The organism is Aestuariivivens sp. NBU2969, from assembly GCF_019931125.1.
GTDB classification, from domain to species: Bacteria; Bacteroidota; Bacteroidia; order Flavobacteriales; family Flavobacteriaceae; genus Aestuariivivens; species Aestuariivivens marinum.
The window spans coordinates 1-57671 of sequence record NZ_JAIOUU010000009.1; the positions used below are offsets into that span (position 1 = coordinate 1).

At 35.0% G+C, this 57671-nt stretch carries 49 protein-coding genes, 2 tRNA genes and 1 pseudogene (1 of these 52 running past the window's edge); 31 read left to right on the forward strand and 21 right to left on the reverse strand.

The window, feature by feature from the left end; genetic code table 11:
* Positions 1 to 279: 279 nt before the first annotated feature.
* Positions 280 to 1422 (reverse strand): acyl-CoA dehydrogenase, encoded by a 1143-nt coding sequence (locus tag K7G79_RS08090; protein ID WP_223550880.1) that lies wholly within the window; start codon positions 1420 to 1422, stop codon positions 280 to 282.
* A gap of 93 nt (positions 1423 to 1515) precedes the next feature.
* Between K7G79_RS08090 and K7G79_RS08095 the strand changes: the two genes are divergently transcribed.
* The 10 genes from K7G79_RS08095 (at position 1516) to K7G79_RS08140 (ending at position 9936) form a co-directional block, all read left to right on the forward strand.
* Positions 1516 to 2598 (forward strand): anhydro-N-acetylmuramic acid kinase, encoded by a 1083-nt coding sequence (locus K7G79_RS08095; RefSeq protein WP_223550882.1) that lies wholly within the window; start codon positions 1516 to 1518, stop codon positions 2596 to 2598.
* 138 nt (positions 2599 to 2736) lie between these two features.
* Positions 2737 to 3963, forward strand: a complete 1227-nt coding sequence (locus tag K7G79_RS08100) for a Glu/Leu/Phe/Val dehydrogenase dimerization domain-containing protein (protein ID WP_223550883.1) — start codon at positions 2737 to 2739, stop codon at positions 3961 to 3963.
* A 10-nt stretch (positions 3964 to 3973) separates the two neighbouring features.
* On the forward strand, positions 3974 to 5401 hold the full coding sequence (nhaD, locus tag K7G79_RS08105) for a sodium:proton antiporter NhaD (protein ID WP_223550885.1): 1428 nt from the start codon (positions 3974 to 3976) through the stop codon (positions 5399 to 5401).
* Positions 5402 to 5557: 156 nt separating this feature from the next.
* The gene (locus K7G79_RS08110) at positions 5558 to 6256 is read left to right on the forward strand and encodes a MotA/TolQ/ExbB proton channel family protein (RefSeq protein ID WP_223550886.1); all 699 of its coding nucleotides are present in this window, start codon (positions 5558 to 5560) and stop codon (positions 6254 to 6256) included.
* Position 6257: 1 nt separating this feature from the next.
* A complete protein-coding gene (locus K7G79_RS08115; protein WP_223550888.1) occupies positions 6258 to 6650 on the forward strand; it encodes a biopolymer transporter ExbD in 393 nt (130 codons plus the stop codon).
* Positions 6650 to 7498 carry an energy transducer TonB gene (locus K7G79_RS08120; protein WP_223551072.1) on the forward strand — a complete coding sequence of 283 codons (849 nt, stop codon included), beginning with the start codon at positions 6650 to 6652 and terminating at the stop codon, positions 7496 to 7498. Before K7G79_RS08115 ends, K7G79_RS08120 begins: the two co-directional genes overlap by 1 nt.
* Positions 7499 to 7504: 6 nt before the next feature.
* Positions 7505 to 8722, forward strand: coding sequence for a folylpolyglutamate synthase/dihydrofolate synthase family protein (locus tag K7G79_RS08125; RefSeq protein ID WP_223550890.1), 1218 nt, complete (start codon positions 7505 to 7507; stop codon positions 8720 to 8722).
* 63 nt (positions 8723 to 8785) lie between these two features.
* Positions 8786 to 8860 (forward strand) — tRNA-Val (locus tag K7G79_RS08130).
* Between the two features lie 76 nt (positions 8861 to 8936).
* Positions 8937 to 9011, forward strand: a tRNA-Val gene (locus tag K7G79_RS08135).
* A 154-nt stretch (positions 9012 to 9165) separates the two neighbouring features.
* Positions 9166 to 9936, forward strand: coding sequence for a LuxR C-terminal-related transcriptional regulator (locus K7G79_RS08140; protein ID WP_223550892.1), 771 nt, complete (start codon positions 9166 to 9168; stop codon positions 9934 to 9936).
* A 132-nt stretch (positions 9937 to 10068) separates the two neighbouring features.
* On the opposite strand, the gene murF is transcribed toward K7G79_RS08140, so the two are convergent.
* Together murF and gldJ are read right to left on the reverse strand one after the other, a co-directional pair.
* Positions 10069 to 11346 (reverse strand): UDP-N-acetylmuramoyl-tripeptide--D-alanyl-D-alanine ligase, encoded by a 1278-nt coding sequence (murF, locus tag K7G79_RS08145; RefSeq protein ID WP_223550894.1) that lies wholly within the window; start codon positions 11344 to 11346, stop codon positions 10069 to 10071.
* Between the two features lie 147 nt (positions 11347 to 11493).
* Entirely contained in the window at positions 11494 to 13182 is a 1689-nt protein-coding gene (gene gldJ / locus K7G79_RS08150) for a gliding motility lipoprotein GldJ (protein WP_223550895.1), read from the reverse strand.
* Positions 13183 to 13444: 262 nt separating this feature from the next.
* On the opposite strand from gldJ, the gene porU reads away from it, so the two are divergent.
* From porU to K7G79_RS08175, 5 genes are all read left to right on the forward strand, one after another.
* Positions 13445 to 17329: a type IX secretion system sortase PorU gene (gene porU / locus K7G79_RS08155; RefSeq protein ID WP_223550897.1), complete on the forward strand. Its 3885-nt coding sequence runs from the start codon at positions 13445 to 13447 to the stop codon at positions 17327 to 17329.
* A gap of 98 nt (positions 17330 to 17427) precedes the next feature.
* Positions 17428 to 18633, forward strand: a complete 1206-nt coding sequence (gene porV, locus K7G79_RS08160; protein ID WP_223550899.1) for a type IX secretion system outer membrane channel protein PorV — start codon at positions 17428 to 17430, stop codon at positions 18631 to 18633.
* A gap of 93 nt (positions 18634 to 18726) precedes the next feature.
* Complete coding sequence (cdd, locus tag K7G79_RS08165) at positions 18727 to 19209, forward strand: cytidine deaminase (RefSeq protein WP_223550900.1); 483 nt, start codon at positions 18727 to 18729, stop codon at positions 19207 to 19209.
* A gap of 296 nt (positions 19210 to 19505) precedes the next feature.
* Entirely contained in the window at positions 19506 to 20504 is a 999-nt protein-coding gene (pdhA, locus tag K7G79_RS08170) for a pyruvate dehydrogenase (acetyl-transferring) E1 component subunit alpha (RefSeq protein ID WP_223550902.1), read from the forward strand.
* A gap of 3 nt (positions 20505 to 20507) precedes the next feature.
* Positions 20508 to 22160: a pyruvate dehydrogenase complex dihydrolipoamide acetyltransferase gene (locus K7G79_RS08175; RefSeq protein ID WP_223550903.1), complete on the forward strand. Its 1653-nt coding sequence runs from the start codon at positions 20508 to 20510 to the stop codon at positions 22158 to 22160.
* An 82-nt stretch (positions 22161 to 22242) separates the two neighbouring features.
* Here K7G79_RS08175 and K7G79_RS08180 read toward each other — a convergent pair whose 3' ends face one another.
* Both K7G79_RS08180 and K7G79_RS08185 read right to left on the reverse strand, forming a co-directional pair.
* On the reverse strand, positions 22243 to 22515 hold the full coding sequence (locus K7G79_RS08180; protein ID WP_223550905.1) for a DUF4242 domain-containing protein: 273 nt from the start codon (positions 22513 to 22515) through the stop codon (positions 22243 to 22245).
* A 153-nt stretch (positions 22516 to 22668) separates the two neighbouring features.
* Positions 22669 to 23511 carry an AraC family transcriptional regulator gene (locus K7G79_RS08185; protein ID WP_223550906.1) on the reverse strand — a complete coding sequence of 281 codons (843 nt, stop codon included), beginning with the start codon at positions 23509 to 23511 and terminating at the stop codon, positions 22669 to 22671.
* A 157-nt stretch (positions 23512 to 23668) separates the two neighbouring features.
* Between K7G79_RS08185 and K7G79_RS08190 the strand changes: the two genes are divergently transcribed.
* Positions 23669 to 24607, forward strand: a complete 939-nt coding sequence (locus K7G79_RS08190; RefSeq protein ID WP_223550908.1) for a M28 family peptidase — start codon at positions 23669 to 23671, stop codon at positions 24605 to 24607.
* Positions 24600 to 25283, forward strand: a complete 684-nt coding sequence (locus K7G79_RS08195) for an SDR family oxidoreductase (RefSeq protein WP_223550910.1) — start codon at positions 24600 to 24602, stop codon at positions 25281 to 25283. Before K7G79_RS08190 ends, K7G79_RS08195 begins: the two co-directional genes overlap by 8 nt.
* Here K7G79_RS08195 and K7G79_RS08200 read toward each other — a convergent pair.
* Both K7G79_RS08200 and K7G79_RS08205 read right to left on the reverse strand, forming a co-directional pair.
* A complete protein-coding gene (locus K7G79_RS08200) occupies positions 25280 to 25510 on the reverse strand; it encodes a hypothetical protein (protein ID WP_223550911.1) in 231 nt (76 codons plus the stop codon). The two genes, K7G79_RS08195 and K7G79_RS08200, sit on opposite strands and share 4 nt — an antisense overlap.
* 48 nt (positions 25511 to 25558) lie before the next feature.
* On the reverse strand, positions 25559 to 25849 hold the full coding sequence (locus K7G79_RS08205; RefSeq protein ID WP_223550913.1) for a hypothetical protein: 291 nt from the start codon (positions 25847 to 25849) through the stop codon (positions 25559 to 25561).
* Between the two features lie 94 nt (positions 25850 to 25943).
* Between K7G79_RS08205 and K7G79_RS08210 the strand changes: the two genes are divergently transcribed.
* The 4 genes from K7G79_RS08210 to K7G79_RS08225 all read left to right on the forward strand — a co-directional run bounded on the left by K7G79_RS08210 (position 25944) and on the right by K7G79_RS08225 (position 30071).
* Complete coding sequence (locus tag K7G79_RS08210; RefSeq protein ID WP_223550914.1) at positions 25944 to 26540, forward strand: SprT-like domain-containing protein; 597 nt, start codon at positions 25944 to 25946, stop codon at positions 26538 to 26540.
* A 78-nt stretch (positions 26541 to 26618) separates the two neighbouring features.
* The gene (locus K7G79_RS08215) at positions 26619 to 27734 is read left to right on the forward strand and encodes a mannose-1-phosphate guanylyltransferase (protein ID WP_223550916.1); all 1116 of its coding nucleotides are present in this window, start codon (positions 26619 to 26621) and stop codon (positions 27732 to 27734) included.
* A gap of 3 nt (positions 27735 to 27737) precedes the next feature.
* A complete protein-coding gene (locus K7G79_RS08220; protein WP_223550917.1) occupies positions 27738 to 29204 on the forward strand; it encodes a DUF389 domain-containing protein in 1467 nt (488 codons plus the stop codon).
* Positions 29205 to 29342: 138 nt separating this feature from the next.
* On the forward strand, positions 29343 to 30071 hold the full coding sequence (locus tag K7G79_RS08225) for a hypothetical protein (RefSeq protein ID WP_223550919.1): 729 nt from the start codon (positions 29343 to 29345) through the stop codon (positions 30069 to 30071).
* A gap of 17 nt (positions 30072 to 30088) precedes the next feature.
* Here K7G79_RS08225 and K7G79_RS08230 read toward each other — a convergent pair whose 3' ends face one another.
* Both K7G79_RS08230 and K7G79_RS08235 read right to left on the reverse strand, forming a co-directional pair.
* Positions 30089 to 30856 (reverse strand): ABC transporter ATP-binding protein, encoded by a 768-nt coding sequence (locus K7G79_RS08230; RefSeq protein ID WP_223550920.1) that lies wholly within the window; start codon positions 30854 to 30856, stop codon positions 30089 to 30091.
* On the reverse strand, positions 30856 to 31593 hold the full coding sequence (locus K7G79_RS08235; RefSeq protein WP_223550922.1) for an ABC transporter permease: 738 nt from the start codon (positions 31591 to 31593) through the stop codon (positions 30856 to 30858). Before K7G79_RS08235 ends, K7G79_RS08230 begins: the two co-directional genes overlap by 1 nt.
* Positions 31594 to 31697: 104 nt before the next feature.
* Between K7G79_RS08235 and pafA the strand changes: the two genes are divergently transcribed.
* On the forward strand, positions 31698 to 33338 hold the full coding sequence (pafA, locus tag K7G79_RS08240; protein ID WP_223550924.1) for an alkaline phosphatase PafA: 1641 nt from the start codon (positions 31698 to 31700) through the stop codon (positions 33336 to 33338).
* Positions 33339 to 33544: 206 nt separating this feature from the next.
* Here pafA and K7G79_RS08245 read toward each other — a convergent pair whose 3' ends face one another.
* The 4 genes from K7G79_RS08245 to gcvP form a co-directional block, all read right to left on the reverse strand.
* A complete protein-coding gene (locus K7G79_RS08245; protein WP_223550925.1) occupies positions 33545 to 34381 on the reverse strand; it encodes a glycosyltransferase family 2 protein in 837 nt (278 codons plus the stop codon).
* 24 nt (positions 34382 to 34405) lie between these two features.
* Complete coding sequence (locus K7G79_RS08250) at positions 34406 to 34927, reverse strand: methyltransferase (RefSeq protein WP_223550928.1); 522 nt, start codon at positions 34925 to 34927, stop codon at positions 34406 to 34408.
* Between the two features lies 1 nt (position 34928).
* On the reverse strand, positions 34929 to 35987 hold the full coding sequence (locus tag K7G79_RS08255; protein ID WP_223550930.1) for a 3-oxoacyl-ACP synthase III family protein: 1059 nt from the start codon (positions 35985 to 35987) through the stop codon (positions 34929 to 34931).
* An 85-nt stretch (positions 35988 to 36072) separates the two neighbouring features.
* Positions 36073 to 38922: an aminomethyl-transferring glycine dehydrogenase gene (gene gcvP, locus K7G79_RS08260; protein WP_223550932.1), complete on the reverse strand. Its 2850-nt coding sequence runs from the start codon at positions 38920 to 38922 to the stop codon at positions 36073 to 36075.
* A 131-nt stretch (positions 38923 to 39053) separates the two neighbouring features.
* On the opposite strand from gcvP, the gene K7G79_RS08265 reads away from it, so the two are divergent.
* Positions 39054 to 39887 (forward strand): hypothetical protein, encoded by an 834-nt coding sequence (locus K7G79_RS08265; protein WP_223550933.1) that lies wholly within the window; start codon positions 39054 to 39056, stop codon positions 39885 to 39887.
* On the opposite strand, the gene K7G79_RS08270 is transcribed toward K7G79_RS08265, so the two are convergent.
* From K7G79_RS08270 to K7G79_RS08290, 5 genes are all read right to left on the reverse strand, one after another.
* Positions 39884 to 40144, reverse strand: a complete 261-nt coding sequence (locus tag K7G79_RS08270) for a hypothetical protein (protein ID WP_223550935.1) — start codon at positions 40142 to 40144, stop codon at positions 39884 to 39886. The two genes, K7G79_RS08265 and K7G79_RS08270, sit on opposite strands and share 4 nt — an antisense overlap.
* 3 nt (positions 40145 to 40147) lie before the next feature.
* A complete protein-coding gene (locus tag K7G79_RS08275; RefSeq protein ID WP_223550937.1) occupies positions 40148 to 40699 on the reverse strand; it encodes a sigma-70 family RNA polymerase sigma factor in 552 nt (183 codons plus the stop codon).
* 286 nt (positions 40700 to 40985) lie between these two features.
* Complete coding sequence (locus K7G79_RS08280; RefSeq protein WP_223550939.1) at positions 40986 to 43025, reverse strand: M3 family metallopeptidase; 2040 nt, start codon at positions 43023 to 43025, stop codon at positions 40986 to 40988.
* Positions 43026 to 43165: 140 nt separating this feature from the next.
* Complete coding sequence (purE, locus tag K7G79_RS08285; protein ID WP_223550941.1) at positions 43166 to 43648, reverse strand: 5-(carboxyamino)imidazole ribonucleotide mutase; 483 nt, start codon at positions 43646 to 43648, stop codon at positions 43166 to 43168.
* A gap of 70 nt (positions 43649 to 43718) precedes the next feature.
* Positions 43719 to 44873, reverse strand: a complete 1155-nt coding sequence (locus K7G79_RS08290; RefSeq protein WP_223550943.1) for a 5-(carboxyamino)imidazole ribonucleotide synthase — start codon at positions 44871 to 44873, stop codon at positions 43719 to 43721.
* Positions 44874 to 45023: 150 nt separating this feature from the next.
* On the opposite strand from K7G79_RS08290, the gene K7G79_RS08295 reads away from it, so the two are divergent.
* Together K7G79_RS08295 and obgE are read left to right on the forward strand one after the other, a co-directional pair.
* Entirely contained in the window at positions 45024 to 46133 is a 1110-nt protein-coding gene (locus K7G79_RS08295) for an adenylate kinase (protein WP_223550946.1), read from the forward strand.
* 55 nt (positions 46134 to 46188) lie between these two features.
* Positions 46189 to 47187 (forward strand): GTPase ObgE, encoded by a 999-nt coding sequence (gene obgE / locus K7G79_RS08300; protein ID WP_223550948.1) that lies wholly within the window; start codon positions 46189 to 46191, stop codon positions 47185 to 47187.
* Here the strand turns inward: obgE and K7G79_RS08305 are convergent.
* Positions 47184 to 47867 (reverse strand): cell division ATP-binding protein FtsE, encoded by a 684-nt coding sequence (locus K7G79_RS08305; RefSeq protein WP_223550950.1) that lies wholly within the window; start codon positions 47865 to 47867, stop codon positions 47184 to 47186. The two genes, obgE and K7G79_RS08305, sit on opposite strands and share 4 nt — an antisense overlap.
* A gap of 192 nt (positions 47868 to 48059) precedes the next feature.
* On the opposite strand from K7G79_RS08305, the gene K7G79_RS08310 reads away from it, so the two are divergent.
* The 3 genes from K7G79_RS08310 to K7G79_RS08320 all read left to right on the forward strand — a co-directional run bounded on the left by K7G79_RS08310 (position 48060) and on the right by K7G79_RS08320 (position 53412).
* Entirely contained in the window at positions 48060 to 51077 is a 3018-nt protein-coding gene (locus tag K7G79_RS08310) for a tetratricopeptide repeat protein (RefSeq protein WP_223550952.1), read from the forward strand.
* Between the two features lie 38 nt (positions 51078 to 51115).
* Positions 51116 to 52840, forward strand: a complete 1725-nt coding sequence (locus K7G79_RS08315; protein WP_223550954.1) for a TonB-dependent receptor — start codon at positions 51116 to 51118, stop codon at positions 52838 to 52840.
* Positions 52841 to 53136: 296 nt separating this feature from the next.
* Positions 53137 to 53412, forward strand: a complete 276-nt coding sequence (locus K7G79_RS08320) for a hypothetical protein (protein ID WP_223550956.1) — start codon at positions 53137 to 53139, stop codon at positions 53410 to 53412.
* A 264-nt stretch (positions 53413 to 53676) separates the two neighbouring features.
* Here K7G79_RS08320 and K7G79_RS08325 read toward each other — a convergent pair.
* Positions 53677 to 54377, reverse strand: a pseudogene (locus tag K7G79_RS08325) (class I SAM-dependent methyltransferase).
* A 98-nt stretch (positions 54378 to 54475) separates the two neighbouring features.
* On the opposite strand from K7G79_RS08325, the gene K7G79_RS08330 reads away from it, so the two are divergent.
* Both K7G79_RS08330 and K7G79_RS08335 read left to right on the forward strand, forming a co-directional pair.
* A complete protein-coding gene (locus K7G79_RS08330; protein WP_223550957.1) occupies positions 54476 to 54967 on the forward strand; it encodes a YkgJ family cysteine cluster protein in 492 nt (163 codons plus the stop codon).
* A 28-nt stretch (positions 54968 to 54995) separates the two neighbouring features.
* Entirely contained in the window at positions 54996 to 55838 is an 843-nt protein-coding gene (locus K7G79_RS08335; protein ID WP_223550959.1) for a sterol desaturase family protein, read from the forward strand.
* A 3-nt stretch (positions 55839 to 55841) separates the two neighbouring features.
* Here the strand turns inward: K7G79_RS08335 and K7G79_RS08340 are convergent, their stop codons facing one another.
* Complete coding sequence (locus tag K7G79_RS08340) at positions 55842 to 57122, reverse strand: exo-beta-N-acetylmuramidase NamZ domain-containing protein (protein WP_223550960.1); 1281 nt, start codon at positions 57120 to 57122, stop codon at positions 55842 to 55844.
* Positions 57123 to 57130: 8 nt separating this feature from the next.
* On the opposite strand from K7G79_RS08340, the gene K7G79_RS08345 reads away from it, so the two are divergent.
* On the forward strand, positions 57131 to 57671 hold the 5' end (the start) of the coding sequence (locus K7G79_RS08345) for an ABC transporter permease (protein ID WP_223550962.1). Its footprint extends 695 nt past the window's final position; 541 of the gene's 1236 nt are visible here — the first part of the coding sequence; the start codon lies at positions 57131 to 57133; its stop codon lies off the right edge, out of view.

A 57671-nucleotide genomic window follows, 5' to 3' on the forward strand; every position in this document is an offset into this window, starting at 1 on the left:
CTCTTACCATTCCGAACAGAGAAGTTAAGCCCGTTAGCGCCGATGGTACTGCATCTGTGGGAGAGTAGGTCGTTGCCTTTTTTGGAAACCCTTCACTATTTTTAGTGAAGGGTTTTTTGTTTATATAAATTTGAAATGGATAGTTTTCTTGGGTTATTTTAAGTTAATTTTACAGGAAAAATCACTCATTAAAAATCCTAAAAGTCTAATTAGAGATTAGAAACTTCCAGTAATCTATTTATGGTTAGTGTATAAGAAAAGATTAGATAGAGGTTAGTCTTAATCTCTTAAAATACTTCTCGAGATTACAATCTTTTGAATTTCTGAAGTTCCTTCATAAATCTGGGTAATCTTAGCATCTCGCATTAAGCGTTCTACATGGTATTCCTTTACAAATCCGTTGCCACCATGGATTTGCACCGCTTCAACGGTGTGTTCCATGGCTACTTTTGAAGCATAAAGCTTAGCCACGGCACTTGATCTATCATAATTTTTTCCTAAATCTTTATCTTTCGCAGATTTCATCACCAATAATCTAGCTGCTTCTATTTCGGTATACATGTCAGCCAATTTGAAAGCAATAGCTTGATGATTACTAATCTCGGTTCCAAAAGCTTTTCTTTCCTTAGAATATTTTAAAGCCAATTCATAAGCGCCTTGTGCTATGCCCAAAGCTTGAGAGGCAATACCTATTCGTCCTCCAGATAATGTTTTCATGGCAAATCTAAATCCAGAGCCATTTGTACCAATTCTATTTTCTTTAGGAATCTTCACATCATTAAACTGTAAAGTGTGCGTATCGCTGCCTCGAATCCCCAATTTATCTTCCTTAGGGCCAATATGAAATCCATCTGTTCCACGTTCTACAATAAATGCGTTAATACCATGAGAACCTTTATCACGATCGGTTTGGGCTATTACAATATAAACATTAGCTCGGCCACCGTTAGTAATCCAGTTTTTAGTACCATTTAATATGTAGTGATCACCTTTGTCTAATGCAGTGGTTTTTTGGGAGGTTGCATCACTGCCTGCTTCAGGCTCACTTAAACAAAAAGCACCTAGATATTCACCAGTAGCTAGTTTTGTTAAATATTTTTGCTTTTGTTCTTCAGTGCCATAAGCTTCAAGTCCGTAACACACTAAAGAGTTGTTTACGGATACCATTACTGAAGCCGACGCATCGATCTTAGATAATTCTTCCATAATAAGAACATAGGAAATAGTATCCATTCCACTACCACCATATTTTGGATCTACCATAATGCCCATAAACCCAAGTTCCCCCATTTTTTTTACAAGTTCATCGGGAAAATGTTGTTTATTGTCACGGTCAATAACTCCAGGTAATAATTCTGTTTGGGCAAAATCCCTAGCTGCATCACGAATCATTAAATGTTCTTCCGAAAGATTAAAATTCATATGAATAATAATATTATTAATATATTAAAATATACTAGCAAATATAGTGTTATTATAAGATTTTTTCAATAAAAAACGCTAATTTTACTTAATATGATAAAAAATGAATATTATGTTATAGGGGTGATGTCTGGTACATCTTTAGATGGAATCGATTTGTTATATGCGAGGTTTAAGTATTGTGAAAACTGGGATTTCGATATTATTAGAGCTGAAACAATACATTACGATGAAGATTGGAATGGAAAATTGGAAAATTTGGTAAATCTAAGTATTGAAGAACTAAAATTAATTGATAAGGAATATACCCATTTATTGGCAAATGTTATAAACTCATTCATAGCAAGGTATAAGATTAAATGTATTGATGCCATCTGCTCACATGGTCATACGGCATATCATCAACCAGAAAATAAGTTAACCTACCAAATAGGCAATCAACCAATAATTTCAAAATTAGTGGGTCAAACCGTTGTTTGTGATTTTAGGATTCAAGATGTGGAATTAGGTGGGCAAGGGGCACCATTAGTGCCTATTGGGGATAAGCTTTTGTTTCCAGGTTACGATTTTTGCCTAAACCTAGGTGGTTTTGCAAATCTATCAGTAGATATAAATAACGAGCGAATAGCTTTCGATGTTTGCCCTGTTAACATCGTTTTAAATTATTATGTTAAAGAAATGGGATACGATTTTGATGATAAAGGAAAAATGGCATCGCAAGGGAAGCAAAACGATGAATTACTATCTAAATTGAATGATTTAGAATTTTACAGGAAATCATATCCCAAATCTTTAGGGTTAGAATGGGTAAAAATTTCTGTGATTCCATTAATAGATGAATTTGATCTGGAGCCCCCAGATATTTTAAACACACTTTGTGAACACATAGCAATACAAATTTCGAATGAGATAAATAAAATTAAGAAAGCATCAGTTTTAATAACTGGTGGCGGGACTTACAATGATTATTTAATCAATAGGATTAAAAGTTATTCGCAAAACGAAATTGAGGTTCCCTCAAAACAAATTATAGATTTTAAAGAAGCATTAATTTTTGCCCTACTTGGCATATTAAGGCTTAGAAAAGAAACCAATTGCTTGAAAAGTGTAACAGGAGCATCAAAAGATCATAGCTCGGGCAATATATTCTACCCTCATAAAATCTATATAAATTAATTAATAAAATTTTTAGTTTTCTATATTTGTTGTCTTAAATAATTCAAAACTTTTTTAGTATGACACAGCTTTAGCTACACATAGAATACCTATCGTGATTTGAAAATTAAAGCTGATAAATATTAATTAATACTAAGCATGAAAGAATTACTAAAAAAGTATGGAAATAAAGCCCCTGAAATTGTTTTTAATTGGAAAGACCCTGATACAGAAGCTGAAGGGTGGGTGGTTATAAATTCTTTACGGGGTGGAGCTGCTGGAGGAGGTACAAGAATGCGTGAGGGCTTGGATATGAACGAAGTATTGTCTCTTGCCAAAACCATGGAGATTAAATTTACTGTTTCGGGACCTCCAATTGGAGGTGCGAAATCCGGTATAAATTTCAATCCAAGGGATCCTCGAAAAAAAGGAGTGCTTGAACGATGGTATGCGGCGGTATCACCATTGTTAAAAAGTTATTATGGCACAGGTGGAGATTTAAATGTAGATGAAACTTATGAGGTTATACCTATAACAGAGGAGAGTGGGGTATGGCACCCCCAAGAAGGTGTCTTTAATGGGTATTTTAAGCCAACAGAAGCCGATAAAATTAATAGGATAGGACAATTGCGCCAAGGGGTCATAAAAGTAATTGAAAACCCACTTTATTCTCCCGATGTTTTGAAAAAATATACCGTAGCCGATATGATTACAGGTTTTGGGGTAGCCGAAGCTGTAAAGCAATATTATAATATTTATGGCGGTTCGGTAAAAGGTAAACGTGCTATTATTCAAGGATTTGGAAATGTTGGAGCGGCTGCAGCATTTTATTTATCTCAAATGGGAGCAAAAGTGGTAGGTATTATAGATATTGTTGGAGGCTTAATTAATGAAGATGGATTTACTTTTGAAGAGATAAGGAACTTGTTTCTTAAAAAAAAGGGTAATACTTTAGTTAGTGATAATTTAATTCCGTTTGAAGAAATAAATGAAAGGATTTGGTCCATTAAAACTGAAATTTTTGCACCTTGTGCAGCTTCTCGCTTAATTACGATTCATCAAATAGATGAAATGATAGATAGTGGCTTAGAAGTTATTTCCTGTGGTGCAAATGTGCCATTTGCAGACAAAGAGATTTTTTTCGGACCAATTATGGAGCATACGGATTATAGGGTTAGTTTAATACCAGATTTTATTTCTAACTGTGGAATGGCTCGTGTTTTTGCCTACTTTATGGAGCGTCGTGTGCAAATGACTGATGAGGCCATATTCAATGATACTTCAAATACAATTAAAGAAGCATTGGAAAAAGTATACCATAATAATAAATCTAAGCAGGGACTTAGTGAAACAGCTTTTGAAATAGCATTAAACCAATTAATTTAATATAAGATACATGGAAACAGCAATTATTTTAATATTCGCAATGGGGTATCTAGCGATTACCTTAGAACACAGTATAAAAATTGATAAACTGATTCCAGCCTTAATAATGATGGCCATTTGTTGGGCGTTAATTGCTTTTGGATTAGAAAGTTTTACTCAGTGGTTCGATTCTGGGAAACATGATTTACTTGATAGTTTTGGAAGCTTACCTTTAGAAGATGTAATAGATGGACAAGGGCATGTATCTCAGAAAGGTAAAATGCACATTATGGAAGAAACCCTGTTGCACCACTTAGGTAAAACGGCTGAAATTTTGGTGTTCCTTCTAGGTGCAATGACCATTGTGGAGATTATAGATTATTTTGATGGTTTTTCTACAATAAAGAATTTTATTAAGACTAAGAAAAAGACTAAAATATTATGGATATTTTCCATATTGGCATTTATTCTTTCGGCTATAATAGATAATCTTACAGCAACAATAGTATTAATTTCCATATTGCAAAAAATTGTTAAGGATAGAAGTGTAAGGTTATGGTATGCTGGTCTAATTATTATTGCAGCAAATGCAGGAGGTGCTTGGTCTCCTATTGGAGACGTTACAACCACCATGTTATGGATTGGTAATAAAGTAACTACTGGTCACTTAATAGGATATTTGTTACTGCCGTCATTTTTGTGTATGGCAGTGCCATCATTTATAGCTTCTTTTTTGCCTGCGTTTAAAGGTGATTTGGATATGGAAGATACTCAAGATAAGCCTAAGTCTAAGTTTAGTAGCACGATGCTGTATTTAGGATTAGGAGCAATTGTATTTGTGCCCATATTTAAAATGACAACACATTTGCCACCATATGTAGGGATGATGTTATCGTTGGGTGTGGTAGCTGTTTTTGCTGAAATTTACAGTAGCTCTAAATTTACTATGACAGAGTTTGGTGCAGAGGAAAGTGATGCGCATGCCCACCATAGTCCTGTACATTATTCGCTGTCTAAAATAGAATTGCCCAGTATCTTATTTTTCTTAGGCATATTAATGGCAGTGGCAGCTTTGGAGTCTTTGGGAATATTATTCAATTTTGCAGGAACTTTAGAGGATACTATGCCAATGCTTGGCACTGAAATAAATCGTGAAGGAGTTTCGGATATTGTGGTATTGTTATTAGGTGTTGGTTCCGCAGTAATAGATAATGTGCCGTTAGTAGCTGCCAGTTTAGGGATGTTCAATGAACCGATCGACAATGAGCTATGGCATTTTATAGCTTACTCAGCTGGAACAGGAGGCAGTATGCTTATCATTGGTTCTGCAGCAGGTGTAGTGGCTATGGGTATGGAAAAGATTGATTTTTTCTGGTATTTAAGGAAAATAGCTTGGTTAGCCTTGGTAGGCTTCTTAGTAGGTGCAGTGGCGTTTATGTTTACCAGAACCTTGTTTTAATTACAGGATATTAAGTTGAAAACAAAAGATTAGTTGATTATGGCTAATCTTTTGTTTTTTCAGAAGAATCTATGATCTAAATATCACTGATTTTTTTTTTTATTATACTTTAGCAAAAAAAGATACGTTATACAGTTGCAATAAAAATTTTAATTTATGCTAATTACATTATTACAAAATTCCCAAGAAGGTGAGGTTTTAACAGATATTGAGTCTGTTGAAAAAACATTATCAATTATTGAATTAATTAGTAGCGGAGGTGTTGCAGGTCAAGTTATAATTGCTGTTTTGTTCCTGTTGCTAATTTCGGCGACCTATATTTATTTTGAACGACTATTCGCCGTCAAAGCGGCTTCAAAGGTGGATGCCAATTTTATGAACCAGATAAAGGACTATGTGAGTAATGGCAAAATAGATTCCGCTCAGGTACTTTGTGCTCAGGTAAATTCTCCAGTTTCACGATTGATAGGAAAAGGGATTTCCAGAATAGGTAAGCCCTTGGCCGATATTAACACAGCTATCGAAAATGCAGGGCGTTTGGAAATTTATGGTTTGGAAAAAAACGTAAGTATTTTGGCAACCATTTCCGGAGCTGCACCTATGATAGGTTTCCTTGGTACGGTTATTGGAATGATTTTAGCAATATTTGAATTGGCTAATGCTGGTGGTACCATAGAAATGGATGTTTTGGCAGGTGGACTTTACACAGCAATGACAACTACGGTAGCTGGTTTAATAGTTGGTATTGTTGCTTATATTGCCTATAACCATTTGGTAGTTAGAACCGATAAAGTCGTGTATCAAATGGAAGCCAATTCGTTAGAATTCTTAGATCATTTAAACGAGCCAGCTTAATATGAATTTTAGAGGAAGAAATAAAGTTACACCAGAATTCAATATGTCGTCCATGACGGATATTGTATTCTTGTTACTCATCTTTTTTATGATTGCGTCAACCTTGGTTACTACCAATGCTATAGATATTCTGTTGCCTAAAGCTAGTGGAAAGACCGAGAATAAACGTTCGGTAGCGGTAAGTATAAAAAAAGATTTGACATACTATATAGATCAAAAAAGGGTAGGTGAAAGTATATTGGAAAATGAATTGCTAGCAAAACTCTCAGGTCAGGATAAACCTACTATTGTTTTAAGGGCAGAGAAATCAGTGCCTGTTGAAAATGTAGTCAAAGTAATGGATATCGCCAATAGAAACAAATTTAAAGTGATATTGGCAGTAAAACCTAAATGATGAAGTACTTCGAAACCAAGCATGAAAGGGATTCTGCAAAATTAACAGCATTAATTACTGTTATTATTTTGCTTATGTTATTTGTGGTTGGTACAAAGTACATGGATCCTCCAGAGGAATATGGTGTGGCTGTGAATTTTGGCAACACAGATTTTGGTCAGGGAAATATACAGCCTAAATTTCCTGTAAAATCGGAACCAAAAAATATACCAGAACCTCCACAGCCCGAGGTTACAAAATCACAACCGTCCTCCTCTTCGGAAACAAAAGAAGAGGTGCTTACCCAAGAAAATGAAGAAGCCTTAGCCATTAAAAAACAAAAAGAAGCAGAGGCTAGGGCTAAGGCCATCGCTGAGGCTGAAGCTAAAGCAGAAGCCGAACGCATTGCAAGGGAAAAAAGGGAACAGGAAGAAAAAAAGCGAAAGTTGGATGCTTTAATTGGAGGTGTTAGTAAATCTGAAGGAACAGAAACAGGAAGTGAAGGCAACGATAATAGAGCAGGTGACAAAGGCCAGTTGGACGGCGATCCTTATGCGCCAAGTTATTTTGGTGGTCAGGGTACAGGTAGCGGAGGCGTTGGTTATGGCTTAAATGGTCGTGGTCCTGCTACTTATAAAACATTGAAACAGGACTGTAACGAATCTGGTATGGTGATAGTAAAAATAGTTGTTAACCAAAGTGGAAACGTTATTGAGGCAATACCTGGTGTAAGAGGAACGACTAATACTGCACAATGTTTATTGGAACCGGCCAAAAAGATTGCTCTGTCCCACAAATGGCCTTCAGATTCTAAAGCACCCACAAGACAAATTGGTTTTGTAAGTGTTAATTTCAAATTAAGTCAGTAGTACATAATGACCTATCAAGAAACTGTCAATTGGATGTTTTCACAACTCCCAATGTACCAACGGCAGGGTAAAACGGCTTTTAGGAAAGATTTATCCAATACCTTAAAGTTTTCAAAGCACTTAAATTTTCCAGAAAATAAGTTTAAATCGGTTCATGTAGCAGGCACTAATGGCAAAGGTTCTACAAGTCATATGTTGGCTTCAGTTTTACAAGAAGCAGGTTATAGAGTAGGATTGTATACCTCTCCACATTTAAAGGATTTTAGGGAGCGTATTAAAATAAACGGAAAACCTGTGAGTAAAATGTTTGTTACAGGTTTTATTAAGCGTAATAAATCTTTTTTTAAAGCTAATCAATTATCTTTTTTTGAAATGACCGTTGGTATGGCTTTCGATTATTTTTTTGAGCAGCAGGTAGATATTGCCATTATTGAAGTTGGTATGGGTGGCCGCCTGGATTCTACCAATATCATTACACCAGAACTTTCGGTTATTACCAATATTGGATTGGACCACACGCTATTTTTAGGAGATACTTTAAAGGCCATAGCTTTTGAAAAAGGAGGAATTATAAAACCTAACGTGCCAGTAGTGATTGGTGAAACTCAAATGGAAACCAAACCTGTTTTTGAGGATTTAGCTAGAAATACTAATTCTAAGATTGTATTTGCCGATCAGGAACCCAATCAGGTTTTGGAAAGTGATTTAAAAGGCCCCTATCAGTTCAGAAACATAAAAACTGTGATACAAGCAGTAAAAGAGCTTAAAAGTATTGGCTATAGTATAACAGATGTCCAATTACAAAAGGGGCTTTTAAACGTGGTTAAAAACACCGGGTTAGTAGGGCGTTGGCAGGTGTTGAACGAAACCCCTAAAGTAGTTTGCGACACCGGTCATAATAGAGAAGGGTTGGTTTATACTATGCAGCAATTAAAAGAAGAGTCTTTTAATAAATTACATATTGTTTTTGGGGTTGTAAATGATAAAGATATAGATGCTATTTCAGACTTATTACCTAAAGATGCTATATATTATTTTTGTAAACCAGATATTCCAAGAGGAAAGGATGCTACAGAATTAAAATTGACTTTAAGTGAGTTTGGCATTAGGGGCGAGGCTTATAATTCAGTGATTGAGGCTTATAACAATGCTTTTAAAAATGCGTCTTCCAACGATTTTATTTTTGTTGGAGGGAGTACATTTGTAGTAGCAGAAATAATTTAATTTTTTTAATAAAAAAGTTTTGCTAATAGAAAAACTACTTTATATTTGCAGTCCAATTGCAAAGGGCGCGTAGCTCAGTTGGTTCAGAGCACTTGGTTTACACCCAAGGGGTCAGGGGTTCGAATCCCTTCGCGCCCACCTTCGCTCGCCAAAGTTTTCAAATCAAAGAAAACGAAGGCGAGTTTTTTATATCTTTACTTTTTGGAATAATATTGGGTCGTTAACTCAGTTGGTTCAGAGTGTTACCTTGACAGGGTAGAAGTCACTGGTTCGAATCCAGTACGACCCACATTTTCTTCTAAGATTTTCAGAGTTATCTTTTTATAAGAACGGTTAAACGTCCTACACTTACTTTTTAAGGTGTCTATTTTTTATTTATTAGAAAATGTGTTAATTTCATGTTGAATTGCTATTAACAAAAAGTAATGTTTTTTACTCAATCTATGCAACACACAGATATAAAAAGTAGATATAAAACAATATTTGAATCTTATGGAAATCCTTCGCTAGATGAACATATTAAAAAAATCATAGAGCTAGATTCCTTTTTACCATACAGTTCTACTTTTTTTTGTGTAACCAATACACAGGATTTAACGTTTGAATATGTTAGTAAGAATGTAAAGGCATGTTTGGGTATTGAAGCTCATGAAATGCAAAAAAAGGGTATGCGGTATTTTTGGAGTAGGATTCACCCCGATGATATTGATAAGTGGTTGAAGGTACTTAACGACTTAATGGAATTTACCCTATCTGAGGTTCCAGTTGCAAATCGACAACGAATGAACTATACTTGGAACTATAGGTTGAAGAATAGAAGTGGTGAATATGTAAACATTATACAAAATACTAGTCCTCTAGAGTTTGATGCCAATATGAAGCCCATAATTGGGTTAGCACATTATACTGTTTTGCATACCAAATTGACCTTACCTTTTACAGCATCTGCCAAATATTTAAACGTTAATAACGAATATGAGACATTATATTACAATAACTTTTCCCAAAAACTATTAATGGATGGCATTAGTAATAGGGAACGCGATATTGTTAGGTTGTTGGTGTTAAACCATAGTAGTAAGGACATCGCTAAAAAATTGAATATAAGTTCTAATACTGTTGACACACATAGGCGAAACATTCTTAAAAAACTAAATATTTCTTCTACAGGGGAACTAGTCGGACTTTTTAAATCAAATACTCATTGGAATTAAAATTTGTAAAATTACTCAATTTGAGTATTGTAAGATGTTTTTAAAAGTTAGAAATTTACATTGCTATTAATTTAGTTTTGGGAGAATTTATAAAAGTGTCTTTTCATGTAAATGAAATAGGCACTTTTTATTTTAATAAATAATATCTAAGACCCGTTCCAAAGCCATACCGCGAGAACCTTTTATTAGTATGGTAGCTTTATTCATTTCAGTCATGTTAAAATGGGTTTTAAAATCATCAAAAGAACTATACTGCCTTACTGTTTTTGAATTGGTTTTTGATTTGTAAAAGTTCTCCCCAACCAAAATGGTTTGGTTTATATTCAGCAATGCTGCTAAATCGGTAATGGTTTGGTGCTCCAGTTCGGCATAATCTCCCAATTCGAACATATCACCCAAAATCGCTATTTTACTACCTTCTTGTTTTTCCAAATTCAATAGGGCGGCACGCATACTAGTAGGGTTGGCGTTGTAAGCATCTAAAATGATTTTGCTTTTGCCTTTTTGAATGATTTGTGAACGATTGTTATTGGGGATGTAGTTTTCTATAGCCGATTTTATGCCGTTATCATCAATTTTAAAATAATGTCCTATGGCAATGGCAACTGCAATATTATTAAAGTTATAATCTCCAATAAGCTGACTGTTTATTTCTAAACCATTATAGCTTAGTTTTACAAGAGGATTGGCTCCTATAAAATTTATGGTAATATCTTGTTGTGAATTGCCAAAGCAATAAGTGTTAGCATGTTGGGTTTTTTCAACTTGAATGGGATCGTTGCTGTTAACGAAAATGGTTTTGCTATTGGTAATTAGATAATCGTATAGCTCACTTTTTCCTTTTATAACGCCTTCAACACCACCAAAACCTTCCAGATGTGCTTTTCCAAAATTAGTAATATAACCATAATCAGGTTGTGCAATGTTACACAGATACTCGATTTCTTTTTGATGGTTAGCCCCCATTTCAACTATACCTATTTCTGTATCTTGAGTCATTGACAACAAGGTTAAGGGAACGCCTATATGATTATTCAAATTCCCAATAGTAGCAGTTGTATTGTATTTTTGTGATAATACGGCATTAATCAATTCTTTAGTAGTTGTTTTGCCATTGCTTCCTGTTAAGGCAATGATGGGCAATTTTAAAAAAATTCTGTGATAGGAAGCTAGTGCCTGTAATGTCTCAAGAACATTATTTACAATAATAGTTTGGTTGTTTATTGCAAATTTCGGTTCGTCTATTATAGCATATTTGGCACCAAGTGTTAAGGCTTGTTCGGCGTATGTATTACCATTAAAATTTTCTCCTTTTAAGGCAAAAAACATATCATTTTTAACCATATTTCGTGTATCGGTATTAGCCTTGTTGCATTCTAAAAAAAGCTGATGTAGTTGTTCTATGTTCAATGTTTTTATAATAAGTAACGTTAGATTAAGAAACAACACTTCTACTGGTTTGATGTAGCATCCTGGTGTGACAGTTTCAAAAAAATAAATGTAATAAAAAAGCCCTAACCGAAGTTAGGACTTTTTAAATGTTTTTACCAAATATTTTTAGTTTTTGGTTTTATTTTTTCTTTTGGTTTTAGAGCCTACTCTAGACATGGCACATCTAAATCCTATATAGTCGGTAGCCATATCTTCAGGGTAATAGCGACGTTGAGCAGGGTCTAACCAATATTCCCTGTCTTTCCATGAGCCACCTTTATAAACCCTAACATTATCATTAATCAATGAGGTTCTATTGTTATCTTTGTCATGTTCTCTTATTAAATTCCCTAAAGAATCACGTTCTACACGATGTCTAGGTGAGTTGTACATCAACTTCGTGTCAGCTGAAGCATCGCCTTCCTCATCTTCATCAAAGCTTTCAAAAAATCTTGATGAGCGTTTATCACCATCCCTAAAGTTTATTTGATTACTCCTGTCAAAGTTGGTTCTTAGGTAGGTTTCATCTTCATCAACAGGAACTTGTAAAATCTCACCAGGTAAATTTCTGGCTACTAGTTTTCCAGTAGATAAGGTGTCATAAACAACATCTTCTGGCGTAACTACTTTAACCTGTCCTTCTTCATCAATAGCGTTTTTAGTATAAACATTACCTCTAAAATAGTTGAAGTCGTTAAATTCATCATCAACAATTGGTCGGTATACATCGGCTACCCATTCGGCAACATTACCAGCCATATCATATAAACCATAGTCGTTTGGATCGTAAGACTTAACTTCATTAGTAATATCGGCACCATCATCAGACCACCCAGCAATTCCGCCGTAATCACCTTTTCCTTGCTTGAAATTAGCTAATTGATCACCCCGTATTCTACGTTTTCCTGCACGGGTATATTGTCCGTCCCATGGATATTTTTTACGACCTCTATATACATTGTAGCTTCTAATTTCACTTAATCCAAGTGCTGCATATTCCCATTCTGCTTCTGTAGGAAGTCTATATTTTAAAGGAATGATTCCCGATTCCCTTTTAGCATAAATATTTACTGGGTTACCATCGGCATCTACTTGTGCATTTCTATTTCTTCCACTATCCGGATTGATGACTTCTTCGTTTCCACCATAGGTCATGGTTGGAGCATTAATGTAGGTATCAATATTAAATGTAGCATCTGCAGAAACATCTGTAAGGTGAGAGCCTCTTTTGGTATAGCCAGCTTTTTGTAAAGCCATTTCGCCGACACGGTCCGATCTCCAGTTAGCAAATTCAACCGCTTGAATCCAACTCACACCAACTACAGGGTATTCGGCATAGCCCGGGTGACGCAAATAGTTTTCGGTCATAATTTCATTAAAGCCCAATCGATTTCTCCATACCAATGTGTCTGGTAAGGCACCATGGTAAATGGCTCTAAAATTTTCATCTGTTGGTGGATAAACACGCTTAATCCAATCTAAATATTCTAGATACATTACATTGGTAACTTCTGTCTCATCCATGTAAAATGACTGTACGTGCTGTTGGTTGGGTGTGTTATTCCAATCGTGCATAACATCGTCTTGTACACGACCCATGGTAAAAGTACCCCCTTCAATAAAAACTAGACCTGGAGCAGTTTCTTGCTCTTCAAAACGAGTATTGTATTGAAAACCACCTTCACGGTCGTTGATTTGCCATCCTGTAGCTCTGGAAGTATTTTTAGAACTTGTTGACTTTTTACAGCTTATGGCCGCTAAAGACAACCCTAGTATTAGCAGAGTTTTGAATGTTACTACTTTTTTCATATCCATATCTTTAAGTAAGCTAATTTATATTTTGGTGCTGCAATATAAGAATTAAACCGAAGATTGCAAGCAATTTTTAGCATTTTGACCAAAAAAAAGTGTATTTCACCTTATTTTTTATGTATTTCATCGATGTTTTTCTTGTTTTTTGGTGTCGATTTGTCTTGTATTAACGTGTGTTTTACAAATTTATTATCGTATTTTTGAAGCGAAAGTAAAAATATTATATTTTTAATAATAACGCCATTTTATTAACGTTATTCTTGCAATGAAAGAGAAATTTTTAATTCTATTTTTGTTTTTTAACGCTTTAGCTTTTTCACAACAAAAACAGTTTACAATTAATTGGGAGGGTGTTCAAAAACTTTCAGCAGGTAATAACACCATCGAAATACCTTCTTTTAATAAAGGCAACTTTAGTTATGATTTTGAAACAGGTCTATTATTTGTTTCACAATGGGAAACCAGTTCACCTATTAATGAATCTTCCATTGTTTTGAGCAATGTAAGCTATAAGCCTATTTCTAAAAGTGATTTAAAAGACCTTGATTTAAATAAAATAACGAATAAACTAATTTATAGTTTGCATAATTCCTATGCTAGGAATAAGAAATATGCCTTTTTTCAGTTGTCGCCAATAATAAAGGATGGGAATGGCAATTATAAAAAAATCATTTCGTTTCAAATTGAATATAAAAGCGTTGAGGTTAACAGGGTAATTTCAAACAAAAGTTTTAAAAGGTCACGTAATATCACAAATTCGGTATTGAATTCTGGTGAGTGGTATCGTTTTTATGTTGATACTACGGGTGTTTATAGGTTGACAAAAAGTTTTTTGCAGCGCTTGGGCGTTAATGTTAATAATGTGGATCCCAGAACTATTAAGCTTTATGGTAATGGTGGCAGAATGATACCATATAGTAATGCGGTAAGCCAGCCATTTGATGTTATGGAGAATGCAATAAAGTTTATTGGACAAGATGATGGAGTATTCAATGATGAAGATTATATATTGTTTTATGCTGAAGGCCCAAAAGGCTTCGATGCTCAAAGTAATACCAATATTAATTGTTATACAGATAAGACCTATTATTATATTAATGTAAGTTCTGGTAATGGCAAACGCATTCAATCCATGGTTCAGCCAGATGCGGTTCCTAATATGACAATTGACACCTATCAAGATTATCAATTCCACGAAAAAGATGAGCATAATATTGCATCTTTGGGAAGACGTTGGTTTGGAGAGCAGTTTGATATTGAAAATGAAAAATCTTTTGAATTTAATTTTCCTGACCTAATAACTGGAGAGCCTATTCGGCTAAACGTTTATGTAGCTGCAGCCTCATCAGCTCCCAGTACCATGCAAGTAAGCGTGAATGGGAATGAGGTTACTACACTTAACATGGCGGGGGCTTCTGGAGCCAATTTGGCAAGTGCTGCACAGTATAATGGAGATGTTAATGTGGGGTCATCTAGTGTTGTTGTAAATTTAATCTATAACAATCAGGGAAACCCAAGTGCTTTGGGGTATTTAGATTACGTTTCAATTGAAGCAACTAGATCACTAAACTTCAACAATAAACAATTTCAGTTTAAAAACAGTAATGTGGTTTCTGCTTTAGGTATAGGGCAGTACAATATCTCGAATGCATCTCAAATCTCCGAGGTTTGGGAGGTTACAGATATATTTAATATTACAAGTTTTGAAAATGACGAATCTTCGCCTACTTTAAGTTTTAAATCTACTTTAGGCGTTTTAAAGACCTTTGTAGCTGTAACTCCACAAGATTATTTCGAACCAAAAGTAGATGAAACAACCACAGTTCCCAATCAAAATATTAAAGGAACGATATTCACCAATTCACAAGGAGAGTTTCAGGATGTTGATTATATTATAGTTGCTAGAAACGATATGTTGGGACAGGCCGAACGCTTGGCAAATATCAATATGGATAGATACGGTATTAATGCAAAAGCTATAGGGTTGAATGAAATTTATAATGAGTTCAGTACAGGAAACCCAGATATAGGGGCGATAAGAAATTTAGTGAAATATATTTATGATAATGCCAGTACTCCAGAAAAGAAGCTAAAATATTTATGTCTTTTTGGAGATGGTTCTTTCGATTATAAAGACCGTGTACAAAATAACACCAATGTTGTGCCATCTTGGTACTCTCTTAACAGCTTTAATCTTACCAGCTCTTACGTTTCTGATGATTTTTATGGGATGATGGATGATAACGAGGGAATGATGTCCAACGGTGATAAATTAGATATTGCTGTAGGACGCATACTGGCTGATACGCCACAACGTGCTAAGGACATGGTAGATAAAGTAGAGTTGTATTATGCTAAAGAGGCTTATGGCAGTTGGCGAAATAATTTTATTGCTGTTTCTGATGATGTCGATGAAGATTGGGAAGGCATTTTGCAACAGACCACTAATAGCTTAGGTGATATGGTCGCAGCTGAAAAGCCGTATATAAATGTTATTAAAATTCATAGTGATGCCTATAAACAGGAAGTTTCGGCTGGAGGAGAACGCTACCCCTTAGTAACCGAGGCTTTGGTTAATGGAATTGATAAAGGGGCTTTAGTAGTTAATTATTTTGGACATGGAGGTGAGGATGGTTTATCAGGAGAACGTATTTTTTTAAAGCCAAATATAGAAGATCTGCAAAACATTTGTAAGTTGAACTGTTTTGTAACAGTAACTTGTGAATTTACCAAGTTCGATAATCCCCTAAGGGAAACAGCAGGAGAGTTTACCTATTGGAACAAGGAAGCAGGAGCCATAGGGTTAATTACAACCACGAGGCAAGTATTTGTGATTTTCGGAACCAATTTCAATAATATTTTAGAACAGTATTTATTTTCGTTTAGTGATAATGATACTTATGCTGATTATGAATACCCATCGGCAGCAGAAGCATTACGATTAACCAAAAATGATCCTTCCATATCGAGTCAAAGTCAAAGGCGATTAGTGTTTTATATAGGCGATCCTGCCATGAAATTAACATTTCCGAAGCCAAACATCAGGCTAACAAAGATTAATGAGGTTCCTGTGGGTCAGTCAACAGATACCTTAAAGGCATTAAGTTATGTTAAACTGGCAGGAGAGGTAACAGATGTAAATGGGAATATACTGACCAATTATAACGGAACCCTTTCCACTACCATTTATGATAAGTTTATAGATAGGCAAACCCTAGCCAATGATGGTACTCGGGATTCTAATGGACAACTCATTAAGCTTGATTTCAATACATTGGGAGCTACCATATTTAGAGGACAAGCCTCAATACAAAGCGGACAGTTTGAATTTGATTTTGTGGTGCCAAGGGATGTTGGTATTCCTGTTGGTTATGGAAAACTGAGCTTTTATGCCAAAAATGAAACCTCGACCGAGGACCAAACGGGGGCCAGTATTAACGAGGTGAGAATAGGAGGATTAAACGAAAATGCAGAAGAAGATAACACAGGGCCAGTGATTACTTTGTACATGAATGATGAAAATTTTGTTTCAGGAGGTATTACAAACGAATCTCCTACATTGTTGGCAAAGTTGGAAGATTTAAACGGAATCAACACCGCTAGTGGTATCGGTCATGATATTGTTGCTATAATCGATGGCGATGAAACCAATCCTTATGTATTGAACGATTACTACCAAACCGAGGTAGATGACTACCAAAAGGGTGTGGTTAGCTTTCCGTTTCGGGATCTGGAACCTGGGTTGCACACCTTGACCCTAAAGGCATGGGATGTTTATAATAATAGCTCAATTGCTGAAATTCAGTTTATTGTTTTCGATAAAGACCAAGAATTAGTGATAAATAATGTGCTGAATTATCCCAATCCATTTGTAAATTACACAGAATTTTGGTTTAACCACAATAGTTCTGCACCTTTAGACGTTTCAATACAGATATTCACTGTGTCGGGAAAGTTGGTGAAGACGATTAACGGACAAACCAATGCGGGAACAAAAGTAACAAGCTCCCTGTCTCGGGATATGGTTTGGGATGGACGGGACGACTTTGGAGATAAAATAGGAAAAGGGGTTTATATATATAAACTCACGGTGAAATCGGAAGTATTGAATAAAAAAGTAGAAAAAATTGAAAAACTGGTCATTTTGTAATCCTAATTTAAGAAATGTGACCGATTATTTATGCAGGTTAAGGGTAAAGACAGAAACAGTTTAAAATAAAATTTATATTTGTTAACTAAACTAACTACATGAAGAATAGATTATTGTTTATAATGGCTTTTGCCATTTTGTTGAAATTAGAAGCGCAGAATAATACCATCCCATTTGAGGATGACTCTCGGGTAATAACAACAGGGATTCCTTTTTTACTAATTGCTTCAGATGCTAGAGCAGCAGGAATGGGAGATATGGGAGTGGCCACTTCAGTCGATGGATTTTCACAACAATGGAATTCCTCCAAATATGTATTTTCTGAATCCAAATCAGGTTTAGCTGTTAGCTACACGCCCTATTTAAGTAAATTGGTCAATGATATCTTTTTAGGAAATGTAACTTATTTTAATAGATTGGATGAACGTAGTGCTTTTGCAGCTAGTTTAAGGTATTTTTCTTTGGGGGATATTGAATTTGTTGATAATGAGTTTGATACGCCAAGAATTCAAAGGCCTAGTGAGCTTTCACTTGATGTATCCTATGCGTTAAGATTATCAGACCAGTTTGCTATGTCTGTAGCTATGCGCTATTTAAGATCAGATCTAAGGATACAGGGTGTTGATCAGGATGCTTCGGCAGCGAATACCTTTGGCGTGGATATCTCTGGTTATTATCAAAGTGAAGAAGAAGCTTATAACGATTTTAATGGTCGTTGGCGTATGGGGTTTGCTATTCAGAATGTTGGACCGAAATTCAAATATGATCAAGGTGGATTGGATAACTTTCAGCCTACCAATTTGCGTTTAGGTGCTGGATTTGATTTTATTTTCGATGAGTATAATAGAATAGCTGTTACTGCTGAGGTAGCCAAGCTTTTGGTGCCTACGCCACCCAGATACGGTTTTGTAGATTCAGATGATGATGGTGAATATGATAGAGGAAGTGAAGAAGTGGTTATCGTTGAGGGTAAAGATACTAATGTTAATTTCTTATCAGGTATTTTCCAATCATTTGGTGATGCTCCTGGAGGGTTTAGTGAAGAATTAAAGGAATTTACCTATGCTTTGGGTGCAGAGTATGTATACCAAGATTCTTTTGCCTTAAGAGCTGGGTACTTTAATGAAGCAGAAGAAAAAGGAGCTAGAAAGTTTTTTGCTTTGGGAGCAGGGTTTAAATATAATGTAGTGAATATAGATTTATCTTATCTTTTCTCTACATCAAAAGTACAAAGTCCATTGGAAGGTACGTTGCGTTTTTCATTGACGTTTAACATTGGTGCTGGAGAATACACTGAGTATTAGTAAAGCACACATTAGCTTCCCTATATAAAAAGACCATTGCGCAAACGGCAATGGTTTTTTGTTTAAATTAGTATCAGAATTCTACTTTTAGATATGAATGAAATAAAAATAGAATGCGTACTGCAAGCTTTTGAGGATTTGGAGCATTTGTCTAAGGATATCAAGGGTTTAATGAACCAAGCCATTGAAGCTCGGGAAAAGGCTTATGCGCCTTATTCAGATTTTAAGGTGGGGGCAGCACTATTGCTAGATAATGGTGAAGTTATTACAGGAAGCAATCAAGAAAATGCATCATACCCATCAGGGTTGTGCGCCGAGAGAACAGCAATCTATTATGCTGGAGCAAAGTTTCCTGAGTCTAAAGTTTTAAAAATGGCAATAACTGCAGCATCAAATAAAGTAAAAACCATAGTGCCTATACCGCCTTGCGGCGCTTGTAGGCAGGCCATTGCCGAATATGAGGTTAAACAAAAACAAGCCATTGAAATCTATTTCATGGGTGAGTCTGGAAAAGTGATAAAATCAAATTCATTGGAAAATTTATTACCCTTAGTTTTTAATAAATCGTTGCTCTAGCCTTAGGTGTCAATTATAAGATTTTAATGTTTGCCAATCACTACTCAAAATAATCAACCTTTTAGGTTTTGGAATTTATATTTTGTGTTCCATCAACTGTCTTTGGTTGTCATTTGCTTCACGTTCCATCTACTTTTCAATCCTATTTTTATAAATAAAAAACTGTCAAAAAGACAATCTTAATAGGAATTAAATAAATTTTTCAATATTTTATTAGTTTAATCATCATCCATTTTTCCAATATCCCACAAAATATTACTTTTGTAGCTCGCATAAATTAAACCCTATATAAGTAGATGCAAAAAATAACGAAAGAGGTTTACCTTAAGTGGTATGAAGATATGTTATTCTGGAGGAAGTTTGAAGACAAACTAGCTGCAGTTTATATTCAGCAAAAAGTTAGAGGATTCTTACATTTATACAACGGTCAAGAAGCGATATTAGCTGGTGCTTTGCATGCTATGGACTTGACTAAGGATAAAATGATAACGGCATACCGTAATCACGTACAGCCCATAGGGATGGGTGTGGATCCTAGACGTGTTATGGCAGAGCTTTATGGAAAAGGAACAGGTACATCACAAGGTTTAGGAGGGTCTATGCACATTTTCTCAAAAGAACATCGTTTTTATGGAGGTCATGGTATCGTTGGGGGGCAAATTCCTCTAGGAGCAGGTATAGCTTTTGGAGATAAGTACCATGGAAGTGATGCGGTGACTTTATGTTGTTTTGGTGATGGGGCGGCTAGGCAAGGGTCGTTACATGAAACCTTTAATTTGGCAATGCTTTGGAATTTACCTGTAGTATTCGTTTGTGAAAATAATGGTTATGCTATGGGGACATCGGTTGAACGAACAGCCAACCATGAAGATATATGGAAGTTAGGTTTAGGCTACGAAATGCCTTGTGGTCCTGTTGATGGGATGAATCCTGTAAAAGTGGCCGAAGCTTTCGACGAGGCCATACAGCGTGCACGTAAAGGAGGCGGACCAACATTTTTGGAGTTAAAAACTTACCGTTACAGAGGCCACTCTATGAGTGATGCGCAACACTACAGAACTAAGGCAGAAGTAGAAGAGTATAAAAAGATTGACCCAATTACTCAGGTTAAAGATCTTATACTTGAAAAGAAATATGCCACAGAAGCAGAAATAAAAGTTATTGATAAACGAGTGAAAGATAGGGTTGCTGAATGTGAGAAATTTGCTGAAGAATCACCTTGGCCAGAAAAGAATGTCATGTACGATGTGGTTTACGAGCAAGAAGATTATCCTTTTATTCAACATAAATTATAAACTATGGCAGTAGTAGTAAATATGCCGCGTTTAAGCGATACCATGGAAGAGGGAACCGTAGCGGCTTGGTTAAAAAAAGTAGGAGATAAAGTTGAAGAAGGCGACATTTTAGCTGAGATAGAAACCGATAAAGCGACTATGGAGTTTGAATCTTTTAACGAAGGTGTATTGCTTCATATTGGCGTTCAAGAAGGAGAAACAACCAAAGTCGATGAGTTGTTGGCCATAATTGGAGAAGAAGGCGAGGATATATCAGAATTATTAAATGGAGGAGGAAGCATTTCTGTTGAAACCAAAGAACAAGAACAGGATGATACTCTCACTTCGAACACTTCCGATAGCAATCGCGAAGGAGAGTCTAAAAATAAAGAAGCAAGTTCAGAATACTTACCGGAGGGTGTTGTTGTAGTAACCATGCCAAGGTTAAGTGATACCATGGAGGAAGGAACTGTTGCCAGTTGGTTGAAGAAAGTTGGTGATACTGTTGAAGAAGGTGATATTTTGGCAGAAATAGAAACCGACAAAGCTACTATGGAATTCGAATCTTTCCAATCGGGAATCTTATTAGAAGTAGGCTTACAGGAAGGCGAATCGGCCAAAGTGGATGCTTTGTTGGCTATTATTGGTCCTGCTGGCACTGATGTTACAGGCGTTTCAGCTAACTTTAAAGCACCAGCCAAAGCAACCAAAGAAAATGCGCCAAAAATTGAAGCAAAGGTTGAAGAACCAAAATCAGCATCAGTTGTCACTTCGAGCGCAGTCGAGAAGTCTTATGAACATACCCCAACCCCAGTAACAACAAATGGAAGGGTATTTGTTTCACCTTTGGCTAAAAAATTAGCGGAAGAAAAAGGTATTAACTTAACCCAAGTTAAAGGGTCTGGTGAACAGGGACGTATTGTTAAGCGTGATATAGAAAACTATATCCCTACCGCATCTATGGCTTCGGTGGGTAAATTTGTGCCAGCTGGGCAAGAGGATTTTGAGGATGTGCCTAATTCACAAATGCGTAAAGCTATTGCCAAGGCATTGACTAATTCTAAGTTTTCTGCGCCACACTATTATTTGGCTGTTGAATTTGATATGGACAATGCCATTGCATTTCGCCAACAATTCAACTCATTGCCGGATACTAAAATATCATTTAATGATATGGTAGTAAAGGCTTGTGCTTTAGCCTTAAAACAACATCCACAAGTGAATTCACAGTGGTTTGCTGATAAGATGCGTTTAAATAATCATGTGCATATTGGTGTGGCGGTTGCTGTACCAGATGGTTTGGTAGTGCCAGTTGTGCGTTTTACAAACGAACAAAGTCTACCACAAATAGGAGCAGCAGTTAAGGAGTTAGCTGGGAAAGCCAGAAATAAAAAATTAACGCCACAGGAAATGGAAGGTAGTACTTTTACGGTATCTAACTTAGGTATGTTTGGTATTGATTATTTCACATCAATTATCAATCAACCCAATTCTGCCATCCTATCAGTAGGAGCGATTGTTGAAAAACCAGTAGTTAAAAACGGTCAGGTTGTAGCTGGAAACACCATGAAATTAACATTGGCTTGCGACCACAGAACGGTTGATGGTGCAACTGGTGCTGAATTTCTCCAAACTTTAAGAGGTTATATCGAGAATCCGGTTACCATGCTGATTTAAAAATATAGTTCATTTCGAACTTAAATGAGAAATCTCATAAAATAAAAGCCCGTTTCAATTGAAGCGGGCTTTCGTTTTTTTTCTATTCTGAAGTTGTAGGATCGATTATAGCACAAACCGTACTGACTGACTGAACAGGAAACCCTCCCTGTTTGGCATGTTCTCTAACCATGTCCTCATTTGGTGCTATATAAACACAATAAATTTTGTTGTCGGTAACGTAACTGTGTACCCAGTTGATTTTTGGCCCTAAGTTTTCCAAAACACTACATGACGTTTTAGAAATGGCTTTTAATTGTTCTGCAGATAGTTTTCCTGCATCTGGAATTTCACGCTCAATAACATACTTTGGCATAATACATTGGTTTTATTTCCTACTCATAAGGCTTTTCGGTGACGCCCTGTTTTTTTACTGTGGTTTCTAGGCTCCACTTTAGTTGATTAAATGTAAACTAATATAGGTAAAATAATTTTTTAAGGGTAAAGTGTAAGCAGATTTAGGTTGAAGTTAATTACAATACACGTGTTTTTGTAGGTAGTTTGAAGGCAAAAGACCATAGTTGTCATAAAAACACTTGGTAAAATAGGTTGAATTATTAAATCCAGTTCTATGGGCTATTTCAGAAATATTACCTTTTTGATTGTATAATAATTCCAATGCCTTGTGTAACCTAAATGCCCTTATAAACTGATTTGGTGATTTTCCCGTGAGGCTTTTTAGATTTCTATTAAGTTGTGATTTGCTATAGCCAATAGACTTACTAAATGCAGTCACATCCAATGTAGGGTCGTTCCAATTTTTTTCAATAAATAGGATTAGTTTAGATAAAAACCGTTCTTCTTTAGGCTTTAATAGCCTAATATGTTCGTTATGTAAAAAATCATTTTTATTATTATTTTCATAAAGGTGTTTTACTCCAGAAGTTATAATAATATCTCCCTTTACATATTCGCATAATTTAATAGTGTGCGCTACAGCCTCCTTAAAAACATTACCCTCTAATAGGGTAGGTATTAAAGAGACACCTATTTTTAACTGTCTATAAGTAGGGTCGAAATTAGGTGTAATATAATTTAAATTGCCATAAATTTTTATAGCACAAAAGATGGTATCGTTGGTAGAATTGAATGAAACAATATAAGAGTTGTCTTTTAGTGAAAGTATGTTTCCGTTAAACTTTTCTATAATTTTTTGGGTACTGTTATGGAATTTTTGATGAAAAAGATCGAACTGATTGTCCTTTAGTCTGTGCAAGTAATCGCCCGTTTCCAGTACCATAATAATGTTTTGACTTGGCTTGGAATAAATAATTGCACTGGGCTCTGTATGACTATAGATGTTATTTGTCATGGGTTAAAGTGATTCTACAATATAGTGATTTTTAAGGAGATATGGCAGGAATTTTACATTGAAAAAGAATCGTTACCAATGAAAATAGAAGATAATAAAAATCAAATAACCTAAATATGAATTTCATATCTTTAAAATCAATAAAAAATTAATGCCAATGCATAAAATTTTTAGTCTTGTAATTTTATTATTGTCCTTAAGCTGTAAAGTAAGGGCACAGCATAATGAAACTATTATTACAAGTAATGAATTGGAAAGTATTGTAAGTTATTTGGCATCAGATGATTTAAAAGGCAGGGATACGGGAACCAATGGTATATACAAAGCAGCCGTATTTATAGAGGATTATTTTGAGAAGCAAAATATAAAACCCTATTTTAAAACGTATCGCGATCATTTTAAGGCAGATAGCCTTGATGCTTTCAATATTGTTGGGTTTATAGAAGGTCATGACCACAAGTTGAAAAATGAAATCATTATTTTGGGGGCACATTACGACCACATAGGTAAAGGTAGATTAAAAGAAAATGACTCGATAGCCAATGGGGCAAACGATAATGCTTCTGGTACTAGTGCCGTAATGAATATGGCTAAATATTTTTCGACTAAAAAAAGTAATAAGCGTAGTCTAATGTTTGCCCTATTTTCTGCTGAAGAAAGAGGGTTGCTAGGTTCCGATCATTTGGCCAAAAGATTAAAAAAAGAATCGACAGATATTTATACTGTTGTTAATTTTGAAATGTTAGGGCTGCCTATAGAAGGTTTTGATTTTATGGGCTATATAACGGGTTATGAGACTTCAAATATGGTCAAGTTTATTAATAATAATGTAGGTGATTCTAAATTTTTAGGCTTATATGAACTGTCTAAAGTATATGAGCTGTTTAAACGTTCCGATAATTATCCGTTTTATTTAGAATATAATATACCATCACAAACCATTTCAACATCCCATAACTATGAGCATTACCATCAGGTAGGTGATGAGGCTGATATTATGGACTATGTGCATATGGCCAATTTTATAAATAAGTTAATCCCTGCTATAGAAACTATGGCAAATACACCAACTAAAGTTATTAAGCTAAATGAGTAAACATGTTATTATAACAGGAACGAGTAGAGGTATAGGTTTTGAACTGGTAAAATTGTTTGCCCAAGCAGGACATCAAGTACTGGCATTATCTCGTAATGAAAAGTCCATAAAGGATTTAAAATTGGATAATGTGACCTGTTTTTCATTCGATTTAGGTGATGGTAATGCCTACAGTAAAGTTGAAAGCTTCATTAAAACCCATTGGCAGCAAGTAGATATTCTTATCAATAATGCGGGTTCATTGATAAACAAACCGTTTTCAGAATTGACTATGAGTGATTTTGAATCGGTATACAAAACCAATGTATTCGGCGTTGCCGAACTTACTAAAGTGACGTTGCCTTTTATGAAGAATAGGGGCCATGTCCTAACCATAAGTTCTATGGGAGGGGTTCAAGGTAGTGTCAAATTTCCGGGATTAGCAGCCTATAGCTCTAGCAAGGGAGCAGTAATTACATTAACCGAATTGTTGGCCGAAGAATATAAAGATTCTGGAATAAGCTTTAATGCTTTAGCTCTAGGGGCGGTACAAACCGAAATGCTTAAAGAAGCTTTTCCAGATTATAAAGCGCCAACTACAGCTATAGATATGGCGCATTATATTTTTGGTTTCTCATTAAACGGACATAAATACTACAATGGTAAATTGTTGCAGGTGTCTAATTCTACACCTTAGTTTAAAGGGAAAGAAAAACCTATTGCAGCGGCTCTACTAATTTGTTCAGCTGAGTTGTGGAGATAATAAGTTAAAGTTAAGTCGTATCTATGGTTTCGTCCAATAGCTATTCCTATTTCAACAGGAATATGCATAGATATAACATTAAAGTCTTTTTTGGTTTTAGGAATATATGTTAATAAAGAACCAAAAGTACCTCCAACACCTGTTTTTATATATGGAGCCACCCATGGTGTGGGAAGTTAAACCCTATTTTTTCATCTATCTAAAGGGCTTTAGAGGATACTTTGTATTGTTATAGATTTTTTGGTCTGGAATCTGAGTCTGTTGATGTTAGTATCAATCCAGTATAAGGACGCAAACCAATATTTATTAAAAGCAAAAACATATTCGCCTTGGGCATAAAACCTAGAACAAAAGATGTTAATATCTTCATAAGGAGTGGTTAAACATAAACCAATAGAAGCTTCAATAAATTCTCCTTTGCTAGGTTGGGTAAAGCTAAATAAATGATATGCTAAAGTTAAAAAGATGGTTAATGACGTATTCAAAAATGAAGCATACATAAGCAGATTTTTTGAATTTCAATATAACCCTTTTTTGTTTATAATGTCTGGCGGCAATAGTTTTTAATACTAAAGATTTCTTTATTTTTACCATATGAAACACCAATTGGAGAAATTCATTCCACAAGCTTCAGTATCCCAAGTTATAAAACTTTTAAAACATGACAGCTTATTGGTTAAAATTAAGAGTGAGCGCAAGACCAGACATGGCGATTATAAGGCATTGCCTAAAGGAAAGCATCAAATAACCGTGAATTCCAATTTAAACCCGTATCGGTTTTTAATCACGCTCATCCACGAAATTGCACATTTTGAGGCCTATCAGCAGTACGGACGGTTTATAAAACCACATGGCATAGAGTGGAAACGCACCTTCCAGCATTTAATGTTACCATTTTTAAATCCGAATATTTTTCCAAATGAGCTATTGCCATTATTGGCAAAGCATTTTAGAAACCCTAAAGCCAGTAGTGATAGCGATGTGTATTTAGCATTGGCTTTAAAACAGTTTGACGAACCTAACGATAAAACCTATATTTTTGAAATTCCGTTAGGCAGCAAATTTAAACTGTATAATGGAAAGGTGTTTCAAATGGGACAAAAAAGGGTAAAACGATATGAGTGCCTTGAAGTGAAAACAGGAAGGCTATTTTTATTTAATCCTAATGCAGAAGTTGAATTATTGAATTGAACTAGCTATTGAAGCTAAGAATACTTATTTGTAATTAGTTTTTCACTTCGCTTGGCTTTTTCTGAATGACAGCAAACTATGAATAAAAATTATTATGCAATTTTAATGGCTGGGGGTGTTGGGTCACGGTTTTGGCCAGTAAGTACAAAAGATTTTCCAAAACAGTTTCACGATATGTTGGGAACTGGAAGTACCTTATTACAAAAAACATTTCAAAGGTTATCTCTCCTAATTCCAAAAGAAAACATTTTTATTTTAACCAATGAACACTATAATGATTTGGTTTTAGAACAGCTGCCAGAGTTAAGGCAACATCAAGTGGTTTTAGAGCCAGCTATGAGAAATACAGCACCTTGTATTTTGTATGCGTCATTAAAAATTCAAAAAGAAAATCCAGAAGCGTTGATGGTTGTATCACCAAGCGATCATTGGATTGAAGATGAAGAAGCCTTTACCAAAAATGTACAACAGGCATTTGATTTTTGTCAAACTAACGATGCCCTTGTAACCTTAGGAATACGACCTACGTTTCCCAATACAGGTTATGGTTATATTGAGTATGATTTGGATTCTGAATCACAAAATGAGGCTATTGCTGAGCCTATTGAGGTACACGCTGCAAAAGCCGTTAACCAATTTAGAGAAAAGCCTGATTACATAACTGCCAAGCAATTTATTGCAGCGGGCAATTTTTTGTGGAATGCTGGTATTTTTATGTGGAGTGTGACTTCGGTTGTAAAAGCGTTTCAAAATTACCAACCAGAATTGTTTAAGTTGTTTGAAAAAGGTGTTTCAAGTTATAATACTAAAGACGAAGTCAATTTTATAAAGGAACATTATACTAAAGCACAAAACATTTCAGTTGACTATGCCATTATGGAAAAATCGACCAATGTGTATGTAATCGCTGCAGAATTCGACTGGAACGATTTGGGTACTTGGGGTAGCTTATATGATAAATTAGATAAAGGTAAAGCTAGAAATGCTGTAGTGAATGCCCGAACCCTGGTGAACAACGCTTCGGGTAATATGATATGGACCAAGAATGATAAAATTGTGGTGTTGGATGGGTTAGAGGATTATATTATTGTTGATAAAGACGAAGTTTTGCTTATCTTTCCTAAAGCTAAGGAACAGGATATTAAAACAACACTTCAAAATGTGAAAGACCAATTTGGGGAACAATATGGATAAGTTATGGACCAAGAATCTAAGTTTAATTTTTCGGAAGAAAACATGACCAATAATGGTGCAGTTGAGCAATCTAAAGAAGCTGTAAAGAAAGATGCTAGGGGATTACTAAAAAGTGTAAAACGTTTTTTTAGTGAACTGCTCGATTTCAGGGAGGATACTGATAGGGAAGCAACTATTGCAGCCATAAAAGGTGATATTTCTTTTAAAGGTGCCACAGCTTGGATTTTGGTATGTTCCATATTTGTAGCCTCAATTGGATTGAATGCCAATGCAACCGCAGTAGTTATTGGTGCCATGTTAATCTCTCCACTTATGGGGCCAATTTTAGGTGTAGGTTTATCTATTGCCATTAATGATATTGATACACTTAAGCGGTCGTTAATCAATTTGGCTATAATGATTTCATTAAGTTTAATAACAGCTTTTTTATTTTTTTGGCTGTTTCCGTTAAGTGAAGATACATCAGAGCTTCTCGGTAGAGTACGCCCTGATATTAGGGATGTACTTATTGCTTTTTTTGGTGGATTGGCTTTAATTATAGCGCGCACTAAAAAAGGTACAATAGCGTCGGTTATTTTTGGTGTAGCCATTGCCACAGCATTAATGCCACCATTATGTACAGCAGGTTATGGTCTGGCCAAAGGCAACCTCATTTATTTTGGTGGTGCGATGTACTTATTTACTATTAACACCATTTTTATTGCGTTGGCGACTTTTGTGGTGTTAAAACTGTTACGCTTTCCTATGCTTAAATATGTTAATTCTAAAAAAAGACAATTTATTTCCAGAATGGCTACTTTATTGGCGGTAGTTGTAATGGTGCCTGCTGTATGGACTTTTTTAAATGTGTTGTCTGAAAGTAATTTTAATAGAGATGCCAGGGACTTTGTGGCCAATGAATTAGCAACATTGCCTCATTCCGATTACCTAAAAAGTAATGCCATATATAATTATGTTGATAGTGAAAATTCGTTTATTGAGTTGAATACTTTTGGATTGGACGAGATTCCTGAATCGACTATAGCCATATTGCAAAACAGATTGAAAGACTATAACGCTTTGGGGAATACACTTTTAAAAGTTAACCAGAATAAAAATAAAAATTTGGATAATCTGCGCTATATGGAAGAGTTGCGTACACGCGATTCCTTAGACCTCTTGTCACAAACCGAAAAAATAAACTTTTTGGAAAATAAGGTTAGGCAACTATCCAAACTCGAAAAGAACTACATCGCTTTTGAAGAGTTGGCCCAGGAAGTTAAAGTCAATTACGAAACCATTGAAAGCCTGTCTTATGCTAATGTCATTAGTTCTAATTTTAGAAAAATGGACACCCTTTCAGTATTTACCGTAAAATGGGTGGATTCCTTGACCAAAGAGGAAACTAGAAAAAAAGATAAAGACAAACTTGAAAAATGGTTAAAACTTAAATTGAATTTAGATACCTTGGTGGTAGCTGAACGCAAATAGCACATCAGAAAAACAAAATTTAATTTGAGTTTTTTCTTCTTTTTAAAAAACCTTTCAATTCAAAAAAAACGTATATTTAAGATACTTGAATTAGTCTTCTAATTGAATACAAATTACAAGGGTTTATATATTGAGTATATGGGAAAGAATTTTTTCATTTATGCTTTAGCCCTTAATTCAATCATTTCTTATAGTCAAGGGATAAATGATTATAGTTTAGGATTAAATTTTATTAAACAAGATTCTTTTAATAGTGTGTCTAACGATGAGACACTTTTTAAGTGGCGTCATGGCCCAGGGTTGTATTTAGGATACGTTGTACTCGCAGATGATTTAGGTGATAACTTTAAAAATTTCATAGACTTTGGTCTATCTTGGACTTTTGAATATAAGAGAGTTATTGCTTTAGGTGTTAGGATTGACTATGGTGTTAGTAAAACAAAACAAGATATTTCATTGCATACAACAACTTGGAGCCATAAAACCAGAGCTTATTTTTATAGAGGAGAGTTGTTTTTAGGTGTAAATGTTTTTGAGAGTCGTGATTTTAAAATTATGCCAATTGCAGGAATTTCATCGATAAGTATAATGTCTAAATCACTAGATCCAAATTTCCCATATTATATAGAAGATGAAAAAGTTATATTTGATTATGAGAAAGAAAAGATAACATTCGAAAAAGGAGCAACACTATTTGGGATTACCATAGATTTCAAGATTAGAAAACAAAGATTTAAAGCCAACGAATTTGCAGCAATTAAATTGAATTACTCTTATTATATGTCTAATTTTGAAAAGAAGTATGGAATGTTTAATGGAAATATTCAAAGCATAACCATAGGAGCAGGAGGACTATTTGGATTATGATATAATTTAGTAAAATATTATTGGTTCTCCTCCAAATACATTCTACGTACTTTTTTAAAGAGATTAGAAGAATAAACAAAGTCGGTAACAGCAACATTGTCTGTTTTAAAAATAGTGTCCTTAGAGCCTTCCCATTCCTTAAAGCCATTTTTAAGGAACACAATTTTTTCACCAATTTCCATAACAGAGTTCATGTCGTGTGAGTTGATTACTGTGGTGATTTGGTATTCATCAGTAATTTCCTGAATCAGGTTATCAATTACTATGGCTGTTTTAGGGTCCAAACCCGAGTTAGGTTCGTCGCAAAATAAGTATTGTGGTTTGTTTACAATAGCCCTTGCAATGGCTACTCTTTTTTGCATACCTCCCGAAGCTTCACTTGGCATTTTATTATGGGCATCGGCTAAGTTCACCCGTTTTAACACAAAATCGGCACGATCTTCCATTTCACTTTTGCTCATTTTAGTAAACATCTGTAAAGGGAACATCACATTTTCGGCAATAGTCATAGAGTCAAACAAGGCACTGCCTTGAAATACCATGCCAATTTGCGATCTTAAATCCCGTTTTTGGTCTTCACTCAATTGAGAAAAAATCTTACCATCGTATGCTATTGATCCATCTTCATAGTCAAACAAACCTAATAAACATTTTAAAAACACTGTTTTTCCAGATCCACTCTGGCCTATAATCAAATTGGTGTGACCTTTTTCAAAAGTTGTGCTAATACCCTTTAAAATATGGGAGTTTCCAAATGATTTATGTAATTCTTTTACTTCTATCATCAGCCTAACATAATATCTGTTGAAATATAGTTTAATAAAATAATGACCACACTGGTCCAAACAAAGGATGTGGTACTGGCTTTACCAACTTCAAGTGCGCCACCTTTCATATAGTAACCGTGATAGGATGGTATGGTAGCCAACACAAATGCAAAAATAAAAGTCTTTATAAACGAATAGGTAACATGAAAGGTGTCAAAGTCGGTTTGAATTCCCAAGATATAATCCGGCACCGTTGCATAGCCTCCATAAACACAAGCAGCCATACCACCCAAAATTCCTAAGAACATACCGACAGCAATAGCAAAAGGATAGAACAATAATGCAATCACTTTAGGGAAAACCAAATAGTTTATTGAGTTAATGCCCATTACCTCTAAGGCATCTATCTGTTCGGTAACTCGCATGGTTCCTATACTAGACGTAATAAAAGAGCCTACTTTACCTGCCATAATAATCGATGTAAACGTAGGTGCAAATTCTAAAACTACCGATTGTCTGGTAGCAAACCCAACCAAATATTTTGGAATTAATGGGTTACTTATGTTTAAGGCTGTTTGAATGGTTATTACACCACCAACAAAAAATGAAATGAAAGCAATAATTCCTAATGAACTAATAACCAAATCATTAACATCTTTAAAGATTAATGATCGCATCACTGACCATTTGGTGGGTTTGCGAAACATTTCGGCAATCATTAAAAAGTAAGTCCCTATATGATGAAAGTATGCCATATAATAAATTATTAATGCTAAAGTAAAAAAAACTTAGTGGTGTTTGACCTAAATTTTAATTTATGATTTCCTATTTTTGAGAAATTGCAAAAATAAAGGTAAAGATGAAATACATTACCCTAGTACTTTTGGGATTAAGCTTAGTAATATCCTGCAAAGTAAAAGAAGAAAATAAGGAAGTACATAGCAACCCCAAATTGGTGGTTGGTATAGTGGTTGACCAAATGCGGTATGATTATTTGACACGTTTTTATAATAAGTATGGAGATGGAGGGTTTAAGCGTATGATCGATGAAGGTTTTAATTGTAAGAACAATCATTTTAATTATATACCTACCTATACAGGTCCAGGACATGCTTCAATTTATACGGGAACAACACCAAAATATCACGGTATAATTAGCAATGGTTGGTATGATAAGGATATAAAGCAAGATGTGTATTGTGCAGGAGATACATCGGTGCGATCGGTAGGTACTAATGATCGATCAGGTCAAATGTCTCCACATAGATTAAAAACAACCACATTAGCCGATGAAAATCGATTGTTCACACAAATGAGAGGAAAAACGATAGGAATTTCAATAAAGGATAGAGGAGCTATTTTACCAGCTGGCCATTCAGCTAATGCAGCATATTGGTTTCAGGGAAAGGATGAAGGGAACTGGATTTCCAGTACCTATTATATGGACGACTTGCCTCAATGGGTAAAGGATTTTAATGCCGAACATTCAGTATCCAAATATTTAAGGGAGTGGAATACATTGTATGATATAGAAACTTATACAGAAAGTGGTAATGATTTAAACGATTTTGAAGGTGGATTTAGAGGGAAAGAAACAGCCACATTTCCATATCAGTTAGATGTTTTAAAAGATTCGAATGGAGGATACGATTTGTTAAAGGCAACAGCTTATGGCAATAGTTTAACAACCGATTTTACTATTGCAGCTTTGAAAGGAGAGGGTTTGGGTAAAGACACTATAACCGATGTGTTGGCAGTAAGCTTTTCCAGTCCCGATTATGTGGGACATAATTTTGGTGTGAATTCTAAAGAAATAGAAGATACTTATATCCGATTGGATAAAGATTTAGAACGTTTCTTTGTGGTATTGGACGAACAAGTAGGAAAAAATAACTATACTGTTTTCCTAACGGCCGATCACGCAGCCGTTAATGTTCCGGCATATTTACAGTCCGTTAAAATTCCGGCAGGCTATTTAGATAATGCTAAAACCAGAATTAAATTCAATGCATTTATGGAGCAAACTTTTAAAGCTTCGGATTTAGTAGAAAATGTAAGTAATAACCAAATCTTTTTAAACAGGGATAAGGTTAAAGCTATGGGTTTAAAATTAGAGGATATACAGGAAGCAATTGTTAATGAATTGATTGCTTACGACCATGTAGATAAAGTATATTCTGCAACCACACTTAGCACTACAGAGTTTGTAACAGGTATTGAAGCCTTACTTCAAAAAGGATATAACCAAAAGCGTTCAGGTGATGTTTTAGTGGTCACGGATCCAGGATATATTTCTTATCCTAAAACAGGGTCTACACATGGTAGTGGATTTAGTTATGATACACATGTGCCGCTTTTGTTTTTTGGAAAAGGAATTATCCATGGCGAAACCATTAAAAAAACAGAGATAACGGATATTGCACCGACCATTTCCTCACTTTTGGGTATAAGTTTTCCTAACGCTACTACAGGTCAGCCTTTAGACTTTGTTCTTGAATAATTGAAAGACTTTAAACTTTACAATGAAGATGTGTCATTTAGTAGACAATCTAAACTTAAGGACTTAAATGTAAGCGATTTTAAAAGTGGATTCTACTTTGTAGAAGAACTAGTGTAGAGACTAGTGGTAGTGTTTCTAAACAATTGTTAATAAAATAGCTAACAATCCTAAAGGTTCTAACATAAATAAAGTTAGAGCATTTTTCTTTAAAGCATTCCACGCCATCTAAGATGTCTTATAAATTGTCCTTGTTCTTCGGTGACCAAAAATTCCAATCCTTCCTTTTTTGCTTTAAAGTAACCGCCCATATAATCCTTAAACAATTGAAGCTTTTTTTTCTTGAAAGCCAGTTTTAAAGCCGAAATTAACGTAATTAAAAAACCATAGCGCATTTTGTACATGGCTTCGCCTTGTAAATATTTTGAATTTTTGTTGTAGCTAGCTCCTGTTGGTTTTAGGTGTTTTACGTGTAAAGACTCATCTGTTATAATTTTCCAACCATAGAATTTGGCCAAAAGTTCATCAACTGTGTCCCAGCCCATAGATGGTTTTAATTTACCTATTTGTATAAAGCAATCTTTTCGATAGGCTTTTAGGGCACCACGAATATGATCTTTTCTAGTTAAGTTTTCCAAGACCCATTGACCATTTTTTTCAACGTAGCAAAATCCTGAAGTTAATCCTAAATTGGGACTTGAGTTAAAATGAACGGCCAAGCATTCTAAATAGTTAGGTGGAAAAATTAAATCGGCATCAAACTTACATATCACATCGTAATCTTCATCTATGGTATTATAACCTTTATAAAATGCATTAATAATTTTTGAGCCTGGTAAATGTTCGTTAGAAGACTTTGAGTTTACCAATGTTATCCAAGCATGTTTTTCAGTATAATCTTTAACTATATCTTTTGTACTGTCGGTAGAATTGTCATTAACTACAACCAGCTTTTTAGGTAATAATGTTTGGTTTAGCAATGAATCTAATGTAAGCCCAATAACACTGGCTTCGTTATGTGCGGGTATGACAATGTAGAAATTCAAAAGTATGAAAGTTAAAGTTTAAATTTAAACTCTTTCTGCATAAGCGATATAGTATCTTGGTGTAAACCATCTTAAAATTGGACGTATGCCAATTTGTTTTGTGGGATGTGTCCATTTCTTTCGTTCAATGATCTTCCAGCCTGCTTTTTCCAATAACCAATCGAATTGCCAATCTTCAAACTCGTGGTAATGTCTGTCCCACAAATCTGTTTCACATTTATAGGCTTTAGAAAACCATAATCTAAGTGGAACACTTGCTATAAGTTTATTGGCTTTTATACTTTGTAAAACTGTAAAAGGAGAGATTAGATGCTCAAAAATCTCAAAAGCAGTAACAACATCAGCATCTGAATGCTTTATAGTTGAAGTGTCTAAATCCAAATCCTCGCCTTTGGTATTTTCAACTTGGTATCCCCTTGAACTCATTATTTCAGAAAATGGGTTTTTAATACCTAAATCGAGTATGCTTTCCGATTTAGAAACGTGCTTCTCTAAAAATTCAAGGGTAAGTTTAAAACGTTTATTTGGATAGGTTTTTTCGTACATATTAGCACTTGTAAACTATGGCATTAATATGCATGCCTGCCCCTACGCTAGCAAATATAATGACATCACCTTTGTTTAAATGATGGTTGTCCAATTTGTTGTTTTTTACCAAATCGAAAAGAGTAGGGACTGTCGCCACCGAACTATTACCCAATTTTTGAATACTCATGGGCATGACATATTCTGGGATTTCTGTTCTGTAAAGTCTATAAAAGCGTTTTAAAATAGCTTCATCCATCTTTTCGTTGGCTTGATGAATTAATATTTTTTTAACGTCCTTTATATCTACACCACTATTATCCAAACAGGTTTTCATTGCTTTTGGAACATTATTTAGGGCAAACTCATAGATTTTTCTTCCGTCCATTTTAATATAGCGGGTATCTCTACATAGTTCCTGGTTGTTAGAGTTGCCAAAGAAGAGATAGTAGGCTTCATCATATGTGAAGCTTCCAGATTCATGTGCTAAAATACCGCCTTCTTCATCTGTAGCTTCAATAATAGTTGCACCTGCACCATCTGAAAAAATCATAGAATCCCTATCGTGTTTGTCGACTACTCTGGATAAGGTTTCTGAGCCAATTACCAAACAACGTTTAGCCAAACCAGATTGAATAAAGGCTTTTGCTTGGATAACACCTTCAATCCAACCGGGACAGCCAAACAGAATATCATAAGCAATGCATTTAGGGTTTTTAATGCGCAAGCTATGTTTTACTCTCGAAGCTAATGAAGGTAGCATATCACTTTGAATGGTATTGTGCTTTACATCGCCAAAATTGTGTGCTACAATAATGTAATCGATAGTTTCTGGATCTATTTTGGCATCTTCAATGGCTTTTTCAGAGGCAAAAAAAGCAAGATCGGAGGCATTTAAATGAGGTTTAGCATAACGGCGTTCAATAATCCCTGTTATCGATTTAAACTTTTCGACAATAATTTCGTTGGGATCGTTTATGGAAGAACCATCTGAATTTAAAAATTCACGATCATGGAAACTCTCATTTTTTTCAATATCATCGGGTATATAGCTTCCAGTTCCAGTTATTTTTATGTTCATAGTTTAAACTTAAAGAGCTAATATAATTTCTTTAATTAATATGACGAATTTTCATGGGATGACTTTACGATGTTCAGTTACTAAATTATGCCTCTACAAAGTCCTCAATAGGTGCACAAGTACATATTAAATTCCTGTCTCCGTAAGCATCATCTACACGTCTTACGCTAGGCCAAAACTTATTGTCTTTTACATAGTCCAATGGGAAAGCTGCTTTTTCACGGGAATAGGGAAGCAACCATTTGTCGTCGGTTACCATTTCCAAAGTATGCGGTGCATTTTTCAGAACGTTATTATTATCTTCAATGGTAACGGCATCAATCTCTTTTTTAATGGAAATTAACGCATCACAAAAACGATCAATTTCAGCCTTGCTTTCACTTTCTGTTGGCTCAATCATTAAAGTTCCTGCTACAGGGAAAGATACGGTAGGGGCATGGAATCCGTAATCCATTAAACGTTTAGCAATATCTGAAACCTCTATACCTTTGGCTTTAAATGGACGGCAGTCTACAATCATCTCATGAGCAGCTCTACCACGTTCGCCTGAGTATAAAGTGTCAAAGCTACCCTCTAAACGCTTTTTCATGTAATTGGCATTCAGTATAGCGATCTTGGTGGCTTCTGTCAAGCCTTCTGCACCTAACATTTTAATGTAGCCATAAGATATTAAACAGGCTAAGGCCGAACCATATGGTGCTGCTGAAATTGCTGTTATTGCTTTATCACCACCTACTTTCTTAACAGGATTGCCCGGTAAAAAAGGAACTAACTGTTTAGCTACGCATATTGGACCAACACCTGGACCACCACCACCATGGGGAATGGCAAATGTTTTATGTAAATTTAAATGACATACATCGGCTCCAATGTTGCCCGGGTTTGTCAGGCCAACCTGTGCATTCATATTGGCACCGTCCATATAAACTTGTCCGCCATTATCATGAATAATTTTAGTTATCTCTTTGATAGCCGATTCATATACGCCATGTGTAGATGGGTAGGTGACCATCAAGGCGGCTAAATTATCTTTATGTAATTCGGCTTTTTCACGAAGGTCATTAACATCTATATTGCCTTCGTCTGTAGATTTAGTTACTACTACTTTCATGCCAGCCATAACAGCACTCGCGGGATTGGTGCCATGGGCAGATGAGGGTATTAAACATATGTTTCTATGATAGTCACCTCTCGATTCATGATAAGCTTTAATAACCATAAGTCCTGCAAATTCCCCTTGGGCTCCAGAGTTGGGTTGTAATGAAGTGGCTGCAAAACCAGTAATTTCGGTTAATTGGTCTTCCAAAGACTTTAAGACCTCTAAGTATCCCTTAGCTTGCTTTAGTGGTGCAAATGGGTGAATGTTTCCCCATTTAAACCAACTTAACGGCAACATTTCTGAGGCTGCATTTAGTTTCATGGTACAGGATCCCAAAGAAATCATGGAATGGTTAAGTGATAAATCCTTGCGTTCTAACTGCTTGATATAACGCATTAATTCAGTTTCAGAATGGTAACTGTTAAAAATAGGCTCGGTTAAGAAAGGTGTTATTCGTTTAACCGAGGCATCTATATTATTGGCTTCGGTTATTGAGTCTATTACTATAGTTTCTTTATTTGCTGCTTCTGCAAAAATGGAGATTAGATAGTTAATGTCTCTAATTGAAGTCGTTTCATTTACTGAAACTGTAACCGTATTTTTATCAGGATAACAAAGATTGACCCTTTTTTCTGTAGCAACTTTCTTTACTTTTTTTGCTTTGGTTTTTATTTGAAGTGTGTCAAAAAACGATGTATTAACCTGATTGTAACCTAAACTTGCTAATGCTTCTACAAGTTTAGATGCTTTATTATGAATTTTGTTTGCTATAAACTGTAATCCTTTAGGGCCATGATAAACTGCATACATTCCAGCCATAACAGCCAAAAGCACTTGAGCTGTACAAATGTTTGATGTTGCTTTATCACGTTTTATGTGTTGCTCTCGTGTTTGTAGAGCCATACGCAGCGCCCTATTGCCATTGAGGTCTTTAGTAACACCTATAATACGTCCGGGAATATCACGTTTGTAAGCTTCTTTTGTTGCAAAAAATGCCGCGTGAGGCCCACCATACCCCATGGGAATTCCAAAACGTTGGGTCGTTCCAACTACAACATCAGCTCCAAACTTACCAGGGGCTTCAAGTTTTACCAAACTTAAAATATCGGCAGCTACAGCTACTTTTATGTTGGCAGCGTTAGCTTTTTTAATAAAAGCTTCAATATTAGTTATCTGGCCATCTCTCCCTGGATACTGTAGAATAGCTCCAAAAAAAGTTTCGGAAAAATCAAAATCTTTTTCATTACCTACAACCAATTCAATACCAATAGGTGTGGCTCTAGTTTGTAATACCGAAAGTGTTTGGGGTAAGATGTTTTCTGAAACAAAAAATTGATTAACACCAGCTTTTTTCTGTGCTCTGCCACGAACGGCGAATAACAATCCCATAGCTTCAGCAGCAGCCGTACTTTCATCAAGTAATGACGCATTGGCTATTTCCATACCGGTAAGGTCGGTAACCATAGTTTGAAAATTTAAAAGAGCCTCTAACCTTCCTTGTGCAATTTCGGCCTGATAAGGGGTGTATGCGGTGTACCATCCTGGGTTTTCCAAAATATTACGTTGAATAACCGCAGGCATAACTGTTGGATGATATCCTAAGCCAATATATGTTTTTCTAGCTTTATTTTTCTTTGAAAGGTCATGAATATGCAATAAATACTCATGTTCCGTCATGGGTTCTTCCAAATTCAGTTTCTTTTTTAACCGAATATCATCTGGGATGGTTTCATAAATAAGCTGATCTATGGAGTTTAAACCTAAAGCTTCCAACATTAGGTTTTGATCATTTTCATTGGGGCCAATGTGACGCAGAGCAAAAGCGTTAGTATTCATTAATTATAGTCGTTAAGATGATTTATTATATAGTTTGCAAAAATACGTAATAATTAATGTTATTTATTAATGGATTAACAAAGTTTTTAACCATTTAAAGCCGTTATCAACACTTTAGTTAATTTTGTAATATGGTGGTACTAAAACAGCTTTTTAATTTCTATATTAATAGCAGTCTGCATGTAGCATTGGCTGTTGTTTCCCTTACCTATATTACGATGCTAGATTACGACATTTCAGTTGATTCCACAATACTAATGTTTGTGCTATTTTCGTCTGTTACGGGATATAATTTTGTCAAATATTATGGCTTAGCTAAATTTCATCATAGGAGTTTGGCCAATTGGTTAAGGTATATTCAGGTTTTTTCATTGTTTTGCTTTCTGTTCATGTGTTATTATGCGTTTTGGTTACCTGTTGAAAAACTTCTTTTTATTTCGATTTTGGCTATGCTAACATTTTTGTATGCCATACCATTTTTGCCAAAACGTTTTTTCCTGGATAACAAGCATAATTTAAGGAGTATTGGCGGACTTAAAATATATTTAATAGCATTGGTTTGGACAGGGGTAACGGTTTACTTTCCATTTATCGGCACAAATTACAGCTTTGATTCTGATTTCATTTTAACGGGTATACAGCGTTATATCTTAATAATTGTTTTAATGTTGCCTTTCGAAATCAGGGATTTACGATACGATAGTTTGAAGCTTTCCACAATCCCACAAGAAATAGGTGTTAGACAAACCAAACAGGTTGGTGTGTTTTTATTGGTTGTGTTTTTTTTATTGGAATTATTTAAGAAGAAATTTGTGTTTTATGGAGTGTTGGCGTTATTTATAGTTACATTGGTCATACTTTTACTTTTAATATATGCAAAAGTTGAACAAGGGAAATATTATAGTGGATTTTGGGTAGAAGGCTTACCTATATTTTGGCTTATCCTAAAATTACTCTTTCGTTAGTTTGATTTCTCTTCTATAGCTTTATCCAAAGTTGTTTTCATTTTAATCTTAGTAGATTGGTCTAAACATTCAACCTTTGATTTCTGAATGGCTTTTGTGAGTTTGGTATTGTTTTTTGTGTAATCCCTACAGGCCCTACAATATAAGAGGTGTATGTTAAGTTTTATTTTTTCCCAAAGGGTAGCATTCTTGTATTGCGTTTTATCACAAACATGGTTGGCTTCGTCGCAAGGAATAACAATTTTAATCTTACTCATAATTTAAAACCAATTTTGTTTTAAGCAATTTGCCATGGCGGTTCGTGCTCTATGTACAATAACCCAAAGGTTAGACGGTGTTATGTTTAACTCATTACAAATTATTTCGGTTTCAAAGCCTTGAATGGTTTTGAGTTTAAAAACATCTGCTTGCTTTTGGGGTAGTTTGCTTAAACAGTCGTGTATGGCATCCCCAAGCTCTCTATTTTGAATACTGTCTTCGGCAGTCCTATCAAATGGATCGGCAACACGTTCTTCCAGCCAATCACCTTCATTATCAGTATCGTTGTAGTTAATTCTAATTTCGGCCTTCCCTTTGTTGGAATTTATTTTGCGGTAATGATCAATAATTTTTCGCTTTAAAATGGAAACTAACCATGTGCGCTCACTGGCCTCCCCTTTAAAGTTTTCCATTGATTTTAAACCAGCTAAAAACGTATCCTGAACCAAATCCTGTGCCATCTCCCGATCCCTAACCCTTGATATGGTATAGTTGTATAAGTAATCGGAATACAAATCTATCCAATTGTTAGGGTTAATTAGGTGTTCAGGCATTATAGCATTTTTTTGAATATCAAAAATAGGACAAAAAAATGAATAATTAATAAACCTCAATTGATGTGGTTTATTGTAATATATCTTTTTCTATACAAACTTTAGATCCATCTATAAAGTATCTAGATAGATGTTTTAGACTTTTAAATTCTGAAGATAAAAGTTGAAGTAGTTTATTATTAATGCAGTAAACTTAGATTTTATTAGTTCTCAATGAGCTGTGATAAATATTGAAAGTTTATTTGTATATATTTTTTTATGAAAGTCCGAGTAAAAAGAATTCAACTTATTTTATCAATCCTGCTCGTCTTAATAAGGCTTCAGGGTTCGGTTCCTGCCCTCTAAAATGTTTATAGAGTGTCATGGGGTTTTCGGTGCCCCCTTGCGATAATATATGGTCTTTAAATTTATTGGCTACGGTTTTGTTGAAAATACCTTCCTCTTTAAAATATTCAAAGGCATCGGCATCTAATACCTCAGCCCATTTATAACTATAATATCCAGATGAATAACCACCTTGAAAAATATGGGAGAAGGCTGTACTCATACATGTGTTTTCTGTTTCTGGATATAAAGTTGTGTTTTTAAAGGCTTTTAATTCGTGTGCTTTTACATTTTTAATAGTCTCTGGTGATTCGCCAGCGTGCCAGCTCATATCCAATAAACCAAAACTTAACTGACGCAAGGTTTGCATACCCTCATGAAAGGTAGCAGATTCCTTGATTTTTTCAACCAAGTTCATAGGAATAACTTTGCCATTTTGGTAATGCATCGCAAACAATTCCAAGGCTTCTTTTTCATAACACCAATTTTCCAATATTTGACTGGGCAGTTCCACAAAATCCCAATACACATTGGTTCCCGACAGACTAGGGTAGGTGGTGTTGGCCAACATGCCATGTAAGGCATGACCAAACTCATGGAACAATGTTGTTACTTCATTAAAAGTTAATAATGAGGGTTTTGAATTTGTTGGTTTTGTAAAGTTGCAGACAATAGAAATATGTGGCCTGCTATTTTCTCCATTCTTAGTGTATTGTGGTTTGTAAGAGGTCATCCATGCACCATTACGCTTTCCGGTTCTTGGGAAGAAATCGGCATAAAAAATAGCAATAAAATCACCTTGGGTATTTGTAACTTTATATGTTAAAACATCCTTATGGTATTTGTCAATCGTATTAATTTCTTGAAATTGTAGGTCGAATAATTTATTGGCTACTGCAAAGGCACCGCTAATAACATTTTCTAGCTTGAAGTAGGGTTTTAGCTTTTCATCATCTAGGTCAAACAGTTTTTGTTTTAATTTTTCCGAATAATAAGCACCATCCCATTTTTTAAGCTGATCGATGTTGTCCAATGTCTTAGCAAACTGTTCTAAATTTTCAAACTCTCGTTCCGCAGCTGGTTTGGCTTTTTCCAATAATTCATTTAAGAAACTTTCTACATTCTCTGGTGTTTCTGCCATACGCTCCTCTAAAACAAAATGGGCATGGGTTTTATAACCCAATAAATTGGCACGTTGGTGACGCAAGTTGGCAATTTCCAAAACGTTTTTTTGGTTGTCTAGATCATCATTATGAAAGCCTTTACTTCCAGCAGCAAGTGTTATTTTTTTACGTAGGTCACGGTTATCGGCATATGTAACAAATGGAATGTAACTAGGGTAATCCAGTGTGAAAAGCCAACCTTCTTTGTTTTTAGATTCAGCCAATTGTTTGGCCGCTTCTTTTGCGCCTTCGGGTAAACCGGACAAATCACTATCGTTAGTGATTAGCATTTCAAAGTTATTGGTTTCTGCTAATACATTTTCGCCAAATTTCAGTTTTAACTTACTGAGTTTTTTATCAATTGACCTAAGTTTTAATTTCTTATCCTCTGTGAGGTTTGCACCATTTCTTGAAAAGCTTTTATATTTTTTATCCAGTAATAAGTGTTGCTCTGTGCTTAGATTTAGTTCATCTTTAGACTCATAAACTAATTTAATTCTTTTAAATAAAGATTCATTTAAAGTAATGTCGTTACTAAATTCAGATAAAAGAGGTGAAACTTCTTGTGCAATTTTTTGAATGGTGTCGTTGGTTTCAGCCGAATTTAGATTAAAAAATAAACTTGAAATTCTGTCTAATTGTTCACCAGAAAACTCTAAAGCTTCAATGGTATTTTTAAAAGTAGGTGCCTCAGTATTATTTACAATAGCATCGATTTCCAATTTAGTACTTGCAATGGCTTTTTTAAAGGCGGGTAGGAAATGCTGGTCTTTAATTTTCGAAAAAGGTGCAGTTTGAAAAGGAGTTTTGAATTTCTGATTAATAATATTGCTGGACATAAAAATAATTATGTTAATTTTAAATAATGTTATGCGTGCATAATAAAAATTTTATATATTTGCCGCAGTAATTAAAAGAGTGACTAACTCATTAGGATTTTTGTTAATAGCTAGAAACCTCAAAGAGATTTGAGGTTTTTTTATTTTAAACTTTTAGCAGATTCGTTTACCTTAATTTTAAGGCCTTCTTTGTAAGCTATAATTTTATCCAATACACATTTATCATGAGATCCAATAATTTGAGCCGCTAAAATCCCTGCATTTTTGGCACCATTTAATGCTACGGTCGCTACTGGAACACCTCCTGGCATTTGTAGAATGGAAAGTACCGAGTCCCAACCGTCTATAGAATTGCTGCTTTTAACCGGAACACCAACTACTGGTAGTGGGGATAGCGAGGCTATCATGCCTGGCAAATGTGCCGCTCCACCTGCTCCTGCAATAATTACAGAAAAGCCTCTACTATGGGCGTTTTTTCCATAATCAAATAATTTTTCAGGAGTGCGGTGTGCCGAAACAATGTCGACTTCAACTTCAATATCAAAACCTTTTAAGATGTCTATGGCATCTTGCATAACGGGAAGGTCACTTTTACTTCCCATGATTACACCTACTTTACTCATAAAATTCCAAATTTTAAATTCCAAAATCAAAAACATCTATTTTTGTAATTCGGAATTTGATTGTTGTAATTTAATCACTTATTACTTGTATTGTTTTTTTAACTGCTTCAGCAATGCGTCTGGCTTTATTTAAATCTTCATTAACTATGGTAACATGACCCATTTTTCTAAAAGGACGGGTTTGTTTTTTACCATAAACATGAGGTGTTACACCATCCATTTGCATTATGTTTTCAAGGTTTTTGTAAACTACATTACCGGTGTAACCTTCGGCACCAACCAAATTTACCATAACACCGCCAACTTTATTATCGGTTCTACCTAAAGGTAAGTCCAAGATAGCTCTTATATGTTGTTCAAATTGTGATGTATAACTTGCTTCAATGGTTTGATGCCCAGAATTATGAGGTCTAGGGGCCACTTCGTTTATTAAGATCTCATCATTTTGGGTTTGGAACATTTCTACAGCGAGCAAGCCAACATGGTTAAATGCTTTTGAAGTTCTTAAAGCGACTTCTTTCGCTTTTTTGGCAACATTGTCGGGAATTCTAGCGGGGCAAATTACATACTCAACTTGATTGGCTTCTGGGTGAAATTCCATTTCCACAACAGGGTAACTTTTAATTTCACCCGAGGCATTTCGAGCTACAATGACGGCTAATTCATTTTTAAATGGGATTAAGGTTTCTGCGATGCATTCCACATTGGGTAAACCTTCTAAATCCTTTAATGTTTTTACAATTTTCACACCTTGTCCATCGTAACCAAATTGGGCCGATTTCCATACAAAGGGTAAGGATAGACTACCATGGTTTATAGCATCTTTAATTTCAGAAGTGTAAGCAAATCGCAAAAAAGGGGCTGTTGGTAACTCATTGTCTACATAAAACAATTTTTGTTTAGCTTTATTTTGTATAGTCCGCAAGGTCTTAGAAGCTGGATATACTTTTATGCCTTCTTTTTCTAAAGCTTCCAGGGCGTCGACATTAACGTTTTCAATTTCAATGGTTAGTATATCAACATGTTTTCCAAAATTAAAAACCGCTTCATAATCCATCAAATCACCTAAATGGAATTCATCACAGGCAATTTTACATGGAGCTTCTTCACTGGCTTCTAAAACACATGTGTAGATATCAAATTTCCTAGTATTGTAGAGTAACATTTTACCAAGTTGTCCACCGCCCAAAATACCAAGTTTAAAACTCGAAGAGAAATAGTTCATTGTATAAGTTTTGCTCGAAACTAAATTAAGGTTAGGCAAAAATACATTTTAATATCAAAAAAGCTTGTATAACGTATTTCAAAAATCTCACCTAGATAACTATCGAGACAAAAATCATTTACTATCTTTGCTTTTTTAAAATTAATAACGTTGATAAAACTTCACGATAAATACTTTAAACCGTTTATCTCTGCCAAAAAAATTGATGATGCACTAACAAGAATGGCAAAGGACATAGCCAATGATATTGGTGATGACATTCCTGTTTTTGTTGGGATTTTAAATGGTTCGTTTATGGTTGTAAGTGATTTTGTAAAAAAATATCCTAAACCTTGTGAAGTTACGTTCATTAAGCTAGCTTCCTATGAAGGGGTTAAATCTACTGAGGATATTCAACGTTTAATTGGATTGACTCAGGATTTAACTGGGCGTACTGTAATAATTTTAGAAGATATTATTGATTCGGGAAATACCTTGGCTGAAGTACACCGTATTTTTAAAAATGAAAAGGTGAAAACCTTGAAAATAGCAACTTTATTTTACAAGCCCGAAGCATATAAAAAGGATTTTAAACTCCATTACATTGGTATAGAGATTCCTAACAAATTTATAGTTGGTTTTGGTTTGGACTATGATGGACTAGGAAGGGATATACCAGAAGTATATCAAATAAAAGAAACACAACATATGACAAATCTAGTGCTTTTTGGCCCTCCTGGGGCAGGAAAAGGAACCCAGGCTGAATTTTTAAAGAAAAAATATAATTTAGTGCATATCTCTACCGGAGATGTATTTAGATATAACATTAAAAATGAAACAGCACTAGGGATGTTGGCTAAGTCTTATATGGATAAGGGTGAATTGGTGCCAGATCAAGTCACTATTGATATGCTCAATGCGGAAGTAGAAAAAAACGCCGACGCCAATGGATTTATTTTTGATGGGTTTCCACGTACTAATGCACAAGCTCAAGCATTGGATAAATTAATGGATAGCAAGGACTCTCAAATTAATGCAATGATTGCTTTAGAAGTTGACGATGAGATTTTAGTTGAACGTTTACTAAAAAGAGGTGAAACCAGTGGTAGGACAGATGATGCCGATGAATTTATTATAAGAAACAGAATCACCGAATATTACAATAAGACAGCTGTACTGAAAGATTACTATTCGGTACAAGACAAATACTTTGGTGTTGACGGTGTTGGTAGTATAGAAGATATTACTCAACGTTTGAGTGCTGTTATTGACAAACTGTAAACTTCAATAGAGTTTAAACGTTGAACTTTAAACTTTATAAACTTTAAACTCAAACATGACCGAAGGTAATTTTGTTGATTTTGTTAAAATGTATGTCGCTTCCGGTAACGGGGGTAAAGGCTCCGCCCATTTACATCGCGAAAAATATATCGCCAAAGGAGGACCCGATGGAGGTGATGGTGGGCGTGGTGGTCATGTTATTATTCGAGGTAATTCTAACCTATGGACACTTTTTCATTTAAAGTTTAAAAAGCACGTTCGGGCAGGTCATGGAGAGCATGGTGGTAGTAGTAGAAGCACAGGGGCAGATGGTGAAGATGTTTATGTAGAAGTGCCATTAGGTACGGTAGTTCGAGATACGGAAACTAATACCGTTATTTTTGAGATTACCCAACATGGTGATCAAAAAATTATAGCCAAAGGAGGTAAGGGAGGATTAGGGAACTGGCATTTTAAATCGGCCACCAACCAAACACCGCGTTATGCACAACCTGGATTGCCTCTTGAGGAAAAAAATATTACTCTAGAATTAAAGGTGTTGGCTGATGTAGGCTTGGTAGGTTTCCCCAATGCAGGTAAGTCTACCTTACTCTCAGTAATGACTTCAGCAAAACCAAAGATAGCCGATTATGAGTTTACTACCCTTAAGCCCAATTTGGGTATTGTAGAGTATCGCGATTTTAAGAGTTTTGTGATGGCAGATATTCCAGGAATTATTGAAGGCGCTGCCGAAGGTAAAGGCTTGGGATATTATTTTTTAAGGCACATTGAACGTAATTCGGTTTTGTTGTTTTTAATTCCAGCTGATGCCGATGATATTAGAAAGCAATACGATATATTGTTGGATGAGTTAAGGCGCTATAATCCAGAAATGTTGGACAAGGAGCGTATGATAGCCATATCAAAATGTGATATGCTGGATGATGAGCTTAAGGCCGAATTAAAAACAGAATTGGATAATGAGTTGCCTATTCCTTATGTGTTTATTTCCTCGATAGCACATCAGGGCATTCAAGAGCTAAAAGACAAGCTTTGGAAGGTGTTGAATGATTAAGCCTTTCTTTGTACGACTTCATAAACTTCATTATTATCACACTTTAAGGTTTTGCTTGGGTATTTAAGCAAAAGGGCATAGTCGTGTGTGGCCATTAAAATGGTGTTGCCATTTTTATTAATATCTTGAAGTACTTCCATAACCTCTACACTAGTTTGTGGATCGAGGTTCCCAGTAGGTTCATCAGCCAAAATAAGCTCAGGATTATTTAACAAAGCTCTTGCAATTGCAATACGTTGCTGCTCTCCACCAGAAAGTTCGTGAGGAAATTTAAAACCCTTGGTTTTCATGTCTACTTTTGTTAAAACTTCTTCAACACGGGTGTCCATTTTGGTTTTGTCCTTCCATCCTGTTGCTTTTAAAACAAACAATAAATTATCCTTAACTGTCCTATCGGTAAGTAATTTAAAATCCTGAAAAACCACACCTAACTTGCGTCTTAAAAATGGAATATCTTTTTCTTGGAGTGTTTTTAAATTGTAATCTACAATATGGCCTTCACCCTCAGCTAAGGCGAGGTCGCCATATAGTGTTTTCATAAAACTACTTTTTCCAGAGCCTGTTTTACCAATTAAGTACACAAAATCACCTTTGTTTACTTCTACGTTAACATTTGAAAGTACAAGGCTTCCACCTTGATAAATGGATGCGTTTTTTAATTGTAAAATAGGATTAGGCATATTTTTAAGTTCAGAGTTTAAAGCTCAAAGTTAAAGGTTTTCAAACAAATATTGCGCTATCTAGGCTCTATAATCTAAACTCCATTGTCTTAAAATCACATTTAATAACTTCGTTTATAATTATAGCACGATTGTTGCGTTATAAGGTTTAGATTAAATTATCTTTGATTTTAAATTTAAACCCCAACGTTAATGACAATTAATAAATTAGCAGTACTAGTGCTGGTTTTGCCGTTTAGTTTTCATGTGTTTTGCCAGCAATCAGCAACATATACTAGTAATTTAGTAGATTATCAAAAAGCACTTTCCTTATATAAAAATCAGCAATATTTAGCAGCACAATCCATGTTTAGGCATGTTAAAAAAACTGCTGACGAGGAAATCATGAAATCTGATTGTGCATATTATATAGCCAATTGTGCAGTACGATTAAATCAACAAAATGCCGATGGTTTGGTAGAAGATTTTGTAGAAGAATATCCAACCAGTACAAAGTGTAATACCGCTTTTGTAGATGTAGGCGATTACTATTTTGAGAATTCCAAATACGCCTATGCCAAGAAGTGGTACGACAAAGTAAACGAAGATGCTTTAAGTAGATTTGAACGGGATAAATTTAATTTTAACAACGGCTATGCTGCGTTTTCAACAAAACGTTTTAAGGAGGCCAAAAAATATTTGAGCCGTGTGGAGAATTCACAAAAATATGGTTCTCAAGCTAAATATTATATAGGCTTTATGGCTTATGAAAGTGACGATTACGATCAAGCTAATGAGTATTTTGACCAAGTAAGTGACCAAGAACGATATCAAGAAAAATTGTCGTATTACCAAGCCGATTTAAACTTTAAGCTGGGGAAATTTGAAAAAGCGATCGAATTGGCAAAAGAACGCATAGATGCTAGTGATGAAGCCGAAGTTTCCGAACTCTCAAAAATTATTGGGGAAAGTTATTTTAACTTAAAGCAATATGAATCAGCCATTCCTTATTTAAAGGCATATAAAGGTAAACGCGGTAAGTGGAACAACACCGATTTCTATCAGTTGGGATATGCCTATTACAAACAAGGGGATTACGAAAATGCTGTGTCTGAGTTTAATAAATTTGTTGGAGGAAACAATTCAATCGCCCAAAATGCCTATTATCATTTAGGCGAGAGCTATATCAATTTAGATAAAAAGCAAGAGGCATTAAACGCCTTTAAAAATGCTTCTGAAATGGATTTCAACTTAAAAATCCAAGAAGATGCATGGTTGAATTATGCTAAGATTAGTTATGAAATAGGGAATCCGTATCAGCCAACACCACAAGTTTTAGCAGGATATTTGGATAAATACCCCAACACGAGTTATAAAGAGGAAATTGAAACTTTGTTAATAGACTCTTATATTACATCAAAAAATTTTAAAGAAGCTTTAAACCTATTGGAAGGTAAGCGAAGTTTTGAAAACAAAGTGGCTTATCAAAAAGTGGCATTTTATAGAGGTATTGAGCTTTTTAATGAGGGACGATATTTGGAGGCTTCAAATTTGTTTAAAGCTTCGTTAAAAGAACCAAGGGATTCAAATTATACAGCTAGGGCCATATTTTGGAAAGCCGAAACCGATTTTAATTTAACCAATTATAATGATGCATTGGTTGGTTTCAAACAGTTTGAACAACAGGGACAATTTGCGTTGTCAGAAATGGAGAATATAGATTATAATATAGCCTACACCTATTTTAAACTAAAGAATTATACCAAGGCAACAGAGTATTTCAATACGTTCATTAAAAACACAAAGGAAGATAAAGTAAGGCTTAATGATGCCTATTTGAGATTGGGCGATGGTTATTTTGTGTCAAGCGAATATAACAAAGCTATAGAGGCTTACGAACATGCGATTGAAATCAGTGAAATAGATTCCGATTATCCATTTTTTCAGAAGGCATTAAGTGCGGGCTATTTAGGAAAGTCATCAAAAAAAATAACAGAACTGGAAACGTTTATAGAGGCGTATTCCGATTCGAAATTAAGGGATGACGCCATGTACGAGCTTGGTAATTCTTATGTAAAAGAAGGCCAAACGGATAGGGCCATGACAGCTTATAACCGTTTAAATAGTGAGTACCGTATGAGCTCTTTTGTCCCTAAAGCATTGTTACGTCAAGGGTTGGTTTATTATAATAACAGCCAAAATGAACAGGCTTTGTCTAAATTTAAAAAAGTAGCTAACGATTTTCCTAATACCCCAGAAGCACAACAGGCGGTATCGACGGCACGATTGATATATATAGATTTAGGACGTGTAAATGAATATGCTAATTGGGTACGCGGTTTGGATTATGTTGAAGTTACTGATGCCGATTTAGAAAACGCGACTTACGAGGCTGCTGAAAAACAGTATTTGGATAACAATACCGATAAGGCCATTAAACAATTTAATGGTTATTTAAATGAGTTCCCTAACGGAATACATGCCTTACAATCCCATTTCTATTTAGCGCAGCTGTATTTTAAAAAGGATTTGAAAGGTAATGCTGCCCCGCATTATAAATATGTGGTTGGGGCCTCACAAAACGAATTTACCGAAGAAGCATTGTCACGTTTGTCCCAATACCATTTGGAAAGCAAAAACTGGAACGAAGCCATGCCACTATTGTCACGCTTGGAGCAAGAGGCTAACTTTTCGCAGAATGTCATTTTTGCGCAGTCTAATTTAATGAAGGCCAATTATCGATTGGAGAAATTCAATCAGGCTGTAAGTTATGCTGAAAAAGTATTGGGTAATTCCAAAATTGATAATAAAATTAAAAGTGACGCTTATATCATCATAGCCCGTTCAGCCATAAAAACTGGAGATGAAGCCAAAGCTAAAACAGCTTATGTCAATGTAGAAACCGTGGCAATGGGAGAAACTGCTGCTGAGGCACTTTATTATAATGCATACTTTAAGCATAAGGAAGGTCAGTTTGAAGCCTCGAATAAATCGGTACAAAAATTGGCAAAGGACTTTTCAGGATATAAATATTATAGTGCCAAAGGATTGGTATTGATGGCTAAAAACTTTTATGCCTTAAACGATGCATTTCAGACCACTTACATCTTAGAAAGTGTTATTGAAAACTTTAAGGAGTTTGATGATATAGTTCAAGAGGCCAAAGCTGAACTTGACAAAATTAGGCAAGAAGAGGCAAAAACAAATTCATCTATTCAAACCGAAGATTAATTAAAAATTCGTCAATCGTCAATCGTAAATCAAAACTTATGCGAAAGCACATAAAACATATAACAGTAATTGTTTTTTTATTAGAAATAACATTAGTATTTGCCCAAAGAAAGCAAAGCGATACACTTAATACAGGGGTTATAGATGTTGTTAAACCTTATACGCCATCTATATCCGATGCTTTTAAAGTAAAGGAGACCCCAACCTTAGATGATGCCGTAACCGATACAAAAAAGGATATCAAATATAACATTTTCTCTATTCCAGTAGCATCAACCTTTACTCCTGCAAAAGGAAAAGCTGCCGTAGTTGAAAAGACAAAACCCGTGAAGCTATATGATAATTATGCTACTTTAGGTGTAGGTACATATACAACCCTTTTGGGCGAGTTATATTTAAATCATGCCATTAGCAGAACCGAAAGCGTTGGAGGTTATTTAAGTCATCATTCCTCACAGGGTGGTATTGAAGGCGTACAGTTTGAAGACGATTTTTCAGATTCTAAAATCAATGTCAATTATTCGTCACGATTACGGGATTTATCTTGGAATGTAGAAGGCGGTTTTCAAAGACAGACTTATAATTGGTATGGTGTGGAAGAGGCTTTAGTTAATTTTACTAAATCCAGTAATATCCAAGTAGATCATTCGTTTTACAGCGCCCATTTTGGTGGCGACATCGCTTTTGAAGACACTTATATTAATTCAGGAAGTTTCTTTTTTAGACGTTTTGGTGATAATCATGGATCGGGTGAAAACCGTTTCAAATTTAAAACGATATTTGATATTCCCATTGGAGAAGAGGAATTGTCTACAGATTTGGTTTTTGATTACATAGGTGGGTCTTTCGATATAAGTGAAGCCTTAAATTATGGGAACTTTCAAATAGGAGTGGGGTCACAGTATGAGATGAAACAGGACGATTTAACCGTTAATTTTGGTGCATCGCTATTTTATTTGAGTGATAAGGAAAGTGGTGATGGCAAGTTTTATATCTACCCAAAAATAACAGCCACTTACCGCTTGGTTAATGATGTGTTGATTGCTTACGCTGGTATTGAGGGGGGGGTGATACAAAATTCGTATTACGATTTTGCAAACGAAAACCCTTTTGTATCGCCAACATTGTTTATTATGCCCACAGACCAGCAGTACAATGCCTATGTTGGTTTAAAGGGAAAGCTGTCCAGTAATATGAGTTATAATATAAGTGGGGGCTATTTGGCCGATAGAAATAAGGCATTGTATAGACATAATACAACCTTTTTTGACTTCACTGATGCCGAAGATTATCAATACAGTAATTCTTTTGGTTTAGTTTATGACGATGTGAATACCTTTAGTCTTGCAGGAGGGATAAATGTAGATGTTAACCGAAATTTTACTTTAGGTATTAGGGCAGAATATTTTAGTTATTCTACAAATGATGAAGAAGAAGCATGGAATTTACCCGATATTAAAGGGTCGTTGTTTTTAGATTACCAAATAGACGAACATTGGTTTGCAGGAGCTAATTTGTTTTACATAGGAGAGCGTCAAGATTTATTAAGTATGATAGAGCCATTTCAAGAGCCACAAGCTATGGTGGTGACCTTGGATAGTTATTTTGACGCCAATGCCCATTTAGGTTATAACATTAATGATAAAATTGCGGTTTTTGCAAAAGCTAATAATATTGCTAACAATACTTACCAACGATGGATGTTTTATCCTGTACAAGGGATACAATTTTTAGCGGGAGCAACGTTTAAGTTTGATTTTTAAAGTCCGTTGGTTCAATTTACTTAAAAGGTAATCCATTGCTATGAAAAGAATAGTGCTGATTTTTTACATTTATTTTAAAGCAATAACTAATGGATTTTATTGTTATTTATTACCAACCTTATAACCATGATAAAAACTCTCTTTAGTATAATTTTATTTATTTTTCTTTTGCGGACGTAATGAGCATTTAATTGCTAATTTTAAAATAGATGATATTGAATATAAAATTGGATTGATTTCAACAAGATCAGGAGATTTTACATACGGGATGTTTACAGAAGCAGCAATGATTTCAAATGGGAAAAGGGTTAAGGATACATTGCTCTAAGGAAGTAATAACTCTTGATGAATTTTTTAAACTGAACAATAGCTATTATCGTTTTGCTGAAATATCAAAGTTGGGAGATGAAATTACGCTTGTTAAAGAAACTGATTTTGAAAGTAAAGTTGGAACACAATTAGGAATGCTGGCTCCAGAATTTGAAGCTATTTCCATTTCGGGAGAAACTGTTAATTCAAAAGCCTTACACGATAAGGTTATTGTCGTGGCTAATGCTTGTGGTTGTGGGTGAGACAAAATATCCACTCAAGCCATTAGCAATTTAAAAGCTGCTTTTGGGAACGAAGTACACGTAATTGGATTAGATTCTAAAATTGATAAAAATCAGGAAGGATTATTTGTTGACGTTGATGAAGTCTTTAATAAAGGTGTTTATGAGAAATTTAGGAAACAATATTGTTCTAGAACCTATTATGTAATTGATAAAAACAATAGAATAGTTGATAAGTTTGAAACTGCTGATTGGAAATTGAATTTACCAAAAACGTTAAATAACCTAGCTGACATATAACCTTGCCAAATAATCAAAGTGCTCGCCGTCCATAACCAATTCACAATTTAGACCAGTGGAATTACAGACGAATTTTAAGGTGTCAAAGTCTAAGTAAAGCCATTTCATGGGCTGTTCATTTTCTCCTTTATAGGACAAGTAATAATCCAGTTCGCCATAGTAACTTGCATTGGTTTCAATCCAAAAACCACCATCGTCGTCTTCAAACATATATTTGATATCAGAGGAATCGATTAAGATTTGACCATTTGGTTTCAACAGACTTTTTAAATGGATTAAATAGTTTGAAACCTGTACCATTTCTGAAATATGCCGGTGCCATTCATAAGCAATAAAATGGTATCGAATGTTTCGGTTTCCTTTAAAACATTTAAGACTTTGGCATGTTTTACACCTCTTGCTTGGGCCACTTGTATCGCACCTTGTGAAATATCAATGGCTTTTACATATAAACTCTTATGTTGTAGAAACAAACTATGGCTTCCGCTTCCGCAACCTACATCCAAAACCTTACCTCTAGCTAATGTTAAAGCTTTTTGTTCCAGTTTGGGCATGGCCTTAAAATCACGAAATAAATAGGGTAGGGGCAGCACGTCATCATCGGAAATACTGGTTGAAGTGATGAGGTCTTCTGTATAGTTTCCGTTTTGGTAATCCAACAATGCGTTTCCGAAGAGGTCTTTCAAAATAAAAAGTTTAATGTCTTGTTGAACGTAGTCGAAACCTAGTAAATTTTAGATTCTTCACTTTGTTCTGAATGACAAAGATTAAGTATTTTTACACCATGCAAGAACTAATAAACAATCTTCCAAAGCTAGCCAAAGATAAGCATAACGAAAATAAAAAGTTCTTTGCCAAGCTTAAAAAGAAACCTCCAAAGGATTTGGATTACCTCATGCAGGAATTACACGATGAGGAGTTTCAACAAACTGATTGTTTGCAATGTGCCAATTGCTGTAAAACTACAGGGCCTTTGTTTACTGATAAGGACATAGAGCGTATTGCTAAGTTCTTTAAACAGAAGCCACAACAATTTATAGAGTACTATTTACGTATTGATGAGGACAACGATTATGTTCTACAAAGTGTACCCTGTACCTTTTTAGGGGCAGATAATTATTGTACTATTTATGATGTGCGTCCAAAAGCCTGTCGTGAATTTCCCCATACCGATCGGAAAAAGTTTCAACAGATTTCTAGTTTAACCTTAAAAAATGTGGCCATTTGCCCAGCAGCTTTTAACATTGTGGAGGCTATGAAGCAACGGATAAAATAGTTATTTTAGTCAGTAAACCATTTTCATTGTGGAAACCATTATACATTATTTTGAAACTATCCCTAGGCACCATCGTGTTATCTTAATTGTAAGTGGACTAACCTTGTTTTGGATAGTTGAAGGTTTAATACCCTTATTTAAATTCAATTATAGAAAATGGCGTCATGCAATACCTAATTTGTTTTTCAACATAACTTTAATATTAGTCAATTTGCCTTTAGCCTTTATGTTATTACAAACAGCTGATTGGGTTAAGGATAGCCATTTTGGAATCATTAATTGGTTACCAGAGATGTCTTTGTGGTTATATAGTATCATAGGTTTGGTTTTGATGGATTTTTTTGGAGCTTATTTACCTCACTACATAGAACATAAGGTTAAACCACTTTGGATGGTGCATTTGGTTCACCATACCGATCATAAGGTAGATGTTACTACAGCAAATAGACATCACCCGATTGAGAGTATAATTCGATTTTTATTTACAATGCTTGGTGTCTTTATAGTGGGAATTCCTATAGGGTTAGTATTTCTATACCAATCCTTATCGGTACTGGCCACTCAATTTAGCCATGCAAATATAAAATTGCCTAAAAAAGTTGATAATACCTTGAGTTATGTGCTTGTGTCTCCAGATATGCACAAGGTACACCACCATTATAGGATGCCTTACACCGATTCTAACTATGGGAATATTTTTTCAGTTTGGGATAGGCTTCTAGGAACTTATATGAAATTGGATACGAAAGATATCATCTATGGAGTGGATGTATTTCCAAATGAAAAACAAAACAGCAATATAAAGAATTTGTTGATTCAACCCTTTCAAGAATATCAAAAACCTACGTTTAAAGCGAACAAGGATAACTAGCTTTTAAGGATAGATTAGGTACTTTTTTCTTATCGCCTTAAACACGTTTAAATCGGCTTCCCAAGACGCTTTAATTTCTGTTTCAGATAGACCTGCTTCTATTTGTTTTTGAAGCTTATCGGTGCCGGCATGTTTGGTGAAATTACCTGTGTTAAATACTTGGGATTTGTCGTTTGCATGTTGGTAAGCTTTCATTACCCATTTTAATGAGACTTCACCATTTAAGTTGTCGTTGCTTAAATCTTCCCCATAGCAAAGTTCATTTTTATGTTTTGGCTGTTTAGCGCCAAAATTTTCAATAGGGGTATAGGTGAAATTGAAAATGGTACTATCTAAAAAAGGAGCCCCATAACGTTGAAATTGAAATTCTGTACCACGTCCCGCATTGATATTGGTCCCTTCAAAAAGCCCAAGACTTGGATACAGTTTTATGGATTGATCATTTGGTAAATTGGGTGAAGGCCTTATAGGTAAGCTATAAGTCAAAAAATGATTATAATTTTCGACGGGAATAATTGTTAATTTACATTGTATCCCATTATTCAACCATTTTTCACCATTGATCATTTGGGCATATTCCCCAATGGTCATGCCATGTACTAGAGGAATAGGGTGCATGCCCAAAAAACTTTTGTTTTCTATTTCTAAAGTAGGGCCGTCAATATAATGTCCGTTAGGATTGGGACGATCAAAAATCAATACGGGAATGTTGGCTTCGGCACAGGCTTCCATGATGTAATGTAAGGTTGAAATGTAAGTATAGAAACGTACCCCTACATCTTGGATATCGAAAATTACGACATCTAAATCCTCTAATTGACTGGGAGTTGGTTTTCGGTTACTTCCATATAGGGAAACAATAGGTAAATTGGTTTTGGAATCAATACCATCCTTAACCTTTTCACCGGCATCTGCCGTACCACGAAACCCATGTTCGGGAGAAAATACTTTTTTAATGTTTATGTTTAATGTTAATAGAGAATCTACTAGATGTATGAAAATAAGATTTTGCGAAATGTTCGTGTCTGAGTAACTCGAAGATACCCTGTTTTTAAATATTACCGAAGTTTGATTAGCAACAATGCCAATACTTTTGTTTTTTAGTAGGGGTAAATAGGACTCTGTTTGATTGGCACCAACAATAATAAGACTGTCCTTCTTTACTTTATGACATATTTCTTTAACTTCATCATTATTTTTTGCTTTAGAACCACAGGAAATCATTAAAACAATACCAATAATTATCGGGAATAAAACTGTATTTTTGAACAGATAAAAAGTCATAGCAAATTTTGAATTACGAATATTTTATAGCTAAACGCATTATAGCAAGTAAAGCATATAAAAGTAGTATTTCGGCACCAATAATAAAAATTGGAATTGCCGCAATTGCTATAGGTATTGTGGTTATGATGATTGCTATTGCAACGGGCATAGGACTTCAACAAAAGATTCGTGATAAAGTGGTGGCGTTTAATGGTCATGTAACTATTGCCAATTACGATAGTAATAATTCTCAGGAAAGCATTGTTCCCATATCAAAAAAGCAAGAATTTTATCCAGAGTTTAAATCGGTTGCAGGGATAACTCATATTCAAGCTGTTGCAACTAAACTAGGCTTGATACGAACTGAAAACGATTTTGAAGTTGCCGTTTATAAGGGCGTGGGAATGGATTACGATTGGAAATATTTTGAAGCGTTTCTAGTTCAAGGACGTAAACCAAGTTTTGAAAAGAAATGGAGTGAGGAAGTACTTATTTCACAATATTTGGCTAATCGTTTAGGGTTCAAATTAGGAGATAGTTTCCAAATGGTTTTTGTAAATAGTGACC

Excerpts from the sequence above, each read along its gene's own strand:
- nhaD (WP_223550885.1), top strand. The coding sequence starts at position 3,974 with ATGGAAACAGCAATTATTTTAATATTCGCAATGGGGTATCTAGCGATT.
- pafA (WP_223550924.1), top strand. The coding sequence starts at position 31,698 with ATGAAATACATTACCCTAGTACTTTTGGGATTAAGCTTAGTAATATCC.
- obgE (WP_223550948.1), top strand. The coding sequence starts at position 46,189 with ATGACCGAAGGTAATTTTGTTGATTTTGTTAAAATGTATGTCGCTTCC.
- K7G79_RS08090 (WP_223550880.1), bottom strand. The coding sequence starts at position 1,422 with ATGAATTTTAATCTTTCGGAAGAACATTTAATGATTCGTGATGCAGCT.
- K7G79_RS08180 (WP_223550905.1), bottom strand. The coding sequence starts at position 22,515 with ATGCCAAAGTATGTTATTGAGCGTGAAATTCCAGATGCAGGAAAACTA.
- K7G79_RS08270 (WP_223550935.1), bottom strand. The coding sequence starts at position 40,144 with ATGAGTAAGATTAAAATTGTTATTCCTTGCGACGAAGCCAACCATGTT.
- K7G79_RS08320 (WP_223550956.1), top strand. The coding sequence starts at position 53,137 with ATGGGAAAAGGGTTAAGGATACATTGCTCTAAGGAAGTAATAACTCTT.
- K7G79_RS08195 (WP_223550910.1), top strand. The coding sequence starts at position 24,600 with ATGAGTAAACATGTTATTATAACAGGAACGAGTAGAGGTATAGGTTTT.
- purE (WP_223550941.1), bottom strand. The coding sequence starts at position 43,648 with ATGAGTAAAGTAGGTGTAATCATGGGAAGTAAAAGTGACCTTCCCGTT.
- K7G79_RS08190 (WP_223550908.1), top strand. The coding sequence starts at position 23,669 with ATGCATAAAATTTTTAGTCTTGTAATTTTATTATTGTCCTTAAGCTGT.
- K7G79_RS08315 (WP_223550954.1), top strand. The coding sequence starts at position 51,116 with ATGCGAAAGCACATAAAACATATAACAGTAATTGTTTTTTTATTAGAA.
- gcvP (WP_223550932.1), bottom strand. The coding sequence starts at position 38,922 with ATGAATACTAACGCTTTTGCTCTGCGTCACATTGGCCCCAATGAAAAT.
- porV (WP_223550899.1), top strand. The coding sequence starts at position 17,428 with ATGAAGAATAGATTATTGTTTATAATGGCTTTTGCCATTTTGTTGAAA.
- K7G79_RS08250 (WP_223550928.1), bottom strand. The coding sequence starts at position 34,927 with ATGTACGAAAAAACCTATCCAAATAAACGTTTTAAACTTACCCTTGAA.
- K7G79_RS08210 (WP_223550914.1), top strand. The coding sequence starts at position 25,944 with ATGAAACACCAATTGGAGAAATTCATTCCACAAGCTTCAGTATCCCAA.
- K7G79_RS08125 (WP_223550890.1), top strand. The coding sequence starts at position 7,505 with ATGACCTATCAAGAAACTGTCAATTGGATGTTTTCACAACTCCCAATG.
- K7G79_RS08100 (WP_223550883.1), top strand. The coding sequence starts at position 2,737 with ATGAAAGAATTACTAAAAAAGTATGGAAATAAAGCCCCTGAAATTGTT.
- K7G79_RS08220 (WP_223550917.1), top strand. The coding sequence starts at position 27,738 with ATGGACCAAGAATCTAAGTTTAATTTTTCGGAAGAAAACATGACCAAT.
- K7G79_RS08095 (WP_223550882.1), top strand. The coding sequence starts at position 1,516 with ATGATAAAAAATGAATATTATGTTATAGGGGTGATGTCTGGTACATCT.
- K7G79_RS08120 (WP_223551072.1), top strand. The coding sequence starts at position 6,650 with ATGAAGTACTTCGAAACCAAGCATGAAAGGGATTCTGCAAAATTAACA.
- K7G79_RS08275 (WP_223550937.1), bottom strand. The coding sequence starts at position 40,699 with ATGCCTGAACACCTAATTAACCCTAACAATTGGATAGATTTGTATTCC.
- K7G79_RS08115 (WP_223550888.1), top strand. The coding sequence starts at position 6,258 with ATGAATTTTAGAGGAAGAAATAAAGTTACACCAGAATTCAATATGTCG.
- K7G79_RS08305 (WP_223550950.1), bottom strand. The coding sequence starts at position 47,867 with ATGCCTAATCCTATTTTACAATTAAAAAACGCATCCATTTATCAAGGT.
- K7G79_RS08175 (WP_223550903.1), top strand. The coding sequence starts at position 20,508 with ATGGCAGTAGTAGTAAATATGCCGCGTTTAAGCGATACCATGGAAGAG.
- K7G79_RS08230 (WP_223550920.1), bottom strand. The coding sequence starts at position 30,856 with ATGATAGAAGTAAAAGAATTACATAAATCATTTGGAAACTCCCATATT.
- K7G79_RS08225 (WP_223550919.1), top strand. The coding sequence starts at position 29,343 with ATGGGAAAGAATTTTTTCATTTATGCTTTAGCCCTTAATTCAATCATT.
- K7G79_RS08205 (WP_223550913.1), bottom strand. The coding sequence starts at position 25,849 with ATGTATGCTTCATTTTTGAATACGTCATTAACCATCTTTTTAACTTTA.
- K7G79_RS08265 (WP_223550933.1), top strand. The coding sequence starts at position 39,054 with ATGGTGGTACTAAAACAGCTTTTTAATTTCTATATTAATAGCAGTCTG.
- K7G79_RS08235 (WP_223550922.1), bottom strand. The coding sequence starts at position 31,593 with ATGGCATACTTTCATCATATAGGGACTTACTTTTTAATGATTGCCGAA.
- K7G79_RS08310 (WP_223550952.1), top strand. The coding sequence starts at position 48,060 with ATGACAATTAATAAATTAGCAGTACTAGTGCTGGTTTTGCCGTTTAGT.
- K7G79_RS08330 (WP_223550957.1), top strand. The coding sequence starts at position 54,476 with ATGCAAGAACTAATAAACAATCTTCCAAAGCTAGCCAAAGATAAGCAT.
- gldJ (WP_223550895.1), bottom strand. The coding sequence starts at position 13,182 with ATGGATATGAAAAAAGTAGTAACATTCAAAACTCTGCTAATACTAGGG.
- cdd (WP_223550900.1), top strand. The coding sequence starts at position 18,727 with ATGAATGAAATAAAAATAGAATGCGTACTGCAAGCTTTTGAGGATTTG.
- K7G79_RS08140 (WP_223550892.1), top strand. The coding sequence starts at position 9,166 with ATGCAACACACAGATATAAAAAGTAGATATAAAACAATATTTGAATCT.
- porU (WP_223550897.1), top strand. The coding sequence starts at position 13,445 with ATGAAAGAGAAATTTTTAATTCTATTTTTGTTTTTTAACGCTTTAGCT.
- K7G79_RS08215 (WP_223550916.1), top strand. The coding sequence starts at position 26,619 with ATGAATAAAAATTATTATGCAATTTTAATGGCTGGGGGTGTTGGGTCA.
- K7G79_RS08110 (WP_223550886.1), top strand. The coding sequence starts at position 5,558 with ATGCTAATTACATTATTACAAAATTCCCAAGAAGGTGAGGTTTTAACA.
- pdhA (WP_223550902.1), top strand. The coding sequence starts at position 19,506 with ATGCAAAAAATAACGAAAGAGGTTTACCTTAAGTGGTATGAAGATATG.
- K7G79_RS08280 (WP_223550939.1), bottom strand. The coding sequence starts at position 43,025 with ATGTCCAGCAATATTATTAATCAGAAATTCAAAACTCCTTTTCAAACT.
- K7G79_RS08290 (WP_223550943.1), bottom strand. The coding sequence starts at position 44,873 with ATGAACTATTTCTCTTCGAGTTTTAAACTTGGTATTTTGGGCGGTGGA.
- K7G79_RS08340 (WP_223550960.1), bottom strand. The coding sequence starts at position 57,122 with ATGACTTTTTATCTGTTCAAAAATACAGTTTTATTCCCGATAATTATT.
- K7G79_RS08255 (WP_223550930.1), bottom strand. The coding sequence starts at position 35,987 with ATGAACATAAAAATAACTGGAACTGGAAGCTATATACCCGATGATATT.
- K7G79_RS08185 (WP_223550906.1), bottom strand. The coding sequence starts at position 23,511 with ATGACAAATAACATCTATAGTCATACAGAGCCCAGTGCAATTATTTAT.